The 53,876-nt window shown below is 55.2% G+C and carries 71 protein-coding genes and 11 pseudogenes (2 of these 82 running past the window's edge); 36 read left to right on the top strand and 46 right to left on the bottom strand.

Features of this window, described 5'->3' with window-relative positions; all coding sequences use genetic code 11:
- A pseudogene (gene ppsA, locus JCM10550_RS01355) lies at positions 1-1,829 on the bottom strand (phosphoenolpyruvate synthase) (it extends 447 nt beyond the left edge of the window).
- 58 nt (positions 1,830-1,887) lie between these two features.
- Here ppsA and JCM10550_RS01350 point away from each other — a divergent pair.
- The 16 genes and pseudogenes from JCM10550_RS01350 to JCM10550_RS01290 all read left to right on the top strand — a co-directional run bounded on the left by JCM10550_RS01350 (position 1,888) and on the right by JCM10550_RS01290 (position 10,400).
- On the top strand, positions 1,888-2,040 hold the full coding sequence (locus JCM10550_RS01350) for a hypothetical protein (protein WP_157199818.1): 153 nt from the start codon (positions 1,888-1,890) through the stop codon (positions 2,038-2,040).
- A gap of 62 nt (positions 2,041-2,102) precedes the next feature.
- Positions 2,103-3,703, top strand: a pseudogene (serA, locus tag JCM10550_RS01345) (phosphoglycerate dehydrogenase).
- Positions 3,704-4,484: 781 nt separating this feature from the next.
- Positions 4,485-4,829, top strand: a complete 345-nt coding sequence (locus tag JCM10550_RS16635; RefSeq protein ID WP_083475211.1) for a J domain-containing protein — start codon at positions 4,485-4,487, stop codon at positions 4,827-4,829.
- Positions 4,738-5,385, top strand: a complete 648-nt coding sequence (locus JCM10550_RS01330; RefSeq protein WP_062396441.1) for a hypothetical protein — start codon at positions 4,738-4,740, stop codon at positions 5,383-5,385. Before JCM10550_RS16635 ends, JCM10550_RS01330 begins: the two co-directional genes overlap by 92 nt.
- Before the next feature lie 110 nt (positions 5,386-5,495).
- Positions 5,496-5,780 (top strand): hypothetical protein, encoded by a 285-nt coding sequence (locus tag JCM10550_RS01325; RefSeq protein ID WP_062396438.1) that lies wholly within the window; start codon positions 5,496-5,498, stop codon positions 5,778-5,780.
- A gap of 93 nt (positions 5,781-5,873) precedes the next feature.
- The gene (locus JCM10550_RS17880) at positions 5,874-6,824 is read left to right on the top strand and encodes a hypothetical protein (RefSeq protein ID WP_062396437.1); all 951 of its coding nucleotides are present in this window, start codon (positions 5,874-5,876) and stop codon (positions 6,822-6,824) included.
- Positions 6,722-7,057 carry a glycosyltransferase gene (locus JCM10550_RS16620; RefSeq protein WP_172673725.1) on the top strand — a complete coding sequence of 112 codons (336 nt, stop codon included), beginning with the start codon at positions 6,722-6,724 and terminating at the stop codon, positions 7,055-7,057. Before JCM10550_RS17880 ends, JCM10550_RS16620 begins: the two co-directional genes overlap by 103 nt.
- A complete protein-coding gene (locus JCM10550_RS01310) occupies positions 7,054-7,272 on the top strand; it encodes a hypothetical protein (protein ID WP_062396433.1) in 219 nt (72 codons plus the stop codon). Before JCM10550_RS16620 ends, JCM10550_RS01310 begins: the two co-directional genes overlap by 4 nt.
- Positions 7,273-7,334: 62 nt before the next feature.
- The gene (locus tag JCM10550_RS01305) at positions 7,335-8,330 is read left to right on the top strand and encodes a DUF2117 domain-containing protein (RefSeq protein WP_062396432.1); all 996 of its coding nucleotides are present in this window, start codon (positions 7,335-7,337) and stop codon (positions 8,328-8,330) included.
- A gap of 118 nt (positions 8,331-8,448) precedes the next feature.
- Positions 8,449-8,508 (top strand): annotated as a pseudogene (locus JCM10550_RS21335) (hypothetical protein); the annotation flags it as partial.
- Positions 8,509-8,698: 190 nt separating this feature from the next.
- Positions 8,699-8,827, top strand: a complete 129-nt coding sequence (locus tag JCM10550_RS24095) for a hypothetical protein (protein WP_281175222.1) — start codon at positions 8,699-8,701, stop codon at positions 8,825-8,827.
- Positions 8,824-9,354 carry a hypothetical protein gene (locus JCM10550_RS21330; RefSeq protein ID WP_245618578.1) on the top strand — a complete coding sequence of 177 codons (531 nt, stop codon included), beginning with the start codon at positions 8,824-8,826 and terminating at the stop codon, positions 9,352-9,354. The genes JCM10550_RS24095 and JCM10550_RS21330 overlap by 4 nt, the downstream gene beginning before the upstream one ends.
- Positions 9,273-9,452 carry a hypothetical protein gene (locus JCM10550_RS21325; RefSeq protein WP_245618621.1) on the top strand — a complete coding sequence of 60 codons (180 nt, stop codon included), beginning with the start codon at positions 9,273-9,275 and terminating at the stop codon, positions 9,450-9,452. Before JCM10550_RS21330 ends, JCM10550_RS21325 begins: the two co-directional genes overlap by 82 nt.
- Positions 9,427-9,612, top strand: coding sequence for a hypothetical protein (locus tag JCM10550_RS21320; RefSeq protein ID WP_245618620.1), 186 nt, complete (start codon positions 9,427-9,429; stop codon positions 9,610-9,612). The genes JCM10550_RS21325 and JCM10550_RS21320 overlap by 26 nt, the downstream gene beginning before the upstream one ends.
- Before the next feature lie 44 nt (positions 9,613-9,656).
- A complete protein-coding gene (locus tag JCM10550_RS01295; protein WP_157199816.1) occupies positions 9,657-10,055 on the top strand; it encodes a hypothetical protein in 399 nt (132 codons plus the stop codon).
- A 69-nt stretch (positions 10,056-10,124) separates the two neighbouring features.
- Positions 10,125-10,400 (top strand): hypothetical protein, encoded by a 276-nt coding sequence (locus tag JCM10550_RS01290; protein ID WP_157199815.1) that lies wholly within the window; start codon positions 10,125-10,127, stop codon positions 10,398-10,400.
- Here the strand turns inward: JCM10550_RS01290 and JCM10550_RS01285 are convergent.
- The 4 genes and pseudogenes from JCM10550_RS01285 to JCM10550_RS01270 all read right to left on the bottom strand — a co-directional run bounded on the left by JCM10550_RS01285 (position 10,378) and on the right by JCM10550_RS01270 (position 13,794).
- Positions 10,378-12,053 (bottom strand): annotated as a pseudogene (locus JCM10550_RS01285) (ATP-dependent DNA ligase). The gene JCM10550_RS01290 and the pseudogene JCM10550_RS01285 overlap by 23 nt on opposite strands.
- A gap of 10 nt (positions 12,054-12,063) precedes the next feature.
- The gene (locus JCM10550_RS01280; protein ID WP_157199814.1) at positions 12,064-12,591 is read right to left on the bottom strand and encodes an MBL fold metallo-hydrolase; all 528 of its coding nucleotides are present in this window, start codon (positions 12,589-12,591) and stop codon (positions 12,064-12,066) included.
- Positions 12,524-12,850, bottom strand: coding sequence for an MBL fold metallo-hydrolase (locus JCM10550_RS01275; RefSeq protein WP_062396426.1), 327 nt, complete (start codon positions 12,848-12,850; stop codon positions 12,524-12,526). The genes JCM10550_RS01280 and JCM10550_RS01275 overlap by 68 nt, the downstream gene beginning before the upstream one ends.
- Positions 12,851-12,973: 123 nt before the next feature.
- Positions 12,974-13,794: pseudogene (locus JCM10550_RS01270) on the bottom strand (uridylate kinase).
- Positions 13,795-13,986: 192 nt separating this feature from the next.
- Here JCM10550_RS01270 and JCM10550_RS01265 point away from each other — a divergent pair.
- From JCM10550_RS01265 to hisD, 9 genes and pseudogenes are all read left to right on the top strand, one after another.
- On the top strand, positions 13,987-14,199 hold the full coding sequence (locus tag JCM10550_RS01265; protein ID WP_062396424.1) for a hypothetical protein: 213 nt from the start codon (positions 13,987-13,989) through the stop codon (positions 14,197-14,199).
- A 56-nt stretch (positions 14,200-14,255) separates the two neighbouring features.
- On the top strand, positions 14,256-14,471 hold the full coding sequence (locus JCM10550_RS01260) for a hypothetical protein (RefSeq protein ID WP_062396422.1): 216 nt from the start codon (positions 14,256-14,258) through the stop codon (positions 14,469-14,471).
- Positions 14,472-14,515: 44 nt separating this feature from the next.
- Entirely contained in the window at positions 14,516-14,887 is a 372-nt protein-coding gene (locus JCM10550_RS01255) for a hypothetical protein (protein WP_062396421.1), read from the top strand.
- A 108-nt stretch (positions 14,888-14,995) separates the two neighbouring features.
- Complete coding sequence (locus tag JCM10550_RS21315; RefSeq protein ID WP_245618577.1) at positions 14,996-15,445, top strand: putative sulfate/molybdate transporter; 450 nt, start codon at positions 14,996-14,998, stop codon at positions 15,443-15,445.
- Complete coding sequence (locus JCM10550_RS21310) at positions 15,387-15,572, top strand: hypothetical protein (protein ID WP_245618576.1); 186 nt, start codon at positions 15,387-15,389, stop codon at positions 15,570-15,572. The genes JCM10550_RS21315 and JCM10550_RS21310 overlap by 59 nt, the downstream gene beginning before the upstream one ends.
- Before the next feature lie 8 nt (positions 15,573-15,580).
- Positions 15,581-16,102 (top strand): putative sulfate/molybdate transporter, encoded by a 522-nt coding sequence (locus JCM10550_RS21305; RefSeq protein WP_245618575.1) that lies wholly within the window; start codon positions 15,581-15,583, stop codon positions 16,100-16,102.
- On the top strand, positions 16,075-16,209 hold the full coding sequence (locus JCM10550_RS24090; protein ID WP_281175204.1) for a hypothetical protein: 135 nt from the start codon (positions 16,075-16,077) through the stop codon (positions 16,207-16,209). Before JCM10550_RS21305 ends, JCM10550_RS24090 begins: the two co-directional genes overlap by 28 nt.
- 27 nt (positions 16,210-16,236) lie before the next feature.
- Positions 16,237-16,464 (top strand): hypothetical protein, encoded by a 228-nt coding sequence (locus JCM10550_RS17875; protein ID WP_157199813.1) that lies wholly within the window; start codon positions 16,237-16,239, stop codon positions 16,462-16,464.
- A 485-nt stretch (positions 16,465-16,949) separates the two neighbouring features.
- A pseudogene (gene hisD / locus JCM10550_RS01245) lies at positions 16,950-18,202 on the top strand (histidinol dehydrogenase).
- Between the two features lie 399 nt (positions 18,203-18,601).
- Here hisD and JCM10550_RS01235 read toward each other — a convergent pair.
- From JCM10550_RS01235 to JCM10550_RS17865, 20 genes and pseudogenes are all read right to left on the bottom strand, one after another.
- Entirely contained in the window at positions 18,602-19,795 is a 1,194-nt protein-coding gene (locus JCM10550_RS01235; protein WP_062396417.1) for a hypothetical protein, read from the bottom strand.
- Positions 19,795-20,451, bottom strand: coding sequence for a hypothetical protein (locus JCM10550_RS01230; RefSeq protein ID WP_157199812.1), 657 nt, complete (start codon positions 20,449-20,451; stop codon positions 19,795-19,797). Before JCM10550_RS01230 ends, JCM10550_RS01235 begins: the two co-directional genes overlap by 1 nt.
- Positions 20,432-20,719 (bottom strand): hypothetical protein, encoded by a 288-nt coding sequence (locus JCM10550_RS01225; RefSeq protein WP_062396414.1) that lies wholly within the window; start codon positions 20,717-20,719, stop codon positions 20,432-20,434. Before JCM10550_RS01225 ends, JCM10550_RS01230 begins: the two co-directional genes overlap by 20 nt.
- A gap of 614 nt (positions 20,720-21,333) precedes the next feature.
- Positions 21,334-21,846, bottom strand: coding sequence for a hypothetical protein (locus tag JCM10550_RS01220; protein ID WP_062396412.1), 513 nt, complete (start codon positions 21,844-21,846; stop codon positions 21,334-21,336).
- 27 nt (positions 21,847-21,873) lie between these two features.
- The gene (locus JCM10550_RS24085; protein ID WP_281175203.1) at positions 21,874-22,008 is read right to left on the bottom strand and encodes a hypothetical protein; all 135 of its coding nucleotides are present in this window, start codon (positions 22,006-22,008) and stop codon (positions 21,874-21,876) included.
- Between the two features lie 51 nt (positions 22,009-22,059).
- Complete coding sequence (locus JCM10550_RS01215) at positions 22,060-22,692, bottom strand: hypothetical protein (protein ID WP_062396410.1); 633 nt, start codon at positions 22,690-22,692, stop codon at positions 22,060-22,062.
- Between the two features lie 125 nt (positions 22,693-22,817).
- Positions 22,818-23,159 (bottom strand): annotated as a pseudogene (locus tag JCM10550_RS24080) (tryptophan synthase subunit alpha).
- Positions 23,160-23,182: 23 nt separating this feature from the next.
- Positions 23,183-23,473 (bottom strand): tryptophan synthase subunit alpha, encoded by a 291-nt coding sequence (gene trpA, locus JCM10550_RS24075; protein ID WP_281175201.1) that lies wholly within the window; start codon positions 23,471-23,473, stop codon positions 23,183-23,185.
- 187 nt (positions 23,474-23,660) lie between these two features.
- Positions 23,661-24,808 (bottom strand): annotated as a pseudogene (trpB, locus tag JCM10550_RS01205) (tryptophan synthase subunit beta); the annotation flags it as partial.
- On the bottom strand, positions 24,805-24,990 hold the full coding sequence (locus JCM10550_RS21300; protein WP_245618574.1) for a hypothetical protein: 186 nt from the start codon (positions 24,988-24,990) through the stop codon (positions 24,805-24,807). The gene JCM10550_RS21300 and the pseudogene trpB, both read right to left, overlap by 4 nt.
- The gene (locus JCM10550_RS01200) at positions 24,945-25,385 is read right to left on the bottom strand and encodes a hypothetical protein (RefSeq protein ID WP_245618573.1); all 441 of its coding nucleotides are present in this window, start codon (positions 25,383-25,385) and stop codon (positions 24,945-24,947) included. Before JCM10550_RS01200 ends, JCM10550_RS21300 begins: the two co-directional genes overlap by 46 nt.
- Positions 25,376-26,140, bottom strand: a complete 765-nt coding sequence (locus tag JCM10550_RS01195; protein ID WP_062396409.1) for an indole-3-glycerol-phosphate synthase — start codon at positions 26,138-26,140, stop codon at positions 25,376-25,378. The genes JCM10550_RS01200 and JCM10550_RS01195 overlap by 10 nt, the downstream gene beginning before the upstream one ends.
- Positions 26,130-27,185, bottom strand: a pseudogene (gene trpD / locus JCM10550_RS01190) (anthranilate phosphoribosyltransferase). Before trpD ends, JCM10550_RS01195 begins: the two are co-directional and overlap by 11 nt.
- Positions 27,130-27,765 carry an aminodeoxychorismate/anthranilate synthase component II gene (locus JCM10550_RS01185; RefSeq protein WP_083475205.1) on the bottom strand — a complete coding sequence of 212 codons (636 nt, stop codon included), beginning with the start codon at positions 27,763-27,765 and terminating at the stop codon, positions 27,130-27,132. Before JCM10550_RS01185 ends, trpD begins: the two are co-directional and overlap by 56 nt.
- The gene (locus JCM10550_RS01180; protein WP_062396407.1) at positions 27,762-29,261 is read right to left on the bottom strand and encodes an anthranilate synthase component I family protein; all 1,500 of its coding nucleotides are present in this window, start codon (positions 29,259-29,261) and stop codon (positions 27,762-27,764) included. The genes JCM10550_RS01185 and JCM10550_RS01180 overlap by 4 nt, the downstream gene beginning before the upstream one ends.
- A 148-nt stretch (positions 29,262-29,409) precedes the next feature.
- A complete protein-coding gene (locus JCM10550_RS01175) occupies positions 29,410-29,598 on the bottom strand; it encodes a hypothetical protein (protein WP_062396406.1) in 189 nt (62 codons plus the stop codon).
- Positions 29,591-30,076, bottom strand: coding sequence for a hypothetical protein (locus JCM10550_RS21295; RefSeq protein WP_245618572.1), 486 nt, complete (start codon positions 30,074-30,076; stop codon positions 29,591-29,593). Before JCM10550_RS21295 ends, JCM10550_RS01175 begins: the two co-directional genes overlap by 8 nt.
- A gap of 108 nt (positions 30,077-30,184) precedes the next feature.
- Positions 30,185-30,802 (bottom strand): serine hydrolase, encoded by a 618-nt coding sequence (locus JCM10550_RS01165; protein ID WP_062396402.1) that lies wholly within the window; start codon positions 30,800-30,802, stop codon positions 30,185-30,187.
- 830 nt (positions 30,803-31,632) lie between these two features.
- Positions 31,633-32,935, bottom strand: a pseudogene (gene serS / locus JCM10550_RS01160) (serine--tRNA ligase).
- 214 nt (positions 32,936-33,149) lie between these two features.
- On the bottom strand, positions 33,150-33,344 hold the full coding sequence (locus JCM10550_RS17865; protein WP_157199809.1) for a hypothetical protein: 195 nt from the start codon (positions 33,342-33,344) through the stop codon (positions 33,150-33,152).
- Here JCM10550_RS17865 and JCM10550_RS17860 point away from each other — a divergent pair.
- Positions 33,338-33,574 carry a hypothetical protein gene (locus tag JCM10550_RS17860; protein WP_157199808.1) on the top strand — a complete coding sequence of 79 codons (237 nt, stop codon included), beginning with the start codon at positions 33,338-33,340 and terminating at the stop codon, positions 33,572-33,574. The genes JCM10550_RS17865 and JCM10550_RS17860 overlap by 7 nt on opposite strands.
- A 45-nt stretch (positions 33,575-33,619) precedes the next feature.
- Here JCM10550_RS17860 and JCM10550_RS17855 read toward each other — a convergent pair whose 3' ends face one another.
- From JCM10550_RS17855 to JCM10550_RS01145, 4 genes are all read right to left on the bottom strand, one after another.
- Positions 33,620-33,766, bottom strand: a complete 147-nt coding sequence (locus JCM10550_RS17855; protein ID WP_157199807.1) for a hypothetical protein — start codon at positions 33,764-33,766, stop codon at positions 33,620-33,622.
- On the bottom strand, positions 33,741-34,145 hold the full coding sequence (locus tag JCM10550_RS01150; RefSeq protein WP_062396399.1) for a hypothetical protein: 405 nt from the start codon (positions 34,143-34,145) through the stop codon (positions 33,741-33,743). The genes JCM10550_RS17855 and JCM10550_RS01150 overlap by 26 nt, the downstream gene beginning before the upstream one ends.
- Before the next feature lie 205 nt (positions 34,146-34,350).
- Positions 34,351-34,788 (bottom strand): hypothetical protein, encoded by a 438-nt coding sequence (locus JCM10550_RS20220; protein ID WP_218185076.1) that lies wholly within the window; start codon positions 34,786-34,788, stop codon positions 34,351-34,353.
- 5 nt (positions 34,789-34,793) lie between these two features.
- Complete coding sequence (locus JCM10550_RS01145) at positions 34,794-37,145, bottom strand: type I restriction endonuclease subunit R (RefSeq protein WP_218185075.1); 2,352 nt, start codon at positions 37,143-37,145, stop codon at positions 34,794-34,796.
- 17 nt (positions 37,146-37,162) lie between these two features.
- Between JCM10550_RS01145 and JCM10550_RS24070 the strand changes: the two genes are divergently transcribed.
- Entirely contained in the window at positions 37,163-37,285 is a 123-nt protein-coding gene (locus JCM10550_RS24070) for a hypothetical protein (protein ID WP_281175200.1), read from the top strand.
- Positions 37,286-37,912: 627 nt separating this feature from the next.
- Here the strand turns inward: JCM10550_RS24070 and JCM10550_RS01140 are convergent.
- The 3 genes from JCM10550_RS01140 to JCM10550_RS17850 form a co-directional block, all read right to left on the bottom strand.
- A complete protein-coding gene (locus JCM10550_RS01140; protein WP_062396397.1) occupies positions 37,913-39,415 on the bottom strand; it encodes an ATP-binding protein in 1,503 nt (500 codons plus the stop codon).
- Entirely contained in the window at positions 39,412-39,684 is a 273-nt protein-coding gene (locus JCM10550_RS01135) for a restriction endonuclease subunit S (protein ID WP_218185074.1), read from the bottom strand. Before JCM10550_RS01135 ends, JCM10550_RS01140 begins: the two co-directional genes overlap by 4 nt.
- A 127-nt stretch (positions 39,685-39,811) precedes the next feature.
- Positions 39,812-40,183 carry a hypothetical protein gene (locus tag JCM10550_RS17850; RefSeq protein ID WP_245618571.1) on the bottom strand — a complete coding sequence of 124 codons (372 nt, stop codon included), beginning with the start codon at positions 40,181-40,183 and terminating at the stop codon, positions 39,812-39,814.
- On the opposite strand from JCM10550_RS17850, the gene JCM10550_RS21290 reads away from it, so the two are divergent.
- Positions 40,172-40,450, top strand: a complete 279-nt coding sequence (locus JCM10550_RS21290; protein ID WP_245618570.1) for a hypothetical protein — start codon at positions 40,172-40,174, stop codon at positions 40,448-40,450. The two genes, JCM10550_RS17850 and JCM10550_RS21290, sit on opposite strands and share 12 nt — an antisense overlap.
- Positions 40,451-40,875: 425 nt before the next feature.
- Here JCM10550_RS21290 and JCM10550_RS20215 read toward each other — a convergent pair whose 3' ends face one another.
- The 9 genes from JCM10550_RS20215 to JCM10550_RS01095 form a co-directional block, all read right to left on the bottom strand.
- Positions 40,876-41,142, bottom strand: a complete 267-nt coding sequence (locus tag JCM10550_RS20215; protein ID WP_218185073.1) for a hypothetical protein — start codon at positions 41,140-41,142, stop codon at positions 40,876-40,878.
- Positions 41,114-42,364, bottom strand: a complete 1,251-nt coding sequence (locus tag JCM10550_RS20210) for a class I SAM-dependent DNA methyltransferase (RefSeq protein ID WP_218185072.1) — start codon at positions 42,362-42,364, stop codon at positions 41,114-41,116. The genes JCM10550_RS20215 and JCM10550_RS20210 overlap by 29 nt, the downstream gene beginning before the upstream one ends.
- Positions 42,361-42,858: a type I restriction-modification system subunit M N-terminal domain-containing protein gene (locus JCM10550_RS20205; protein WP_218185071.1), complete on the bottom strand. Its 498-nt coding sequence runs from the start codon at positions 42,856-42,858 to the stop codon at positions 42,361-42,363. The genes JCM10550_RS20210 and JCM10550_RS20205 overlap by 4 nt, the downstream gene beginning before the upstream one ends.
- A gap of 949 nt (positions 42,859-43,807) precedes the next feature.
- The gene (locus JCM10550_RS01110; RefSeq protein ID WP_062396389.1) at positions 43,808-44,230 is read right to left on the bottom strand and encodes a hypothetical protein; all 423 of its coding nucleotides are present in this window, start codon (positions 44,228-44,230) and stop codon (positions 43,808-43,810) included.
- A gap of 271 nt (positions 44,231-44,501) precedes the next feature.
- Positions 44,502-44,678, bottom strand: coding sequence for a hypothetical protein (locus JCM10550_RS17840; RefSeq protein WP_157199802.1), 177 nt, complete (start codon positions 44,676-44,678; stop codon positions 44,502-44,504).
- Positions 44,678-44,983: a nucleoside triphosphate pyrophosphohydrolase gene (locus JCM10550_RS01105; RefSeq protein WP_062396388.1), complete on the bottom strand. Its 306-nt coding sequence runs from the start codon at positions 44,981-44,983 to the stop codon at positions 44,678-44,680. Before JCM10550_RS01105 ends, JCM10550_RS17840 begins: the two co-directional genes overlap by 1 nt.
- A 72-nt stretch (positions 44,984-45,055) precedes the next feature.
- Positions 45,056-46,183: a COG1361 S-layer family protein gene (locus JCM10550_RS01100; RefSeq protein ID WP_157199801.1), complete on the bottom strand. Its 1,128-nt coding sequence runs from the start codon at positions 46,181-46,183 to the stop codon at positions 45,056-45,058.
- Positions 46,135-46,701 carry an LPXTG cell wall anchor domain-containing protein gene (locus JCM10550_RS20005; RefSeq protein WP_175020528.1) on the bottom strand — a complete coding sequence of 189 codons (567 nt, stop codon included), beginning with the start codon at positions 46,699-46,701 and terminating at the stop codon, positions 46,135-46,137. The genes JCM10550_RS01100 and JCM10550_RS20005 overlap by 49 nt, the downstream gene beginning before the upstream one ends.
- Positions 46,698-47,744 (bottom strand): COG1361 S-layer family protein, encoded by a 1,047-nt coding sequence (locus JCM10550_RS01095; RefSeq protein ID WP_175020527.1) that lies wholly within the window; start codon positions 47,742-47,744, stop codon positions 46,698-46,700. The genes JCM10550_RS20005 and JCM10550_RS01095 overlap by 4 nt, the downstream gene beginning before the upstream one ends.
- Positions 47,745-47,979: 235 nt before the next feature.
- On the opposite strand from JCM10550_RS01095, the gene JCM10550_RS21285 reads away from it, so the two are divergent.
- The 5 genes from JCM10550_RS21285 (at position 47,980) to JCM10550_RS21265 (ending at position 50,292) form a co-directional block, all read left to right on the top strand.
- On the top strand, positions 47,980-48,651 hold the full coding sequence (locus JCM10550_RS21285) for a hypothetical protein (protein WP_245618569.1): 672 nt from the start codon (positions 47,980-47,982) through the stop codon (positions 48,649-48,651).
- Positions 48,633-48,821 (top strand): hypothetical protein, encoded by a 189-nt coding sequence (locus JCM10550_RS21280; RefSeq protein WP_062396385.1) that lies wholly within the window; start codon positions 48,633-48,635, stop codon positions 48,819-48,821. Before JCM10550_RS21285 ends, JCM10550_RS21280 begins: the two co-directional genes overlap by 19 nt.
- Positions 48,784-48,987, top strand: a complete 204-nt coding sequence (locus JCM10550_RS21275; protein ID WP_245618568.1) for an MMPL family transporter — start codon at positions 48,784-48,786, stop codon at positions 48,985-48,987. The genes JCM10550_RS21280 and JCM10550_RS21275 overlap by 38 nt, the downstream gene beginning before the upstream one ends.
- Entirely contained in the window at positions 48,984-49,379 is a 396-nt protein-coding gene (locus tag JCM10550_RS21270; protein WP_062396384.1) for a hypothetical protein, read from the top strand. The genes JCM10550_RS21275 and JCM10550_RS21270 overlap by 4 nt, the downstream gene beginning before the upstream one ends.
- 271 nt (positions 49,380-49,650) lie before the next feature.
- On the top strand, positions 49,651-50,292 hold the full coding sequence (locus tag JCM10550_RS21265) for an MMPL family transporter (protein ID WP_062396383.1): 642 nt from the start codon (positions 49,651-49,653) through the stop codon (positions 50,290-50,292).
- A 32-nt stretch (positions 50,293-50,324) separates the two neighbouring features.
- Here JCM10550_RS21265 and JCM10550_RS01070 read toward each other — a convergent pair whose 3' ends face one another.
- The 5 genes from JCM10550_RS01070 to JCM10550_RS01060 all read right to left on the bottom strand — a co-directional run bounded on the left by JCM10550_RS01070 (position 50,325) and on the right by JCM10550_RS01060 (position 52,679).
- A complete protein-coding gene (locus tag JCM10550_RS01070) occupies positions 50,325-51,248 on the bottom strand; it encodes an HD domain-containing protein (protein ID WP_172673724.1) in 924 nt (307 codons plus the stop codon).
- 13 nt (positions 51,249-51,261) lie between these two features.
- Complete coding sequence (locus tag JCM10550_RS24065; RefSeq protein WP_281175199.1) at positions 51,262-51,384, bottom strand: hypothetical protein; 123 nt, start codon at positions 51,382-51,384, stop codon at positions 51,262-51,264.
- A gap of 69 nt (positions 51,385-51,453) precedes the next feature.
- A complete protein-coding gene (locus JCM10550_RS01065; protein ID WP_245618567.1) occupies positions 51,454-51,918 on the bottom strand; it encodes a hypothetical protein in 465 nt (154 codons plus the stop codon).
- Positions 51,809-52,150, bottom strand: coding sequence for a hypothetical protein (locus JCM10550_RS21260; RefSeq protein ID WP_245618566.1), 342 nt, complete (start codon positions 52,148-52,150; stop codon positions 51,809-51,811). Before JCM10550_RS21260 ends, JCM10550_RS01065 begins: the two co-directional genes overlap by 110 nt.
- Positions 52,151-52,157: 7 nt before the next feature.
- Positions 52,158-52,679: a DJ-1/PfpI family protein gene (locus tag JCM10550_RS01060; protein WP_062396380.1), complete on the bottom strand. Its 522-nt coding sequence runs from the start codon at positions 52,677-52,679 to the stop codon at positions 52,158-52,160.
- Between the two features lie 210 nt (positions 52,680-52,889).
- On the opposite strand from JCM10550_RS01060, the gene JCM10550_RS01055 reads away from it, so the two are divergent.
- The 3 genes and pseudogenes from JCM10550_RS01055 to JCM10550_RS01045 all read left to right on the top strand — a co-directional run.
- The gene (locus tag JCM10550_RS01055; RefSeq protein ID WP_245618565.1) at positions 52,890-53,210 is read left to right on the top strand and encodes a PaaI family thioesterase; all 321 of its coding nucleotides are present in this window, start codon (positions 52,890-52,892) and stop codon (positions 53,208-53,210) included.
- Between the two features lie 136 nt (positions 53,211-53,346).
- A complete protein-coding gene (locus tag JCM10550_RS01050; RefSeq protein WP_062396378.1) occupies positions 53,347-53,796 on the top strand; it encodes an NfeD family protein in 450 nt (149 codons plus the stop codon).
- A gap of 4 nt (positions 53,797-53,800) precedes the next feature.
- A pseudogene (locus tag JCM10550_RS01045) lies at positions 53,801-53,876 on the top strand (SPFH domain-containing protein); it runs 1,044 nt beyond the window's last position.

The raw sequence follows: 53,876 nt of genomic DNA, 5'->3' as shown, positions 1-53,876 counted from the left end.
GTCCGGATGTCCCACGAGCGGGAACATCAGGCCCATATTGCTGTATCCCTGACTCCAGAGGCGTTTGAATACCTCAACCTGCAGGCGGAACTGCTCGGTCTGCTGAAGGTCACGGCGGATGCCGCGCCATCCAAGCATCGGGTTGTGCTCTTCCGGCTCGTCCTCTCCGCCTTCCATGTTCCGGAACTCGTCTGTCGGAGCGTCCAGGGTTCTGACCCATACCGGCTTGCCGGGGAATGCGTCTAAGACCACCTTGATGCCATCATAGAGCTCAGTGATGAAATCCTCTTCCTTATCGTTGCGGATGTACCATCCGGGGGTCTTGCCGAGGCCGAGAATCATGTGCTCAATTCTTAAGAGGCCCACACCGTCCGCCCCGGTGGCGGCCGCACGTGCAGCGGCCTCCGCAAGGGAGACGTTCACCTTAACCGAGGTTGCGGTGATGATGGGTGCGGCGGCGGCAACAGCAACCGCGGGTGCATCCTCCTGAGCGAGAGCGACAGCACCTTCAAAGACGATACCCTTCTCGCCGTCCACCGTCACGATGTCTCCCTCTTTGAGGACGTGGGTGGCATTCTTTGTCCCGACGACAGCAGGTGTGCCCAGTTCACGGGAGACAATCGCCGCGTGACAGGTCATGCCGCCTTCGTCGGTGATGATCGCGCTCACCTTGCGCATACCCGGCACCATATCGGGGGGGTTGGTCATCTTTGCGACCATGATGTCACCGTCGTTTATCCGGCCAAGATCTTTTACCGTTGTGACAATGACGACGCGCCCGGTGGCAATCCCCCCCGGGGATGCACCCTGACCTTCAAGCAGGATATCTCCGGTGCTCTCCATCTCCTGCACAACACCGGTGTTCCCGACAATCGTGGTAATGGGCCGTGACTGGAGGACATAGATGGTGTCGCCGACAATGCTCCATTCCACATCCTGCGGGACACCGTAATGCAACTCAGACACTTTTCCGAACTTTGCGAGGGCCGCAATCTCATCATCCGAGAGCACCGGTGCTTCCTGCCGCTCCGGGGGGGAAACAGAGACTTCCTTTGTCCCGTGTTCCCCCCCGTCGGGCAGAATTTCAACCTTCTTGGTCGCAATATAACGGTCGACAACCCGTCGTGAACGCTGGTCATATACATAGTTGTCAGGGGAGACCATTCCGGAGACGACCGCCTCTCCCAGACCCCATGAACCTTCAACGATAGAGGTCGGTTCACCGGTGACCGGATGGGACGAGAAAAGCACACCGGCCTTCTCGGAACGAATCAATATCTGCACAACTACTGCGATATCGACGATGGAATCGTCAAATCCCTGTTTGGCGCGGTAGTAGATAGCCCGCGCCCCCCCGTAGAGGGAGGCCCAGCACATCTGGACTGCCTCAACGAGGGCGTCTACACCCTTAATGTTCAGGTAGGTATCCTGCTGGCCGGCAAAACTGGCATCAGGAAGGTCTTCTGCCGTTGCACTGGAACGCACAGCAACCACAACATCATCTCCCATCGTCATGTATGAGCAGATGATGTCTTCTCTGATCCCGTCCGGCACCGGCGTCTTCATGACGATGCCTTTCACATCTGCTGCCGTCTTCTCCAGAAGATCCGAATTTTCGACGTCGAGACCGGAGAGGAGTGAGAATATCTCTGTGTCAATCTTCGCATCCTCGATATACCGGCGGAATGCCTGTGCGGTCACTACAAATGCGTTTGGCACCGGCAGACCGACGGAGGTCATTTCTCCAAGAGATGCACCCTTTCCACCGACGGAGGGAGATCATCTTTCCGTATTTCAGCTAGCCACAGAATATTGGGGACTTTTGTCATGCTCATGGGTCACCTGAATATTGAATCAATTTGCTACCACGGTGGCGAACGTACCACGATGATTAATATGTGTCCCCCCCCGGAAACCTATTCAAGTTACCGCAAGGGAACGATGAGTGGCCCCCCCGACATTGCCCCCCCACACTACATCAACAGAGTGCGTGTTTTCCCCCCCCTGCCAACGCAGATCATATGCCCCCCCTGTCTCTGAACATCGAAGATTCAGGCAAACCATGAATATCAACAAAGAATAACAAGTAACAGGGAACAATAGTGACGGATTTTACAGTACTGGTCAGTGACACACTGGCAGACGAAGGCGTTGATATACTTCGTGAATATTGCAACGTCGATGTGAAGACGGGCCTCACCGAAGAAGAACTGATTGCGATCATCGGGACGTATGACGGACTGCTTGTGCGTAGCGGGACACAGGTTACCGCCGAAGTGCTTGCAGCAGCAGAGAAGCTGAAGTACATCGGACGGGCCGGTGCAGGTGTCGACAATATCAATCTTGATGCAGCAACCGAGAAGGGCATCATCGTTGCAAATGCACCCTCCGGCAACACCCTTGCCGCATGCGAACACACACTTGCCATGATGATGTCGCTCTCGCGCAATATCCCGCAGGCGACCGCATCGGTCAAGGCGGGCGAGTGGAAGCGTTCCCAGTTCATGGGTGTCGAACTCAACAACAAGGTGCTCGGCATTGTCGGATTCGGACGTATCGGGCAGGAACTCGCAAAACGGGCAAATGCTCTTGAGATGCGCTGTGTCGCATACGATCCGTATATCAACCGGGAACGGGCCAAGGAACTCGGTGTCGAGGTCTGCACTCTGGACGAACTCTTCCCCCCCCAGGCAGACTTCATCACGGTCCACACACCGCTGGTCAAAGAGACACGCCACCTCATCAATACCGAGACGATCGCGCAGATGAAGACCGGTGTGCGCATCGTCAACTGTGCCCGCGGCGGCATCATTGATGAAGAGGCACTCGCTGATGCCATCGAAGCAGGAAAGGTTGCAGGCGCAGCGCTTGATGTCTACGAGAACGAACCACCAAAGGACCAGCGCATTGTCGCACTCCCACAGGTCATCACCACCCCGCACCTCGGCGCATCCACGGTTGAGGCACAGCAGAATGTGGCGGTCTCGGTCGCAAAGCAGTGCATTGATGTGCTTGAGGGCGGATGTGCACGCTTTGTCGTGAACGCCCCCCCGATGGTACCTCTCGATCAGCAGGAGAGAATCGAGCCGTACGCATTGCTGGCACAGAAGATGGGCAAACTCTTAATTCAGCTCATCGACGGCAGACTCGAGTCTGTCGAGATCGAGTACGGCGGTAAGGCGGCAGACTTCGGCCGGAACACCAAATACATCACCCGCCTTGCACTCAAGGGTATGCTTGATCCGATCCTGCAGGAACCGGTCAACATCGTGAACGCCGAATTTGCCGCAAAAGAACGCGGCATCCGCATCAGTGAGAGCATCACCCCCCCGAGTCAAAGGGATTCACCAACATCATCACCATCAAGCTGAAGACCGACACGATGCAGGAGTCTGTCTCCGGTAACGTTGCCACCCCCCCGGAGAAGATCCGCGTCGTCGCCATCGGCGAGTACATGACCGACATGACGCCGGGCGGCGACGTGGTCATTTCACGCCACCGTGATGTGCCCGGTGTCATCGGACAGTTTGCCACCATCATCGGCCGGTATGATGTCAATATCGCAGGCATGCAGGTCGGTCGTAACGAACCCGGTCAGGAGGCCATCATGGTCCTGAACGTGGATGCGGCAGTCCCCCAGGAAGCGATGGACGAGATCGTCAAAATCGACGGCGTCTCCACCGCACGCTATGCACATATCTGATAACTGACACAAAAACCGGCATCAGGCTCCCGAAAAACCACTGATGCCGGAAACAAAACAAATCATTTTTATAATCCCACATCCAAGGTATGTAGGCACAGGCACAAGCTCGTGGTCTAGCTGGTTATGACGTCGCCTTGACATGGCGGAGGTCCTGAGTTCGAATCTCAGCGGGCCCATACATTCTTCTTTTGGTTCCTCTTCGGTAACATTTCGGTCGTTTTTTCAGAGTCAGGTATTCTGACAACACGGTTTTTACAAGTCAGATCGCGTTCATGCGGTTGTTTCAGATAGGTTATCCACAGCTGTTTCGTCCCGGATGTGGCAGGGGCAGTCGCTCTTTGAAGCCACCATACGATTTTCGTCCGGATTAGTTTGTCCGGATTCCCGGAGTTGTCTCCCTTGATGGTATGCTGCAGAGGAGGGTCGCATACCACCCGACACGATTTTTTTGATACGGCTAACACCGGTGGCCGGTCTCCTCTAACATCAACAACCCATGACTACCGTCGCAGGCTCCCTGCCGGTTTGATCGTGAAGAAGCAAAAGAAGTGCCAGCCAAGGTACGGATGGTGTCGACCCGTGCCGGAATATCATTAATAATAAATTCTAATAAAAATCCACAATTGGCAATGTATTAAATATAGGCACCGTAATTGATATTTAAATTTATTACCATCAGCGACAACAAAATGGTACCCCGGTGGCGCAATGAAAAGAGCATGTCGATATTATGAGATACTGGGACTGAGCCGTGACGCAAGTCATTCCGATATTTCAAATGCGTACCACAGTCTTCTACAGACGTACCATCGACGTATCGTCACATCCGAGAGCACCGGAGAAATTCCGGGAGATCCACGAGGCGTATGCAGTCCTTTCAGATGCAGAAAAAAAGAAAGCATACGACATCGCTCTCGACACTCCCGGACAGAACAGTGAGCCGGAAGATGATGAAATAGACTTTGAACATGAATTCCATGTCCAAAACGAGAATTTCACCACTGACGGGGGGGCGCATTTCGTTGTTAACCGTGTCCACCACCTCATCATCAACGGGGGGGAAGAGTTTCTGGAATGCGACGGCATCCTGTTACCCCCACAAACGGGAGAACTTTCCTTTTGATCTCCACGATATCGAAGACGAGTATTACACCGCCGATGAGACCATACCCATCGGCGGAGCCGAATACCACTTCAAAAACGCCCACCATATCGCCATCAGGGGCAGGGAATATATCGAATATGACGGGGGGGATTATATTCCGTTTAACCGGCAGGAATTCCCGGAACATACTGATAACAACCGGGAAATGACCCATTCGGGATGGAATGGCGGAACGCTGCTGATCAGACTGATGATCATTTTTGTTGTGGTATTTGCGGTTACCAACGGCATCTTAATGATGAAATCATCCGCAAATGCCAATTATTTTTCCTCTCAGGAAAAAGAGTGGGCCCTGCAGATCAGGGATGCGATGGATACACAACACCCGACAACACGGGATTATGCCCTTTCCCTGATTGACAAATCCCATGCGGGTGAGAGAAACATCGCCCAGCTATGCGACATATGGGAAAAAACGCATAAACAATGGACATATGTCTCCGACCCGGAAGGACAAGAATACTTTTCTCCTGCAAGCAATACCATCGAACTTGGCCTAAAAGGGGGATTGTGACGATTTTGCAATCGTAATCGCATCACTGATTGAATCGACAGGAGGGAACACCCGGGTGATTATGGCAGAGGGCGCTGACGGAGGGGGGCCATGCCTATGCGGAGGTCTATATGACCAATAATAAAACGGACTTCGATACGATTGCACAGTATATATCCAACCGATATAACTGCCCGTCCGTGGCATACCATATCGTATTCGATGAGAATAAAGAACCCCCCCGCTACTGGTTAAACCTTGACGGACAGTCCCATCATCCCGGCGGTGAATTCTATGACAGCAACGGGAAGATGACCGCATTCGATTCCAGCGGAAATTATTACCGCTTAAAAACCGGCACGGGAGAAAAAGAGAGGGACACGGACATGCCGATCAGAGACCGTCCGGACCCTTAACTCCATCCCGGCGGCCACTGTCCGGCAGAGCCATACCATGCTTCTTTTCTGCCTCTCTGCCCATTGTGTATACAGGAGCACAGAGCATTGCGTATGGCAGCGACATCTCATTCCCATCAGTCCCCTACCCCGGAACATACGGATGAACAGACCGGCCACCCCATCATCCTCTTCTTTGTCTGCGGAGAAGGGCTGGGGGGGCACACCTCACGCTGCCTGAAGGCAGCACAATATTGTGAAACACAGGGTGCTGTCTGCCATCTCGCCGCATACGGCCAGTCCCATGCCTTCCTCACCAAGGCGGGGTGGCCGCGTCTGCGCAACACTCCTCGCGAAGTGACCCTCGCAGGAAACGGGGGTCTCTTCTGCATCAGAAAGACCCTCTGGGATTCAAAAAGCGTACCCCCCCGTGACCTCACCCGGTCCTATCGGCAGGCACGCACCCTGATCGCCGACATACAACCGGATATCGTCATCGCGGACACGATGTATGCACCGGTTGAAGCGGCCCGGCGTGATGACGTGCCGGTGCTCTTTATCACCAACCAGAACCGGTTCTCCACCCTTGCAGGCGGCGGAGAGAACGGATGGGCCGCCCTGAGCCGTCTGGTCTCCTGGTACCTCACCCTGCCGGACAGGGTCATCATCCCCCCCGACTTTGCCCCCCCGCCTGCCACCGTGAGCAACTACAATATCGCCATACCTCCCGGACGGGAGGAACACTACCGGTTCATCGGCCCTCTCATCGACATCTCCCGTGACACATATCCGTGTACAGAGAAGACCATCTTTGCCTCATTCGGCGGCGAACCGTTCAAGATCCCCCCCTCTACCGGCATCTGGCGGAGATCGCCGGACGCCGCCGTGACCTCTCCTTTGAGGTCTTTGCCCAGATGCCGGGGCTGCCGGAGACGACAGAGAACTTCCATACCCACGGCTATGTGCCGGATCTTCTGTCCCACCTCTGCTGTGCCGAGGTCGCCATCCTCCACGGCGGTCTCACCACCCTGCACGAGGCGCTCTTTTTCGGGAAACCGGTGGTGATGGTAATCGACCCGCACCACCCTGAACAGGGCAATAATGCCCGCGCCATCACCGGGATGGGTGCAGGCGTGATGATCCGGGGGGGGATGAGGCGGACACCGAACGGCTGGAGGAGGCCATCGAAGAGGCACGAAAACTTTCGGTGCCCGACTTCTCCCCCACGGTATGCAACAGAGAACGGAAGAGTGCTGCTCTGGAACGAGATTCAGGAGACCTTACGTCATCCACGGTGACGGGTGCACGCCCCCCCCGGCCTCCATCGGAACCAGTGCCGTCATCCGAACGGTTGGGCAGCACCAGAACCATTTTTTCCTGCGTCAACCAACGCTGGTGCATGGACCGCGAAACGATCCTCAGGGTTGAGGCGGGGTACGCCTTCTGCATCTGCCCCCCCAACTGCCATTCCCGGTTTGATATCGGCATGAAGACACGCGAACCATTTCTCTAAACTTTCCATGATGAAAACAATACCCCCCCTGACAAAAAGACCCGCAATGAGGAGAGACCGGAATGCCTGAAGGATGTACCATCATCGCCCACGGCCCGGAGGTCTTTGATACGGGCGACATCGAAACGGTCAGTGCCGCACTGCACCCGGAAGAGATCATCGTCGCCGGTGTAATGGCCCGGACGGCAGCAGAGGAATCCGGGTTTCCCTGCTGGTTCAATACCCGGCCACCGTCGCTGGTTATCCGGCACCTGCCACCGGAAACAGATGCATGGCTGCTGAACCGGGGAAAAACCCCCCCTGCCTCAGGCGAGGAGTTCGGACGGATCGTGGCGTCCCGGTCTGACCGACCGGTCTATCATATCGAATGCAGCAGCAGGACGGTATTCGGGTGGAACGGTGCAGACCCCCCCGGCCTGACAGAGGAGGCAGCACGCCGCCTCGGATTTGCGGCAGTGTTCAAAACGGCGGATGTCCGGACACCGGAAGGCTGCATGCGGGAAATTCGCGGGTGCATTCCGGGGGGGGAGCCGGTCTTTGTCAACGGCATCGTCATCGGTCACGCCACCGCAGAGATCGCCGTCATTGCTCCGGATGAAGAGGGACTCCGGGCCGTATCCGGCATCACGCTCAAGGCCCACGGCATCGAGAAACTCCTCCGGAACGGCCCGGTGGACATCTCCCGGGCATGGTGCAAGTCAGGTGCGGTCCGGTCACAGGGGGCGCAGGTGGCAGAGAGGCGTGCCCCCCCGTCCGGGCGCATTGCCGTCATCGACCACGCTGCCTGCGACATCTATTCTCAGGTGGATACCGACACCTGCGGAGTGGTCTCAATCGGTGACGACACCACCGCAGTCTGCGGTCACATATGCGCCCATCTCGGCATCCCCCCCATCTTCGGGGTGACCGACGGTGACGCGGACACCGTTGTTGATCACTCCTGTTGTAGGGGGGGTTCCGTCATTGTCGAGGTGACCGAGGGCAGGGATGACGAGAAGGGGGGGCTGGAGATTGCATCGACCATCCCCCCGCTCCCTGCCACTGGGACTGCTGGGTGACCGATACCCTTTGCACCCGCCGGGACATCCGCATCGTAAGGGATGCACGATGAGACCCGGTCAGCTCTGTTCCCAGTGCAAGGGCAAAGGGATGTGCGGTCTGCCCCGGTGTCCGGTGATGGAGCGGTTCCATGCCTCCGCCCGGGTGAAGACCACCGACTCCTATATGGGCGGGGGGGCACCGTCAGTCTTTGTCGGAACACACGCCTACCCGAAGATGGCCGGGGGCCCGCTCCTTATCGGGGGGAGAGCGACAACCCCCCCGAGGTCTGGGTGGAGAAGGCCTACACCATCGATGACATCGTCAGCGTCCGGTCCCGGACGATACGCGGGAATACCGCCGCTACATCACGGGGGGGGCGGATGCGATGCAGGAGATTGCCCTCTCCGCGGTGCCCCCCCTGGATGTGGAGGTCGCGTTCACCCGTCCGGTTGCATTCGACCTCCGGTTTGACGGGACGATTACCCCCCCCGTCGGTCTCTCGGGGGGGATATGAGAAAAATAGACGTGCTGGACAATGCCAAAACCCCCCGCCCGGTCGAAAAAGCGGTGGGCGACACCGACCTGAAGGCGGCCGATGCGGTGTGGGATCTCTACCGGGATGGCGTCGGCGTGCATCAGGTCTCCCAGCTTTTGAGTGCCGGTCTTCTGGGCAGACAGCGCAAGGTGGTCCCAACCCGGTGGAGCATCACCGCCGTTGACGACATGCTGGGAAAGGCAGGCAGGGCAGGCATCTCCCGGAACGCCGCACTGGACGAGTATCTCGTCTTTACCGCCACCCTGCACGGGAACACCATCGTCTGCATTCTCACCCCCCCCGGAGATTTCCGCTATGAGATGATCGAGCACTGGCAGGCGGGCAGTATGTGGGGGGCGGCACAACGGGTGCGTCATGACAGACGGGGAAAGCAGGAAAGGGGAAATCCGGGTATTCCCCCCCTATTGCCGGTGCCTACTATTCCGCACGACTCGCCGTCCTCGATTATCTGCGCACCACCGGCAGATCCGGGAGGGCCATTGTGATCCGGAGTGTCGCCGGTTCATACTGGGCCCCCCCTTGGCACCTGGGTGATCCGGGAGGCAGCACGCCGGGCGATGGCACAGCCTCCCGCGGCCTTTGAAGACCTCGCAGGGGGGGCACAGCGGTATGCCACCGCCGTCCTCGGCACGGATACCTGGGCGGGTCACAGTACCTGCTCCGGGAGATTTCGACTCAGAAGAACCTCTCGGACTTCTTATGACCAAATCAAGGGAATTAAATATCTGAAACCTGAAGCATAATTTATATGAATATGTGTTGGGGGGGAACACTGTTTGGCTCCGGGGTGGCATCAGCGCTTGTTATGCCGGTCCAGGCAGCGGGAGTACAGCGAATCTACGATGGTCTGAGCGCAAACCAGTATCTGCAGATCATGATTGCGGCACTCATCCTGGTGGCCGTCTTCATCGGTATCTTCTACGTTATCGGTAAGAGAAACGCCCGGCGGACAAAAGTGAACCCGGTCGCGAGGAATGTTGCGCTGATTCTTGCCATTCTCTACCTGACTGTCGGGACACTGCTCCTGATAACAGACTTTATTGTGCTCATTGAACCTATGTGGCGACAGATGTATTCGCCTATGTTGTTCAGATATTCCGGTACTACTTCCCGGAAATTGTCTTTGGCATCATCATCGTCGGTGCGGCAGGCCTCCTGCTCTATCTGGTCGGATTCTACATCATGATCTTTGTGCAGGAACCGACAGAAATCGTAAAAGATGATGAATCCTATCATATCCGGGCCCCCTCCGGAGATGGAGACGGAGGTGAGCAGGGAGAGAATGGACAACAGCGGAATTGCGTTCCGTGTCACGGACTGGGAAACAAAGGAACCCCTATCAGACGGAAAAATCTGTCTGGAGACAAAAAATGGAACCCTGATGATGATCAAATACACCGATTTCACGGGGGGGGAGGTGGACTTTGGCAAACTCTGTGCACCGGGGATGACTACTATGCCTATGTCGAAGGGGGACCGGGAGCGGCAGGTCTACCGCTTCGTCACCCTCACCGAGCGGACTGCGCAGTAAACCGTTCTTCAATCATCCGGAGGGATTCAATCTCATCCGGGCTTTTATCATCCCTGAGACGGATGAAACGGGGGAACCGGAGGGCAAACCCACCGGCGTAACTGGGACTCTTCTGCACTTCCGCATATCCGACTTCCACCACAATCTGTGGTTCAACGTGGACCTGCTTTCCTTCCTCTGAAATAACCAGACCGGAGAGGGCCGCATACATCTCCTGCAGGGCCTCATCCGAAAATCCGGTCGCCACCTTGGAGAGAGGGATAAACGAGCCGTCTTCACCCAGACAGGAAAGGAGGAATGACCCGAAGATATGGGCCCGTTTTCCTTCACCCCACTCCGCACCGGTGACCACCAGGTCAATGGTGTCCACCGCCGGTTTTATCTTCACCCAGAATTTGCCCCGGACACCCGGCGTATACGGGGGGGAGCGGGGGGGATCTTTGATCATGATACCTTCATGCCCGTCGTCGAGGGCCGTACGGTAGAGGACATCAATCTCATCCTCATCCCCCCCGCTCATGAGCTGGGGGGGCGACATAGGTGTCGGAAACGGCTGCCGCAAGGCGCTCTCTGCGCTCGGCAAAGGGCAGGTCAATGAGTGTCTCACCGTCAAGCCAGAGGATGTCGAAGATATTGGGGACGAGAGTGATCTCCTCAATGTGTGAAGCGATGTCATGTTTGCGCCGGAACCGGCGGAGCACATACTGGAAGGGCAGGGGGACGGCCGTCACGAACGGCGATGACCTCCCCCCCGTCAAGGATGACGTCATGCGATGTGGCCGCATCAAGCATGGCGACGACATCGGGGGGGATGGCATGGGTCACCTCCTCCAGTCTCCGGGAGTACATCCGGCATATGCCGTCCCGCTTATGGAACTGAAACCGGGTGCCGTCATATTTGTATTCGGCTGCAAGAACCCCCCCCACCCCCCCATCAAGCATATCGGTCACCGTTCCCTGTTTGGCAAGCATCATCTTCAGCGGCCGGAACGGTTCGATATGAACCTCATGTAAGGCAGCCTCTCCTTTGCGTGCGATAAGGGCCACCTCACCAAGGTCGTTTGCCGCCTGACCGGCATGCTCCACGGCAGCAGAACTGACCCCGAAGGCAGCTGCTATGGCATCCCGCATCGTTCCTTCGCCGATGCCGATTCTCAGTTCCCCCCCCAGAAGCAGGCGGGCAAGATACCGCCCTTCAAGAGGGGGGGAGGCGTTCGCAAAGAGCCTGCGCAGTACCCGGTCCTTCTCTTTCTGGGACTTGTTGCCGCCGGTTGCGGCAAGGAGCGTGAAGTCACGTCCGATGTCAGCGAGGGTCAGGGACTCGGAAAAAAATGACGTCTGCTCTTTTTTTGCAAGCAGAGACTCGACCGATTTGCCGGGATCCCCGCTGCGGTTGATGGCACTGACAACCGCCCGGCGATTTCTGCCTGCCACATAGGCCACCGCGTCGTAGACACTCCCCCCCGGCCCGACACCGATCTTCTCCTGACTCCAGTCAGGGAAGGGCCGCCCCCCCATCAGGTAGCGGATGAAAAGCGGAATGTCCGCCTCATCCAGAGTGGAGAGTGCGTCCCGGACAAAAGCGGTCATCGCAAGTCTGCCCGGAGTCTGTTCCAGCGTCTCACAGATCCGGGAGAATTCCTGAAATTCCATCGACATCTCTTCACACCTCAATGGTCCGGGTCACGGCATGCTGAAGGCCGACTTCCAGTGTTACGTCATGAGAAGAGGAGGAGAGGGTCTCACGGGCGGTCAGAAGGGCCTTCTCCGGTGTATTGTTCTTCTCCGAGAGGTGGGCCAGCACCGCCACCGAGAGATCCGGGCAGAGTTCACTCAACACATTGGACGCCGCCTGGTTGGAGAGGTGACCCCCCCGGTTTTTGTCGGCAATCCGCTGTTTCAGAAATTCCGGATAGGGCCCGTTTTCAAGCATCACCGGGCAGTGGTTGCTTTCGAGGACGAGGGCATCACAGCGGGAGAGGCAGGGCATCATTGCAGACGTCACCATCCCGGTATCGGTGCAGACACCCACGGTCACCTCACCGTCTGATATGCAGAACCCGGTCGGGTCTGCTGCGTCATGGAAGGTGGAGAACGGGGGGGTCACCGAGAACGTGCCGGTATCAAACGCCTCTCCCGGCAGAACCCGGGAAAGAGAGGCGGTGCCCGGTGATTTCAGGGTTTCTTTCACCCCCGGCAAGCGTGCCCCCGGTGCCAAAGACGGTCATTGGACACTGGCGGGTGAGGACATCGATGCCCCGGATGTGATCGGAGTGCTCGTGGGTGATACAGAGCCCTTCCACACGGGAGATATCTCCTTTGCAGGCCTCAACAGATGACCGGATACGGCGGCTGCTGATGCCGGCATCCACCAGAAGGGCACCCCCCCCGGACCCTTCAATATAGACGCTGTTTCCTTTACTGCCGCTCGCAAGGACGGTTACCTTCATTGTCCATATGTTATCCCCCCCCAGATGGTAAAAGTCACCTCTTTGCACCCGCTGTCCGGTGGCTGAAACGATCCTGTGGCAGACCGGATACCGGTAGTCACAGCAAAAAAAGAGATTGCGGATTTAATCCGCGGTGATCAGCGTGCCGGGGGGGTTTTCACCGTTGAGGGCACGTACCAGATTGCCGCGTTCATGCCCGTTGATGATACGTATCTCCCGGATATTTTTTGCATGCATCAACAGTTCGACGACCTTGCGCTCCAGCACCATATCGTCCAGATTCATCGCGAGCAAGTCTTTGGCCGTGATCTCCTTGATAAGCTCTGCCTCAGGGTTGACAAACGGATTTTCGGTGAAGAGGCCGTCGACATTCTTCAGCAGGATACATGACTTTGCCCCCCCGATCACCTCTGCGGCGAGGAATGCTCCCGTATCGGTCCGGTGCTGCGGGATGAAGGTGCCGGGGGGGAGGGTTCTTCAAAGTAACTGTAGGGTGGCGTGCCCGCCATAATCGGCAGAAGGCCCATCTTCATCAGCATCGGAATATCCATGATATCGTCCACTTCAACGCAGATACCCCCATCTTCGGCGAGCAATGCCGCAACCATCTTTGCATTCTGGATGCTCACTTCACCGGAGAGTTCTGCAAGAATCCCGGTTGGCATGCCGAGGTCAATGCCGATGTCCATCACATGACGGACACGGACACCGCCGCCCACCACGACAAGCATATCGTGCTCTGCTTTGAGCTCCCGGATCTCATCAAGCAGGGGGGGCAAAAGCACTGTTGAACCAAAGTCAACCGTACCGTGTCCGCCGATCTTGACCACATTCAGATTCGGTGCAATCCGTATGGTCCGGTCCTGATGCTCCCCATACTCCAGGGATTTACGTACCAGTGTCTCTCCCTGTAATTTGTTTTTTATCTCCCGTCGTTTTATCATGAATTCACTCACCAAAGATTAACCGTATATCAATAAAGGTTTCCCGTTTTCTTTCGTCAGACAGACAAAATAACGCCAAAAAGACATACACATCTCTCCGATAAATTACATACATTTATATTATCTGACAGGACACATATGGATATACCAGTTGATATAACAGATGTTTACCAACTGTAGGATGTGAAAACAATGAAGATTTACGTGCGGCCACGCAACAGAAACAATGACGATGTCGACCAGCAGCAGTTCAGGATTGTTGCCATCACCGGGGAAGGAACACAAAAAGTCAAATTCCAGGCCAAGCGCCTCCGCAAATCCGAACTCGAGATGATCGCAGAGGACACCGGTGCAACACTGGTCTACATGGAAACCTTCCGCCACACCGATGGCGACAAAGAATAAATACTATCCCACCTATTTTTGGCTGTCTCCACGCAGAAGGAGAGGAGGAGAACAGCATGAAGATATATGTACGTCCACGACAGAAGGTCGGAGAAGGTGCGCATCAGCCCATGTTCAAGGTTGTTGCGGTCACCGGAAAGGGAGAGGAGAAGCTGAAAATGGAAGCCGGCCATTTCCGGAAAAAGGAGCTGGAGATAATTTCTGCTGATATCGGTGCAGAGATTGTGATGCTCGAACCGAATCCAAAAGAATCCGGGAAAGGTAAGGACTAACCACTAACTTTTTTTTCTTTTCCTGCCAAATACCGCATACTTCTATGGCGTCACTTAACATACCGGCACTCTTTCAGGCAGCGGCTGACATTCTTATCCGGGAAGATCAGCGCATTTCTGTTGAATATTCCGCAGAAGAAACAAGAATCCGGTTTCCCACCGCCCGTCGGTTCGCCCGGTATCTTGATGTGCCCCCCCATTACTATGTCCTCCCAGTCTTCGACACGATGGAGGATAAAAATCTGGTCCGAAGAGAGGAACGGGTGGGTATCTCAACGACGAATGAGGGCACGTTACTCTTTCTGGAAATCATTAAGGAATCAATGCCCGACGAGGCAAACGCACTGCTGGGGGGGGAAGGGACAGTTGCTGCACTCGCGGCAAAGATCTCATCGGTGACCCCCCCTGCGCCATAACTGTTCTGGCATCCTGACAATAGTGCAGAGGGACCGTGATACCACAATACCTATCGTCATAAAAACGGGATACTTTTCTGACTATCCCGTGAATGGGACGGAGACAACATGAATATTCTGAACCATCACCCTGATACTGCAGACCAGCTCCCGAAACCTGCCTTTACGTTGAGGGAGGCGGCGGGGGGGTCGGTGGGCGACTTCGGGACCATTCTTCCGATCGTCTTCGGGGGGGTGGCCCTCGTGTCAGATATGAATATCAGTCACATCCTCTTCTTTTTCGCTTTCTGGTTCATCATTTCCGGGTTCTACTATCGCCTGCCGGTGCCCATCGAACCGATGAAGGCGGTTGGGGGGGCGGTGGTGATTTCCGGATCTCTCACGCATGACATCATCGCCGCGTCAGGCATCATCATCGGTATCTTCTTTCTTTTGGCAGGTATGATGCGATGGATGGAGGCACTGAAACGATACATCCCGCAGAATGTCATCCGGGGGTGTGCAGGCGGGTCTGGCGCTTCTGCTGCTCCGTTCGGCCTTCGGGTTTGCAACAGGTGATATCATTCCGTTTGCGGCGGCCACGCTGGTCATCGGCCTCTTCTGGGTCGGTGCGAAGTACACCCGGGTGCCGGACATCTCTGCTCTTATTGTGGTCTTCGGCGGTGTGGGGGGGCGGGAATTCTGATCACCGGTATGCCGGAGTTCGCCATCCCCCCCGCTCTTCCTGCGTTCTTTCTGCCCTCACCGGAGGTCTTCTTCCCGGCATTCACCGACCTTGTCCTCCCGCAGGTGCCGCTCACGATCACCAATGCCATTCTTGCGACCTCCCTGCTGACCCTTGACCTCTTCCGCCATGAAATAAAACCAGACCGCCTCTCCGCAACCATCGGGGGGGTGATGAATCTGGTCTCGGTTCCGTTCGGCGGCTTCCCCCCCATGTGCCACGGCGCAGGCGGCATGGCCGGACAGTACCGCTTCGGTGCACGCACCGGCGGGGGGGCAAATATCATCGCAGGCATCATCCTGCTTGCCTTTGCCATCTTCTTTGCATCAGCTGGCGTGCTCTCCATCATCCCCCCCACCGGCATATTCGGTGCCCTCCTCCTGTTCGTGGCGATTGAACTGGGCATTCACGCAACCAAAACTGACTCTCTCGCCGTGACCGGCATCATGCAGTCATCTCCTTTGTGGGCAGCATCACCCTCGCGTTTGTGATCGGCATGATCCTTGCCTGGGGGGGACGCATCTGGTATCAAAGACGCAACGGGTCCGAAACAGACGCTGATAAGAGCCGTGCGGCAGAAGATGAAACGGAAAAGTAGAAGGCTGAGCGTTCCGCCGCAGGGGGGGTGCACTATGTCACAAATACATCCGCTACGACGGAAGGCCACCAAGGACAGTGCCGGAATGAGCAGGCCGGTTCAGGCTGGGAAGAACTACGCCTGATTGCAAAAGAACCACCTGGGCCGCTCACCGGGTTTGTGGAAAGTGTGGTGTCACTGGAGCGGTATATATCCCCCTGTGGGTGTCCCGTCCCACAAAGGGGGGGATCGGATACAGGAGAATGGACCTTGTGATACGGCCGCAGGTTGTGAACCCCCCCTGTCCCTGAGATTGGTTTTTGCTCCCATACGGAAGAGTTGATGATTCCACATTGGATGAAGGGGATGGGGGATTCACAGGTTCATGCAGGGCGGAAGAGGGAGGAAAACACCAGAGACGACCCGGCCAGAGGAGTGAGAGGGAATACGTTGAATGAGCGTATGGGCGAGTATCCCGTAAATGGCCAGGGTATCTGCAGGAGGCACGAAAGCGCATAAGGTATGGAGTTATGCCGGTCGTACCTGCTATACCCGAAGTCCCCCCCTTCCGCAGGGTCTTCGGCATCCGGTTCAGATATCCTCACCAGAGCATCGGGCGTATCTGAATATAACTCTTTACATTTGTTCAAATATCAACCATAATTGATATACCATATTCGACCGGCCTGCCGGGGATTCCTGCGGCAGGATATCTGCCGGACGTACCCTATTATGGCATGTTGAAACGAACGCATTTCCATATGTTAAAACCGCTGCAGGTCGGGGCCTGGGTGCAGTCCCGACGGTCCGACATTGATGGGGTACGTGAGCCGGTTGAGGCAATCATCCAAGAGGTGCAAGAGGGAAAGGACGCCGCTCTGCGTGACCTGACTGCCCGGTTCGACGGGATTGATATCGAAAATTTCCGTGTCACCGAAGAGGAGATAGAGGCGGCCTACGATGAGGTCGACACCGAGATCACCGAACGTCTCATCGAGGCAGAGGCCCGGATCACCCAGTTCCACGAGCTCCAGAAACGCACCGGTATGTGGCTGCAGGAGATGGAGCCCGGCATCACCCTCGGGGTGAAGACGACCGCGCTCTCCCGCATCGGCGCCTATGTCCCCCCCGGCGGGCGTGCCGCATACCCGTCCACCGCCCTGATGACGGCGATTCCCGCACGGGTGGCAGGGGTCAAAGAGATCTGCTGCTGCACGCCGCCACCCATCCATCCCCCCCTGACTTTGGTGGCCCTTGATATCGCCGGTGTCTCTGAGATATACCGACTGGGAGGAGCACAGGCAATTGCCGCAATGGCCCTCGGTACCGAGTCGGTGGCACCGGTTCAGAAGATTGTCGGGCCGGGGAATATCTATGTGACCGCGGCAAAGATGCTCCTGCGTGATCATGCGGAGATTGACTTTCCGGCAGGGCCTTCAGAGATCGGCATCATCGCAGACAGCACCGCGACACCGGAGTATATTGCAGCAGACATTCTCGCCCAGGCCGAGCATGACCCGAAGGCGGCATGCATTCTTGTCACGACCGATACAAAAATCGCAGAGGCGGCATCAGCAGAAGTGGCCCGGATGTTTGCACAGAGTCCGCGTCAGGAGATTATCCAAAAAGCACTGGATAACTCCGGTTATATCATCGCAGAGACGCTGGACGAGGCCATCGACCTGATGAACGAGATTGCCCCGGAACACCTCTCCATCCAGGTGGCAGACACCTTTGCCGTGCTCTCGAAAATCGAGAACGCAGGTTCCATCTTCGCCGGGCCCTTCACCGCGGTTGCCTGCGGGGACTATGCCTCCGGCACCAACCACGTGCTCCCTACGGCAGGATACGCCCGCATGTATTCAGGCTGAATGTGGATCACTTCTGCAAGACCTCGACCATCCAGATGATCGACCGGGACGGGCTGGAAGCGATTGGCGATATTGTCGAGACCCTTGCCGATGCCGAAGGGCTGCATGCCCATGCGGAGTCGGTGCGGGTGCGGCGACGGTGAGATAATATCCTTTTTTAGGATCCGGAAACCATCAAAAAAATAGTAATTGAAGAGGTCTATCACTCTTTAGTCTTTTTTCCGTCTCAATAAGAGCGCAGTGACTCCAACACACACCAGCGCACACAAACGCTGAACAGAGGGGGAATTCAGGAGTGGGAATAGATTTATCATAAATTATCAGAAAGACAGTTGCTTCCTGACTGGACAATTCACCATCATATGCCACATATGTGAAAAAATCTGATCCAATGTATCCTGCATCCGGCACATACACAAAGGATCCGTTCATGTGGAGTGTCACGTTTCCATGTGCCGTGCCCGACATCAGCATTGCTTCGAGAGAATTCGTACTCGGATCAATGTCATTTTCAAGCACACCGGGAGCAAGGATATCGAGTGTTAGATTCCTCCAGGTGGAATACTCGTCATCTTTTGCAACCGGGTGACGGTTCCCCCCGCCATGCGTATTCGAGACCGTGTCCCCCGATAACTGATATGAGGAGTGCCTGCAGAGTCAAGAGCAAGAGAGAGATCAGATCCTCCGTATCCTTCGGGAGTGATCGATTCATTATTCCAACCTGTGAAATCCTTCCAGGCATATTTCATATTTGCATGAAGGGAATCATAATACAAAATGTGCGGATTTCCATCACCATCAAGGTCAAGAGAAGAGGAAAAACCCTTACCACGCTCTTTATCAACAGTTTCTACATGCCAGCCAGATACATCCTCCCAAGCATATCCCAACTTTCTATCACTGGTGTAGTAACTGATGCAGGGCATATCACTGTTTGTCAGGGCAAGAGAAATTCTTGACATATCAAACCGTGCTGAGCCAACATTTTCAGTGTGCCACCCGGAGCTGTCTTTCCAAGCGTAAGAGATAGTATCACCCCCCCTAATGAAGCCAATGACAGGGTTATCGTTGCTGTCAAGTGCCAGCGAGGTAGACTGTCCACTGCAGATAACGTCAATGTGCCAGCCAGATGCATCTTTCCAGGCATACCTTAGCTGCCCAAGGCCGGAATGCTGATAACTGATGCAGGGATTTCCATCCGCGTCGATGGCAATAGAGGTATAAAAACCAACCATTCCATCACTATCCACGATACTGGTGTGCCACCCGGAGCTGTCTTTCCAGGCATATCTCAGATCACGTCTGTCATGATCATAATAACTTATATGAGGATTTCCACTTGCATCCAGTGCAATTGAAGACATTCTTCCGGAATTTCCTGTGCTGTCTGCAATTTCTGTTTGCCATCTGGTGCAGGTATTCCATGCATATTTAAGGTCACCATTCGTGTAGTCATGATAGGCGATGTGTGGGCAATCATTTGCATCAAGAGCGATTGATGCGGCTAATGTCGAGACAGAACCGTCAACAATTGTAGTATGCCATGCATCCGAAGGTTCAACCGGAGTTTTTGGGCTCCATATGGCATATTTCAGTTCTGAGGTTTCTTCATCAAGATAGCAGATGTGGGGGGGAATGTTATTTTCATCCACAAAAAGATCATTAAACATTCCAACCCAACCAATATTGTCAACGATTTCAGTTTGCCATCCGGATGCGTTTTTCCAGGCATACATTAAATCTTCGACTCCACTTCTGCAATAACTGATATGGGGGGCATATCATTCCCACCAAGTGCAAGAGAGTGAACTTCCCAGAGACAACCCTCATCGGTCCCACATCCCCCCCCTACAACCCGTTCTGAATGCCATCCGGATGCGTCTTTCCAGGCATATTTCAAATACTTCTCACCGTTGAGGACATAACTGACATGTGGATACCCTGCGCTGTCAAGAGAGAGGGATGTATATATCGCATCTACGGTGTCAAAAGTCTCAATATGCCAGCCTGCTGCATCTTTACAGGCATATCGTACTTCATCAACACCACCTTCACTGTAGCTGATATGGGGGGGATATCCATCATCATCAAGAGCAAGGGAAGTATAGCAGGCATAACCGACATCATCAAACATTTCAATGTGCCAGCCTGATACATCCTTCCAAGCATACCGGAGTTCATTCTCTTCTGGATTATAATAACTAAGGTGGGGATTATCATCACTGTCGATTGCAAGGGAAGAGTATCCGACACGGTCGCCATTTTCATCGATCGTCTCAGTATGCCACCCAATATTGTCCTTCCAGGCATATTTCAGAATACGATCATTTTTATCGGTGAAATTCCTCAATGAATAACAGACAGAAGGGAAATTATCCCCCTCTGACAGCAATTGACATTCCTATCGCATACCCTCCACCGTCAATGGTCTCGTCAACCCACCCAGAACTGCTCTTCCATACATGCTTCAGTTCGAATGATTCTATGTCATAGGTGCTGACATGAGGAGTCCCACCTGAATCCAGTGCCAGCGAAATGCCCCAGCCAGTATCATTTCCTCCGGCATTTATCTTCTCAATCTGCCACGCATGTGCAGAAGCAATGCCAATCCATACAATCGCAATGAAAACGAGGGATCGTTTCCAGACATCATTTTTCATACCCCATCATACCTCCTCAAATGTGGAAGCGGGGGGGGTCTTCCGGATCTGTTTTTCAGCGGAATACTGGTGCATACCCACCACTGGGAAGTAGCATAAATGTTTCGTCAATGCCGATGAACTGCCAGAAAACACGACAATACATAAAAAAAGACAGAAGATCACCCATTCAGCATAAAGATCATCTCACATGAGTGTCTTCCGGGTTCCAAGATCCAAATTACTTCAAAAGAAGATGAGGCGATCGGGTTTGACGACATGAAAAACCACTTTACTCATAATTCTCGTTATTTTGGACAACACCCCCCCACCATCGAATGGAGAATCCCGGCCAAATTACATATCAGGCAGATCTCCACCCCCCCGGAAAAAACATCCCCCCCACAGAAGCCCGGAGCGGGCCTTTCTCCGTCAGGACACGCCACACATCCTCTCAAAAATATCCGCCAATAGCGACCCCCCCAATATAGTCTGCAATCCACCCGATTTTAAGCGAATAACCGGCATTATGGACATGTTTTTCCGGCAACAAATACGTGCAGAAAATACATCCATATCACCCTCCAATCCCTGAAAACAGGGTATCAAAAAGGGTCAAAAAGATGGGAAACGGTTCACGGCAGATACCCGTCCACCAACGCCAGGAACTCCTCGACCGTCTCTCGCGAATACGGTCCCTCCTCATAGGCCGTGACAATCGTCATCGTATCGCGGAAGGTGGAAAGAGCCATGAGAAAGCCATACGGCCAGCAGACACACGGGAGAAGGCAGACATCCCGGAGACCGAGGGGGGGGCGGCCATCCGTTCCCGTTAGCGGGAGGAAGTCCTCTTCCCGGAATATTCCGATATTCGAGAAGACCGGATTTTTCTGGGCCGTCGTCTCGTAGCCCTGCATCATCCCGTCAAAGAACTCCCTGATTGCAGGCATCCCCCCCGCACAGATCTCCTCGTAGAAGAGAATGCAGCCGAGCCCCATCCCCAGACCCTCCGCCTTCCGCTGTTTCGTCACCGCGGTCACCTGACTGATGATATCCTCCAGTCGTGCGTCTTCACCAGCGGAGAGAGTGACTTCAAAGGCGACCGAGCGGTTCATGGGCAGAAAGTCTGTTCCACCGTCTGCCCCCATCGAGAAAGTGCCGGAGGTCTGCCGAGGTCAGAAGAGAGCGGGGGGGGAACCGATATCCGCGGGGGGGTCGTTGCGGATCTTTTTGAAGGCAAGAAAGAACGCAGCGATCATGATATCGTTCACCGTGGCGTCATGTGTTTTGCCAAACGCCTTTGCCCGCACCAGGCGTGCGGGAGAAAATGTCCGGGAGGCGATCCGGGGGCGTCCCCCCCCTCACCGTTCTCTCACAGGGAAACCGCCAGCGGTCAGTGAACGGCTCCTCGTTTTCCTGTGCCGCATGCATCTCATCCGCACTGAACCGGGCGAGGACCGGCGCCATGCTGCGGTCATACCACCCGGTGGGAGCGGGCCGGAAGTCCGGGTTGCGCTGGATTTTTCCATACGTGGCAAAGAGGTTTTGTGCCAGATCCCGGAGACCACCCGCGTCACAGAAGCCATGATGCAGGTGACCGTGACCCGGTCGCCCCCCTCTTCTCTCAGGAGAGAGACCCGCAGTTGTGGCCCGCGACGGACATCCAGCGGGGGGGCGGGAGGGATTTCGGGAGGGAATGGGGGGGCATTTTCCTCTCCGCCCTCCCCATTGGAGGAGAGAATGACAAAGGCCCGCTCCCCCCCCTCCACTTCCAGGATCTCCTCCCAGCGAGGCATGCCATCGTCTTCGGCAAACCGTGACCTCAGATAGGGATCTGATTCAAGCAGTCGGAGCGTGGCCGTCTTCAGCACCGCTTCGTCAAGGTGCCCGTCGAAGGCAAAGACGAGGTGCATCGTCGGGTCATAGATACGCTCGAAATAGACGTTGAAGAGATCAAAGGCAGGGGGGGCGGGATGGCCGGAGGGAGGGATCATATCACATACTATTCTTTCAGAGGAGGATATGTGCTTTCACCGCTCCCGCTTCCCGATGCTAAACCTCCAGTGCCTTTCACCGATGAGCAAATAAATCCGAAAAGAAAAAGGGAGGAATTGATGAATTACAGCGGCAATCCACCGGAACCCCCCACCGCCGCCTTCATCCGGACGATGTAGTCCGAGAGTTCCCGCTCCATCCCCTTTGCATCCCCGACATGTCTCTCGATGATCTCCACAATCGCACTGCCGACAATGACCCCATTTGCCCCCTGCCGCCATTGCCTGCCGGGCATGGGCTTCGGTCGCAATCCCGAAGCCAAGGGCGAGTGGCATATCCGTCTCTTCCCGGACGCTCTGGATCAGGGGGGGACAGCCGCTTCAGAAAGCGTCTCGCGTCTCCCGGTCACCCCGGAAAGGGAGACAAGATACAGGAAGCCGCCGGCCATCTCCGCAATCCGGTTCACCCGCTCCGGCGGGGTGGTCGGAGTCACCGTGAATATCGGGGGGCAATCCCGGTCTTTTTTGCATACGCGAGCACCATCTCCGCCTCTTCCACGGGCATATCAACGATCAAAATCCCGTCTACGCCTGCCTCTTTCGCTTCCCGGTAGAAGCGTTCCGGCCCGCGGGCAAAGACCGTGTTGGCGTATACGAGCAGCACGACCGGCACGTCCGACTCCCTGCGGACGTCCCGCACCAGTGCAAAGGCTGAATCGGTCGTTGCCCCGGCAGAAAGCGCCCGCTCATCGGCCCGCTGGATAACCGGGCCGTCACCCACCGGATCAGAGAACGGGATGCCCAGCTCCAGTATGTCCGCCCCCGGAACGGATGATGGTCTGCGCCGCCACAAGCGAGGTCGCGTAATCGGGATCGCCTGCCACCGTGAAGGCGATGAACGCCGGCCGCTCGAATACCGTTTCAAATCGGTGCATGCACCACCTCCCGTGAAATATCCTTGTCACCCCCCCTCCCCCCGAGAGGTTGATGATGACGACATCATCTCTTTCAAACCGATCCTGCTCCCTCATGAGGTAGGCCACCGCATGTGCCGACTCAAGGCCGGCACGATACCCTCCCTGCGGGAGAGGTAGCGGAATGCGTTCAGAACATCTGCATCCGGCACACTTTCATAGTGCACCCGCCCGGCATCTTTGAGCATGCTGTGCTCCGGCCCGACCGAGGGGTAATCCAGACCCGCTGCCACCGAGTGCGTCTCAATCACCTGTCCGTCCGCGTCCTGCAACAGGTAGGAAAGAGCACCGTGCAGAATCCCCCCCGGTCGGCCGCTCTTCAGCGAGGCACCGTGTTCACCGGGTGCGTTGCCCCCCCTGCCCCCCCCGGCCTCGACACCCACAAGCCTCACATCATCCTGCAAAAAGGGATAAAACATGCCGATGGCATTGGAACCGCCGCCCACACAGGCGATCACCTCATCCGGGAGACGCTCCTCCCGATCAAGGATCTGCTGCCGGGCCTCGGTTCCGATCACGGTCTGGAAATCCCGGACCATCTCCGGGTAGGGGGGGTGCGGGCCGACAACAGAACCGAGAATATAGGCAGAATCCTCGCTGCTGGCCGCCCATTCCCGCATCGCCTCATTGACCGCATCCTTCAGGGTCGCCGTGCCACCGGTCACCGGGATGACCTTCGCACCCATCAGCTCCATGCGGAAGACATTCAGGCGCTGTCTCTGGCAGTCGGTCTCCCCCATATACACCTCCACCGGGAGGTTCAGCACGGCGCCTGCTATCGCTGTCGCCACCCCCCCGTGCTGCCCGGCACCGGTCTCGGCAATCAGCCGTTTCTTGCCCATATGGCGTGCGAGAAGGCCCTGTCCGAGGGTGTTGTTGAGTTTGTGCGCCCCCCCGCTGTGCAGAAGATCTTCCCGTTTGAGATAGACGTTGCAGCCCATATCGTCAGAGACATTCCGGCAGAAGGTCAGGGGCGTCTCCCGTCCGGCATACTCCTTCAGGTAGAACGCAAGTTCGTCCCGGAACTCTGGCGTCGGACAGACGGCATTTCTCCCCTCCTCAAGTGCCGTTACCGCGGCCATCAGAGTTTCGGGGGGGACAAACTGTCCGCCGTAGGGGGGGCCGAACCGTCCGGTGCTCATGCCTGCCTCCTGCATGCACTGACGAATGCACGCACCAGACGGGAATCCTTGACGCCGGGCCGGCTTTCAACACCGGATGCCACATCAAGGGCATAAGGCCCGAGAGCCGCTGCCGCCCCGACATTCTCCGGGGGGGTCAGCCCTCCGGCAAGGACGACCGGGAGAGAAGATCTCTCCAGCATCTGCCGGGCAAACTCCCGGCTGAAGGCCAGTCCCTTCCCCCCCTGCTGGCATCGATGACGACCGCATCACAGGCCGGGACGGCGTCTCTCCGGGAGCAACCATCCGCAGGACACGAGCGGGGGGGGTGCGGGGGGGGAGTGAGACATCTGCCCCACCTGCACCGCCGGGGGGGCCGGAGGGCAAGCATCTCATCAATATCCTCCGCATTCTCTGTCGCGGTCACACAGACCCCGGTGGTGAACGGGCCAAGGGCATCGAATATTTCTCCGGCACGCTCGACTGCAACCGAACGCGGCGAATCGCTGAAGACAACGACGCCCACCGCATCGGCTCCGGCCTCCTCCGCCAGACAGGCATCCTCAGGCGAGGTCACGCCACATATTTTTATGCGCATACGAATTCCTCCAGCACCGTCTGGGGGGGATCTTCTGCGGACATCAGGCTGTCCCTGCAAGGAAGGCATCGGCATACGGGGGGGCGAGCCGCCGGATATCCTCCGGTTCCCCCCCCGATGCCGCTCATCGAGACGACAATTCTGCCGGCATCCCGTATGGGCTGTGCCAGTGCAGCCGTTGTCTCCGGCTGTAGCTGCATCGTGCAAAGGTCACGGTTGTTGATGCCAATCATCTCCGCGTCGGAGGCAAGGGCCAGTGCCACCTCAGCAGAGGTATGCACCTCGACCAGGGGTTCAAGTTCCGCGGCATACGCAGCGGATACAAATTCCCCCCCGAGACGCTCACCTAAGAGACCGGCAATCAAAAGCACGGCATCCGCTCCGAGGAATCTCGTCTCTGCAATCTGGCGCAGATCGATGATGAAGTCCTTTCGCAATACCGGAAGGGGGGGGACGGCGTTTTTTACCGCCGCAATATCCTCCGGTCTGCCCCCCCCGAAATATGCAGGTTCCGTGAGAACCGATATCGCCGCACACCCGCCCTTCCGGTATGCCACTGCGATCTGTCCCGGATCTGTCCGTTCCCGTATCCGGCCCGCGGACGGAGAGGAAAACTTAATTTCGGCAATCACCGCGTGCTGCCCGGAACAGACAAAATTGCATCCTTCAGGCTTCGTGGAGGCAGTCTCTCCCCCCCTCTCTTCCGGTTCCCGGATGCGAAGCTGTGTCATTTTGATAATATCATCAAGTATCATAGTGGAGTTCCCCCCCCGTCATTTTCACAAGCGCGTCCAGTTTTTCCTGTGCCCGCCCCCCCGAGTCAATCGCAGCCTCCGCACAACGGATGCCCTGTTCAGGCGAATGAGCCCTGCCGCCGATGCAAATCGCCGCCCCCCCGGCATTCATAAGCACGATATCACGGGCCGGCCCCTCGTCCCCCCCCTCAGGACATGCCGGAATATCGCTGCATTCTGTTCCACACTGCCTCCCCCCCGGAGCACTGCCGGGTCGCTTCCGGGATGCCGAAGTCACGGCACCGGATCTCGTAGTGGTCTATGGTTCCGTTCTTCAGCTCTGAAACCCGGGTTACTCCGGTCGTGGTAATCTCATCGAGACCATCCCCCCCGTAAACGACCATCGCCCGCCCGGTGCCGAGTATCCGCAGGCTTCGGCGACCGTTCCGGTTAGTTCCGGACAATAGACCCCCCCGACAAGCTGGGCCTCTGCCCCCCCGGCCGGGTTTGCGAGCGGCCCGAGAATGTTGAAGAGGCTGCGAGTCCCGATCTCACGCCGGGGGGGTCCTGCCACGGTTTTCATGGTCGGGTGGTGGAGAGGTGCATACAGAAAGCCGATGCCCGTCTCTTCGATGATGCGGCAGGTCTGTTCCGGCGGGAGGGACAGAGAGACGCCCAGCTCTTCCAGCAGATCCGCAGAACCGCACCGGCTGCTCACACTCCGGTTTCCATGCTTGACAACAGGAACACCGGCACCGGCGGCAACAAACGCAGCCGTTGTGCTGATATTAAAGGTGCCCCGCATATCCCCCCCGCCGGTGCCGCAGGTATCAACGAGGGTGCCCGCCACCTGCGGCTGATGGATGCGGCATGTTCTCTGAGCACCCCCCCGCACACGCGGCAATCTCTGCGGTCGTCTCCCCCCCTTCATGCTCATTGCGGTCAGAAAAGCGCCAACCTGTGCATCGGTCGCCCTGCCGGTCATCATCATATGCATGGCAGAGGCTGCTTCACCGACCGTGAGATCTGTCCGGGCCGCTGCCTTTGCGATGCTCTCCTGCATCATCGGCATCCGCCCCCCCGAGGAAATTCTCCATCAGATGTCTGCCCTGTTTGGTGAGGATGCTTTCCGGGTGGAACTGGATGCCCTCCACCGGATAGTCCCGGTGCCGGACGCCCATAACATAGCCGTCATCACAGCTGACCGCAGTCACCGCGAGTTCATCGGGCAGCGACTCCTTATCCGCGATGAGCGAATGATACCGGGTCGCCGTAAACGGGTTTTCAATCCCGGAAAAGACCCCGCATCCGTCATGAGAGATTTGGGAGGTCATCCCATGCATCAGGTGATCTGCCCGGATAACCTCTCCTCCAAAGTTCAGGCAGATCGCCTGATGCCCGAGACAGACACCCAGTGTCGGGATGTCCCGGGAAATGGTGTTGAGGGCGTGCAGGCAGAGACCGGATTCCTCAGGCCGGCCGGGGGGGCCGGGGGGGGAGAGGATGACTCGCTCGACATCCCGGAGACGGAGGGTTTCCGGCGATGCGTCATTGTGCACCACCACCGGTTCTGCACCCAGACGGCCGATCATCTGGCAGAGGTTGTAGGTGAAGCTGTCGTAGCAGTCAATCACGAGCACCTTCATGATCGTTCCTCCGCCATCCGAATTGCTGCAAGCATGGCACCGGCCTTCATCATGGTCTCGGCGTACTCCTTCTCCGGCACGGAATCGGCGACGATGCCTGCCCCGGTCTGCACAGCAGCCTGTCCATCTTCAACGATGACCGTCCGGATGGCGATCGCAAGGTTCAGGTCCCCGTTGAGCCGATGTAGCCTGCCGCTCCGGCATAGATACCCCCGCTTCTCATCTTCGAGTTCATCGATGACCTGCATTGCCCGTATCTTCGGCGCACCGGAGACCGTCCCTGCAGGAAAACAGGAGACAAAGGCATCAAACCGGTCGCAGTCATCCCGGAGCTCGCCGCTCACCCGTGAGACAATATGCTGCACGTGGGAGAACTTCTCAACGTCCATGAAGGTCTCCGGGGGGGCGACCGAGCCATATTTACAGACCCTGCCCAGATCATTGCGTGCAAGGTCAACAAGCATGAGATGTTCGGCGCACTCCTTTTTGTCGGCGAGCAGATCCCGGGCAAGTTCGATGTCCTCTTCGCCGTTCCGACCCCGCGGACGGGTGCCGGCGATGGGGGGGACCGTCGTGACCGTTTTTCCCTCGACTCGCACCAGCATCTCCGGGCTGGACCCGATGACCTGCCGCTTCCCGAAGTCAAGGAAGTACATATAATTGCTCGGATTCACTTCCCTGAGGGCGGAATACAGAGAAATGGGTGGTGCGGTGTAGGCGCACTTCATCCTCCAGGAGATGACCGTCTGGAGGATTTCCCCCGCGTGGACGTATTCCCTCGCCTGTCTTACCCGCTCTTCAAAGACTGCCTGCGTAAGGTTTGCAGACGACGGTGCAGCGGCAGGCCTCACGGACGGATGATCCGGGAATGCGGATTTTTCCTGCACGGAGATTCGGGAGACCCGTTCCCGGATGCGTTGTTCTGCCTTCCGGTATTCCTCGGAAGGAATCGAATCTTCGGTGATCAGCGGATAGCTGAAGAGGTAGCTCCTGTTCTCATCGTGATCAATGACAACACTCTCACGGGTGAGCATAAACTCGGCCAAAGGCGTTTCGTTCACTCCTCTCCGGTGCTCTGACAGCTGATCAAAAAGTGCGTAGACAAGGTCGTAGGAAAAATATCCGGCAAAGCACCCGGTAAATTCCGGAGTGTTCTCTGCACATACCGTGAAGGCATCAACCACCGACCGGATGGTATCCACCGGAGTTTTGCCCACGGGTGCCCGGCGTGCACAGGCGACATACCGTTCGTCACCGATCAGACCGAGGGTCTCCCCGATTGATATGGTCAGCACAGGCTCCATCCCCCCCATCACCGAGTAACGTGCATCCCGTCGCTTCGTATCGAGGGACTCAAGGATAAACCCATATTCGCTACTGGGAAGCGGAGCTTCCGGCAGGGCGGTACAGAGGGGGATAATCAGGGGCTTGGTGCAGTTTTCTGCAATTGTTTCGAATTCTTTTACAGACAGGTTCAGTTGTATTGCGGAATCCATTCCACCGGCATCACCTATGCACATATTTGTACGTCATTGTATAAATATGTCGAGCATCCCCCCCCTTGCGTCTTGTCGGTGAGAAGGGATTCCGCCTATTCCTGAATATAAAAATGTATGAGAATCGCGATGTGACGGGTATACCGTTTCAGATCATCCCGTTGACCGTCCCGTTGGCATCCCGCGTAAATATGACCGAGTCTGCTGATTCCGGGGGGGTCACAAAAAACGTATCGTTACTCTCAAAGAAGAGCTCAACGGTCTCATAGGGCACATCCGAGGTGTAGAACAGGCGGTTACCTTCAGTAAATACCGTATACATCCATGTCTCATCCAAATCCGACGGATAAACTCCTACGTATTCCCCCGAGTTCTTCTGCTGTCAGAGAAACGGCCTTGCGATCAATCTTCTGCGGCAGGGAATACGGCTCGTTAAAGACAATGGCCGGAAGGTCTTCGTAGAGGTTTGCCGTCGGCATCCTGTCTTGGTTTAAAAGGAAGATGACACACACATCTTCATCCGGGAAATAGGCAGTTTCCGAAACAAACCCTAAAACGTGCCCGGAGTGACCGATGGAGGTGCGGTTGTTCATGACACCACATGCAATCCCATAATCGTATTCTGTCATCGCATCGAGCGACGGCGAAGTAAGGATGGCACCGGGCGTGTGGAATGCCCGCTCCCATACGAAGAGGTCTTCGGTCGTGGAGTGGAGCGAACCGGCCCCCATAGAGGTTGTGGATATTCTGGAGATCGTAATGAATCCGCTTCCCGTCCATTGTGGTGTAGCCGGACGCACGGTTGGGAAAAACATCGCGGGCATTGTCCGGTCCTGTGCTGGTCATTTCGAGAGGTAAAAAGAAATTCTCCTTCAGGTATTCGTCATATGACTGCCCCCCCGATGCCTGCTCGATGATGGAGCTTAACGTGGTGTAGCCATTATTGGAATAGGCATACCCCCCCTCCCCCCCGGGCTCGAAGGTGAGGGAAGGTCGGCAAACCGTTTCACGAGTTCGGGAAGGGTGAGATCCGCAGAGTCAGTAATACAATATCCTCCCAGATTCGGAATTCCCGATGTATGGTTCATCAGATGATAGATACGGATATCCTTCCATCGCGGGGGGGCATTGGGAATATATTCCGTAACCGGGTCGGTAATATTCAGCCGGCCCTGCTCCTGCAGCTTCATGATGGCGGCAGCGGTGAACTGCTTGGTGTTCGAGGCAATAGGGAATACGGTCTGCGGTGTGTTAGGGACAGAGAACTCCTCGTTTGCCATGCCGTATCCTTTTGAAAGGAGGATGGTATCGCCCCCCCGGGCCACCACTACGGCCCCCCCGCTGAACTGACCGGCGTCGCCAAGCGCCGTCATGTATTCGTCAAGGTTTTTTGCTGTCGCTTCATCAGCCTGAGACAGCGGTATTGTCATAGAGGCAGCGGCACCCTGATTGTCGCTTCCCGTCGCAGGGGGGGGCGATGCAACGCAACCGGCAGCAAAGATAATTATGAGCAGAAAAATTCCTGCAATGGTCAGTTTCATGATTTTACCCTCTCGATTGTTTCCCGGAACCCCCCCTGAACCACAATCCGGGAATTATTTATCAGGATTCAACGTAAAAAAATGCGATTTTTAATGCAAAATAGCTATTGATTGTATGCACCGTTCTGTTTGAGGATGCAGGTAATTTCGGCTGAATCATCAGGACAGGGAGCGGCACTTCGATGGTTTGGTCAGAACAGACATATAAGGAGTTATATATATTGAATACCTGGCGACCATTTGTTCACCCGCATATGTTCCGGGACAAGTCGGTCAGATACTATAACGAATACGAAAAATCCGGTGGCATATAATATGGGAATAGGAAAAAAACTGGCAATGGCAGCCGGTATCATACTCATTGCGATCATAGCGGTATTGTTCGTCGGTCTGCATTTTGTATCTCAGGATCTGGGAGGAACTATCTATCTTAGCGAAACTCCGGGGGGGACAATATCACATCCGAAATCGTAGAGCTATCAGAGGATGATTTTCAGAGGTATCCCCCCCAGCTGAGGGAGCTGTTTAACAATATCGATCCCAATGGCGGGGAATTTATCAGCACGGTTCGTGTTCAGGGAAAGGCAACTGACGAGATCATGTCAAAATACTCCGTTGAAGACTGCATGGACGGCGGCCACAAATACAAAGTCATCTCCTGGAACGGGAGTTATTACAGTCTGCTGATTGCACGATCCTGATCTCAGGATTTATCTCCGCACCTGTTCGGATTTACCGGCGAGTCATTTTAAAAATGTCCGGAAAATGAAAGAGCCGGAAAAATGTATTCAATTTTTTAACACCCTCACAAGAGCCGGAAAAAATGAGTATCAGAGAGTCTCTGCGCCGTTCATGTAGGGCCGCAGGACTTCGGGGGGGATGACAACCGTGCCGTCCTCTTCCTGATAATTTTCCATAATGGCCCGAATCGTCCGGGGTGGTTGCAACCGCCGTGCTGTTGAGGGTATGGAGGGGGGGATACTTGTTCTCGAAATCGTGGGCGTCTCTCGCACGGATATTCAGCCGCACCGACTGGTAGGCGGTGCAGTTGGAGCAGGAAACAACCTCGCGGTAGGCCTCCTCACGCGGCATCCAGACCTCCATATCATATTTCTTTGCAGCAACGGTTCCGATATCCCCCCCGGTACAGATGTTTACCACCCGGTAGGGCAGACCGAGCATCTGGAAGATATCCTCGGAGTTTTTCAGGAGCTCCTCATGCAGTGCCCACGAATCCTCCGGTTTGCAATAGACAAACTGCTCGACTTTGTTGAACTGGTGAACCCGGAAGAGGCCACGGGTGTCAATCCCGTGCGAGCCTATCTCGCGCCGGAAGCAGGGGGGGCTGACCCCTGCCAGTTTGAGCGGGAGGTCTTTTTCATCAAAGATCTCGTTCATGTACATCGCGGCCATGGGGGGGTGCTCGCTTGTCGCGATTAAAAACTCGTCCTCGCCGTCAATCGCGTACATCACGTTCTCAAAGTCCCCCCCCAGATCGGTGACGCCCTCGTATGCGGCACGGTTCATCATATAGGGCGGGATGACCGGCGTGTAACCACGTTCACCAAGGACGTCAAGGGCCAGGTGCTGGAGGGCCAGATCCAGAAGCGCCAGGTTTCCTTTCAGCATATAAAATCCTGCACCGGATATTTTTGCCGCCCGCTCGAACTCGGCAAGGCCCTTTTCAACCGCAAGCTCACCGTGGTTTCTCAGCGGGAAGGAGGGAACGACAGGCTCGCCCCATTTTTTGAACTCCACATTTTCGGAGTCGTCCGCACCGACCGGAACACTCTCGTGGAGGATGTTGGGGGGGATCCGCATCTGGTAGAATTTTATTTTCCCGTTTACCTCTTCGAGTGCGGCTTCCGCTTCCCTGATTTGAGCAGGCAGGGATTTTGCCTCTTCAAGAAATCCTGAGATATCCTGTTTTGCTTTTTTTGCTTCCTTAATCTCCCGGCTGATGATATTGCGCCGGTTTCGCATGGTATTGATATCAATCTGCATATCACGCGACTGGATGTCCTTTTCCAGCAGGTCGTCTATCCAGGCAAGCTTTTCGTCATCTCCCCCCCTCTTCGTGAGATCCGCCCTGACGACATCCGGGTTGTTTCGAATAAACTTCAGTTCAAGCATAACTTCTTCTCATGTATGCCCACCATAGGGGATTATTGTTACGAGGCCCTCTTCGTGACGGCAGTCTGAACCTCTCGGTATGCACAGAGAACATAGGAACCATCCTGATATCTCCACTATTCATCACACGGTGTGGTCTGTCTCCCGGTTGTTCCCGGAAGAATGGGGGGGACTGCACAGATCATCTTCAGCATGCCGGTGCCGGTATTCATGATCAGATCTCGCAGGGAAGGGTGGAGATGACATCGCCTGCACGGACGGAGGTCTTTGTCTTGTCATCACCGACGACGACCCCCCCCTCCCCCCCTTCAAGCAAATATATCTGATGCTCTTCCTGGTGGCGGTGCCAGTCGGTGGACCCCCCCCGGATGAAATTCCAGAAGCCAGAGGGCACACCGCGGGTTGTCATCGGCAGCGGTTACGAGAAACCGGACGGTCACGCCGGAAAAACCCGGCCGTTTGATCTCTTCGGCAGGGACATCTGCTGCGTGTCTGAAGATCATACACGGAACTGGCGGTCATAAAATAAAAGCTATTCCCCGGCAGACCGGGAGGTCTGTTGCAGACAGCCATCACCCGCAGATCGGATGTCGATACCCCTGCGGTCAGGAGTATCGCTACATTGCAAAAAAGGAGTGAGAAAACGGGTGCGGGAAACTCATCGTATGATTCCGGGAGACGAGATCAGATCACCACCTCTTCGTCTGCGATGAGCACACCCAGATTGTCATCGATGATCTGAACCCGCCATGTCCCTGATGCAAAGGGTTTGGGGTATGACCAGTCGCCTCCCCCCCAGGTGCTGTCATCCCCCGATCCGGGAATATGCATTGGTGATATAATACGGAAGACCGGATGATACGGTGAAATAATAGAACTCTGCACCCGGATTGATTCTCTGTCCCTGCATGGTTATGGACTGCATCGCCTCATGGGATCCGCCGTCCGGATCGATGAGCATGAATTTGATGCCTTCCGTTCCGGCATACACCCCCCCTTCCTCATACTGCAAATCGAGTTCATTTCCGGCAGTGAACCGAATTTTGATGGAATCTGCGTCCCAGGTGTTAAGCGCCGAGAGTGCCGGTATGACCGTTGCATCCATCATGGCATACTGGGGGGGTGTATAGTCGCCGATGGCGCTGCCTTCCTCAATGCTCATCACATATACAAAAGTCACACCGGCGAACAGCACTACGAGAAATACCATGAGAATATTTCCGATACTCTGTGACGCCCCCCCGAATCATCCACTATATCTCAGTTGATATAACCAAATATATAAATAATATTTGATCAGGTTGGACATATAATAAATAGGATGACGCCCCCTGAAAGAGGGCGGGATAAATAAAGGTGTGCGGATCAGAGTATGATCCGATTCAGAACGCAGGTAAGCACCCAGGATGAACAGTTCAGCCCGTCGCGTGATCCTCATAGGTGAGACCGAACACGGTGTCTTTCATCCACCTCCGGAATGATTCGTTGTCCATGAACTGTTTGAACAGTTCTGTATCGTCTTTGAGTATGGCATTCATTACCCGGCCAAGGGCTTTGTCATGCTCGATACGGGCGTTCTGTTTGTCAGAGTTTTTCTTTGCGTTCTGGTAAGCGGTATCAGCAGAGACACGCACGGGAATATCTTCGGTAATCAGTTTGTGCACCTGATCACTGTTGGCCCAGGGAATATTTCCAAACTGGTCGTTAAAAGTCCTGATAATGTTTGAAAGCTGGTCAAGTTCAGGCTCCGGTTTGTGTCCGCCGCCGCTTGTTGGCACCGGGTTGATTTCGGCATCCTCGTCCGGGAGTTGTATGCGTACCACCGCCTGTTTTTCCGCCCGATAGCTGTCCATGTCAATTACTTCAAGGATGCCCTTTGAGAGGTCGTCTTCTTGTGGGGGGCCGGAAGCTTTGGCACTAGGAAGGTGAGGAATATTGAGAGCTTCTCCCACCCCCCTGCGTTGTTGTATGGCAGAACCGATGCGAGGAATCCATATGTCCGGGTGAACGCCTTGGCCTTGCTCTTGAAGTCAACCTGACCGTCCTCGTCAAGCTGTTCCCGGTAGATGACAACACAGGCATCAAGGATTGGGTCAAGCTTGTCACGGTCTGCCCCGCTGAGGTAGAGTGTCACGAGATTCTCGATCTCCGAATCTGCGTAAACCTGGTAACTGTCAAGGTCTGCCTTCAGATCGTGGAGTTTGTCGGGATCGGTCTCTTCACTCAGGACGGTTGTGCGGTAGTAATCTGCAAATGCCAACTGAATCTGATCGGTGTCGTTCATGAAGTCAAGGACGAAGACGTCATGCTTCTTCGGGTGCGCCCGATTGAGGCGTGACAGCGTCTGAACCGCCTTGATCCCGGATAACTGCTTGTCTACATACATCGTGTGTAGCAGCGGTTCATCATACCCGGTCTGAAATTTGTCAGCGCAGATCAGGAAACGGTATGGGTCGGTCTGGATTTTATCCGCAATGCTGTTTGATGGAAAACCGTTGAGTGACGCCTCGGTGACTTTCATCCCGCCATACTCATGCTCACCTGAAAATGCGACGATGGCCTGATACGGGCTCTTGCGCTCAATGAGATAGTCCCGGATTGTACAGAAATACTGTATGGCCCGTTCGATGCCGCTGGTGACGACCATCGCCCGTGCCTGTCCACCGATCTTGTTGAGTGCCAGTACCTGCTCATGGAAGTGATCCACCATAATCTCGGCCTTGAGACGAACCGCATGATCATGACTTTCCACATAGCAGCGCAGTTTTTTCTGTGCTTTTTTGGTGTCGAATTCCGGATCGCCCTCCGCTGTTTTGACCAGTCGGTAATAGCTGTTCACCGGTGTGTAATTCTTGAGGACGTCCAGAATAAATCCTTCCTGTATCGCCTGCTTCATGGTGTAGCTGTGGAAGGGCACATGTTTTACCGTACCATCCGTCTGCGGTAGCGGTTCGCCAAAGATCTCAAGGGTCTTGTTCTTGGGTGTGGCGGTGAAAGCGAAATAACTGGCATTGGTGAGGAGCTTTTTTCCGTCCATCAGCCGGTTGATGATGTCCTCTGTTGTCTCGCCGTCCTCTGTTGCACCCGCTTCAGAGAGAGACAGCGAAAGCGCTGCGGAGGTCTTGCCACCCTGGCTTGAGTGTGCCTCATCGATGATGATTGCAAAGCGTCGTCCCCGCGGTTCATTGCCAATTTCGTTCAGAATGAATGGGAACTTCTGCACTGTTGTGATGATGATCTTCTTGCCGCTCTCGATGAACCGGCGCAGGTCGCCGGAGTCCTTCGCATGACCCACGACCGCTTTCACCTGTGCAAAATGTTTGATGGTGTCGCGGATCTGCTGATCGAGGAGACGCCGGTCGGTCACCACGATGATAGATTCAAAGACCTCGGTTTCGTTTTTCTGAAGACGAATCAACTGATAAGCAAGCCATGCGATGGAGTTTGATTTACCGCTGCCCGCCGAGTGTTGGATGAGATAACGCCTACCGGCACCATGCTCTTGTGCATCAGTTAGAAGCCTGCGAACCACATCGAGCTGGTGGAAACGTGGCCATATCTGATCCGCCTTTTTCTTCCCGGTTTTTTCATCTTTGGTCTCTACAATCTGTGCATAGTTCTCAAGGATATCGGTCAGTCCACGACGGGTGAGGATCTGTTTCCAGAGGAAGTCAGTCTTGAGCCCGCTCGGATTGGGAGGGTTGCCTGCACCGTCGTTCCAGCCCTTGTTAAAGGGTAAAAACCACGAACCTTTGCCTTTCAGGTGGGTGCAGAAGCGCACTTCATGCTCGTCCAATGCGAAATGCACTACACAGCGACCGAACTCAAAGAGTTTTTCCCGCGGGTCGCGGTCACGCTGGTACTGATGAATCGCATCCTCAACCGTCTGCTTGGTAAGAGTGTTTTTCAGTTCAAACGTGACGACAGGGAGTCCATTGATAAAGAGAACCATGTCAAGAGAAAGCTGCGTCTCGTCGCGGCTGTAGCGGAGCTGCCGGGTTACGCTGAAGCGGTTTGCGTCGTAGCGTTCTTTTGCAACAGTGTTGCCCGACGACGGCGTGCCGTAGAAGAGATCGATATGGTGCCGCCCGTGATCAATCCCACGGCGCAGCACATCGATGCTGCCCCGCCTGCTGATTTCGCCCTGCAGTCGTGCGAGAAACTTCCGCCTGGTCGGCCCGTCCTCATCGAGGGCGAGGCTCTCTGCCACCCCCCCGGTTGGGTTGTATGAAGGAAGGCCCCGAACTGGACGAGGTCAATGCAGTATTCGCGATCATAGTCGGTGGGTTTCCCACAGATCCAGCCCGCACCATAGACAGCGGGGGGGCGTTCCCCGACCTGACCCTCTGAACCTCCGCCCGAATCACAGGGTGCACCGGTAAGGGCTGTGCAGATCAACCGTTCGAGCCCATTTTCGGTGGTGTCCGTGGTCACTGTATCCCCTCTGTCAGCCAGCCATCAGCAAATCCATTATGTTTAGACTTGCCTTGCAGGAAATTAAGGATTTGGCTATGATTTTGTATTTCATTCGTCAAAGGACCTTCCGCTACTTATCAAAGGATTTATCTGCCCGAAACAGGAGTTTAAGCCCTTCTATTCGCGGATATCAGCATTCATGACGCTACCTCCGGACAGGAAATCAGCAAGTACCCGTCAAGTAGCCATCAAGCAAATTGTTACGAGTACATATCAGTTAATTTTCAGAAATACACAAAATATCGAGTTCTTGCCGAAAGCAAAGATCAGCAGGAAAGGGATTTGTCAAACACCCGTCAAGCAAATTGATACGAGCACATATCGGTTAATTTTCAAAAATACACAAAATATTAGGTTCTTGCCGAAAGCAAAGATCAGCAGGAAAGGGATTTGTCAAACACCCGTCAAACAAACTTTGGGAGCGTATTTCCGTGCATATTTTGAAAAAACGAGATATTGCAGATGTATCATAACCTCATTGACACTTCGATGAGGGACTGATCAAGCATCTCCTGCGTCTGGTGCTGCCCACCAGGGGGGGACATATTTCATGATCTTTGAGCCTGCCGTCGGATCGTAAGGGACAATTTTTCCCATGCCTAATGCCTCTTTGATATATCGGGAAGCTGTTGCACTGTTCTTCGGTGCAATTCCAAACCGCTCACGTAGAGAGCTATTCGTCAAATATTCCCGGTTCACATATTTCAGGCAGGCATGAAGGTAACAGGCCCGCACGCGATCCGCCTTGTCCATCCTGGTAAGCGGACGAGGGGCGAAGAGTATCGTTCGTGTTGTCTCACCTGCCATTTCAAAGAGGGGAGCAGGGAGTTGGTAGAACTCCGTCTGGAACACCACCTTGTCAATACCGCTCCCCCCCCGCTCTTCACAGATGCCCATGCGCCGCATCAGGGATGCCAAGGTTTCGTTCCGCGACTTCGGGGGGGAGGTATCAAGGAATCGTTCGGTTGCTACCAACGGCTTTCCCGGATTGCTGATCTCCATGCGATCGTCGAATATCTCTACCATCGGGCCGCTACCGGTGAGGAAGAAATCCTGATGGATCAACGCGTTCACCACCAGTTCACGCACAGCCAGCTCGGGATACACAGGGACGGTCTTACGCAGGGCTTGTTTAATCTCTTCATTGGAAGGTAAGAGATTGTTGATGGCGGCGATCAGTTCTTCAAAACCGCTCGCGTAGCCCTTGTCATTCATCTGCTCCTTAATTGTCTCAATACGGCTGTTGCCACGATAGCAAATAATTCGCATCGCCTTTCTCCGAAGTGACCGGAAGTCGCTCAAACGTTTGGCAAACAGTATTGCGCCAAGGTTTGTGATGTTCCAGCCACCTGCATCGGCTGCCACAATAATTTCATCGTCTGCCAGTGCGTGCAGGACTCCTTCACGGCTTTCCGGCAGCGGAAGATCCATCAGGTCGAAGTAGGCGGGATAATCAAGCAGCTTCAGGACGTCTCCATCCGCAATCCGTTCTGCTGCGATACCGTCCTCAAAGGGTGTCTGATCAAAGATGCGCCATAGTGCCCGTTCTTTTTCGGGAAAGTCCCTGAGTTTCTTTTTGTAGGAGCCCACCCGGATGAACTCCTGGTTTTGGAACTGTACCGGATGACGGAAGGCCCGTTCAATCTCCAGCAGAACGACCTGTTTCCCATCAACATTCACCTCAAAAAACGAAAGTTGATTCTGGGGGGATAACAGACGCAGCAGCCAGTTTTCCAGTTCTTCATTACCAACTTTGGCCATCCGGGGGGGAGAGAAGGTGGTGCCGACGATAGCCTGTGTCCCATCCTCAATACCCCCCCAGACAAGATACCCAAACGCCTTGCCATTCAAAGCAGCGGCGTTGGACAGTGCAGAGATGTATTCGCCAATTTTCTGCGGGTCGTAATTATTTACTTTGAACTCGGCCCATTCGGTCTCATGCGGCAGTTTGCGTAGCTCGTTGACCAGTCCAATGAGATATTCAGCAGGGTGAATGATGGTCATACTTCACGGACCTCCCCCCCCTGTTCATCCCCCCCATACTCCTCACCGGACCCGGATCCTTTGTCATCATAACCGTCATCACCTTTATCCAGTGCTTCACACGCATCGATCTGCCCAAGGCCGTCGTCCTCGTCGGGCAGGTTCGCCGCCGCCTCACGGACATCAAGTTTGCCGGTGACAACGTCTGCAATGAGGCGGGTGCGGTATTCGCGGAGGAGGGCGATTTCGCGGTATGCTCTTTCAATTTCAGAAAGGATTGAATGCATCATTTTATTGATGTGCGTCATAATTGTCTGTTGCTCCGTGAGTGGAGGCAATGTGAAAACAATATTCTTCATCCTATTAAGACCAAGGTCTTGGTTAGTTGCTCCCCCCCGGGTAAACAGCTGGGCTTGCTCATAGCAGAGGGGGTGAATTTAGCACGGTTGCCAAGAACTCTGGAATGATTTTCGACTGAATTATTTTCAATACAGCAACATGTACCCAGACTTGAAAACGAAACTCCAAGTCAACAACTCGCGCAACACCTGTTGTTCCTCCCTTTGTATACAAAACATCACCAATTTCAGGGACAACACGCTTGCTGAAATCAGCATAGTCTTGCTCAGAGATGAATTTTGCATCATCGAGTTTCCAGTGATCCACCCTAATATTTCTAGCTGACAGAAATGGAATGCCCTTATCTAAGTAGTTAGGAGAATGGTGAGGACCATCGACTGCTCGGCTGATTACCCGTCGAAGTGTAACGACATCCCAATGCTCCGGCACATCCCCCCCCAGCCACTCCACACCGGAGGGCTTGAGGCGGACGTCCGGGTCGAGGCCGCGGGTGACAGCCTGATGGATGACGGCCTGCTTCTCCTCCTCCAAGAGCTTGATCAGCTTCTGTTTGGCGTGGATGGAGCGCCGGATGCGGTTGTCGGCGTAGTCGAGGAAGCGGACGATGGCGGTTTGTTCGGGGGGGAGAGGGGGGGGACTATTGCTTTCCGTGACTTTATGTTACCCCCCAGTAATGAGGGGGGCTGTGCATTCTGATTCGTAAGAGAGGCGAGATCTACCACATTCAATAGAAGAGGCAAGAAAGCAGGCAGAATCGACTTTGACAACGGATCGATTATCAAAACGTTATCAGTAATCCACGCTTCTCGGGGGGGAGTTACGTTTACAGCTCCAGCAGTACCAACTCTTCCAACGACAACATGCTGCTCTTTTGAATTGAAACGAGAACAACGACCGATGATACCATTTGCTCCAAACACAGGATAGTGTCCAATCACATCTTTGTCAGCAGGCGGCGCTTCACCACTCCTGATTACAACAAGATATCGCAGCGAGACAACCACCCAATGCTCCGGCACATCCCCCAGCCATTCCACACCAGAATCCTTATATGAGGAATAGGGTTTCAGCTCCTGAATCATACCGGCACACCCGTCATCGTAGTCCATCCCCCGACAATCTCATCCAATAACCCCCTCGCCCTCTTTCCTCACCGCAAGAATATCGGCCCGGATCTCCTCCAGACTCCGCATGGGTTTGGGCTTGTAGAAATACCGCGTGAAGCTGATCTCGTAGCCGGTCTTCACACTTTCTTCGGTATACCAGGCATCCGGGGGGGCGTAGGGCAGCACCTCGCGACGGAGGAATGCTTCAATGCCGCCTTCTTCAAGAAGGGGCACCTGCTCCGTGTCACGGAGATCAGAATTGGGTTCGTACTCGACGACCACAGGCTTGCCGTTGATCGTTGTTTCGAACAGGCCGCGGATCGGATCGGGGGGCCGTGCCCTTCTTGTGAATTTTTTTAATTACCGGCGGTGCGGTCTCGCTGCGTTCACAGGTCTCTTTGAGCGCCTTGATCTCCTTTGCTTTGTAGACGCGGTCACAGTCTCCTTCGATACCTTTGAGCCGCAGCGGCCGCTCCACCGTAACCTTCTGGTAACCGAATGCAGCGTTCTCGAATATTTTGCTCTCTTCCGTCTCCTCAAATGCAAGGAACGTGTCACAAATTCGTGTGCAGTCCTCTTCCGACAGATGACAGTTCTTCTTGCCCAGATTCTTCCGGAGCGGCTTGTACCATTTGGTGGCGTCGATGAGCTGCACCTTGCCTCTGCGGTGTTCGGGCTTGCGGTTGGTGAGCACCCAGATGTAGGTCGCAATGCCGGTGTTATAGAACATATTGAGCGGCAGTGCGACGATCGCCTCGAGCCAGTCGTTTTCGATGATCCAGCGGCGGATGTTGCTCTCGCCCTGACCGGCATCGCCGGTAAAGAGTGAACTGCCGTTGTGAACCTCGGCGATACGGCTGCCGAGTCGGGACTCATGCTTCATCTTGGAGAGCATGTTTGCGAGGAAAAGCATCTGGCCGTCCGAGGAACGGGTGATAAGGGAGTATTCAGGATCACCGTTATGCTCAATCACAAAGCGGGGGGGATCTCTGAGACCGGTCTTCCCGCCCATACGCTCAAGGTCGCTCTTCCAGCTCTTGCCATAGGGCGGGTTGCTGAGCATGAAGTCAAACTCATGCGAAGGGAACGCATCGTTTGACAGGGTCGAATACTCAGGGCCACCGACGATGTTGTCGGCCGCCTCACCCTCACCTTTGAGGAGCATGTCAGCCTTCGCGATGGCATAGGTCTCGGCGTTGATCTCCTGCCCGTAGAGATGGGTAGCCACCTGCTTGCCCTGTTCTTCGGCAAGGTCATGCAACGTTTCTTCAGCCACCGTCAGCATCCCGCCGGTTCCGCAGGCGCCGTCGTAGAGCAGATACGTACCGGACGCAATCTCGTCTGCAATCGGGAGAAAGATCAGCCGTGCCATGAGCTTCACCGCATCGCGGGGGGGAGTCCAGTGTTCACCGGCCTCCTCATTGTTCTCCTCATTGAACCGGCGAACCAGCTCCTCGAACACGGTACCGACTGCGTGATTATCAAGTCCGGGGGGGTATTTCACCGACCGTCACCGTTAAGCACAGGGTTTGGACTCAGATTAATCTCCGGGGGGGAAAGTAATTTCTCAATCAGTGTGCCAAGGGCATCGGCCTTGGAAAGGCGGGGGGGAATTTGATTGCGGAACTCAAACTTCTCAAGGATATCCTGCACATTGGGCGAGAAGCCGTCAAGATATGCCTCAAAATCGGCTTTGAGCTGCTGCTGGTTTGCACGGCTCTTCAGGTCATGGAGCGTGAACTTTGAAGTATTATAGAATGCCTGCCTGGCTGCCTGTCGTAATGCCGCGTCCTGGTGCACGACTCCGGCCTTGTCAAGCGAGATTTTCATGTCGAGAACCTCCATTTTCGTCGGCTCCAGCACCACGTCAAGACGGCGGAGAACCGTCATTGGCAGGATGACGTCGCGATACTTCCCGCGTACGTAGAGATCACGTAGCACGTCGTCCGCGATTCCCCAGATGAAATTCGTTATCCAGTTGAGTTGATGTGTTTGCATTTCAGATTCTCTCACAAATTCCCTTCGACAATGTCAGGTCCCGGTTCATGCATTGACGATATGTGGGGGGGTATTAAGGGAAAATTGAACAGCTACACGCTTCAACCTTTGCAAAATCAGATTGATCTGCTCCGGATAAGTGCTGCCCGGAATAAAACAGAGAATGAACCGGCAGCCGCCAGGGCGGCCCTCCCTCATCCCGTCCCCCCCTACATCCATTATCCTCAACCCATGTCCACACCGGCCCGGAGAACATTTCATCTTTTCATCCGGTTTTCACCCACAAAGTGAAAACACAGAGGCCAAAAATAGTGCCCGGACTGGTGCGTATTCTTCTCAATACGTATAGTATAGAGATATATGTACAGATAGGAAGGGATATTTTCACGCGTCCGGGGGAACATTCAGCACATCTGATCATTTTGCGGGTATGTGTCTGCGTCCCTGTGATTCCGGGATGAGTGAAAACGAAGAGACGGATGCAATATGCACGTCAAAACGACCATTTTTTGGCATTAAACGGGCGACATGCCCATATTTCCCAGAAATGATAATCAAAGAAACCATGTGAAAAGGTGAAAGAACACCGGCAGAATATGGGTGACGGGGCCACCCTTTTTTATTCACGTGACAGGTAAATCGGGGGGGCAGATCCACCATATTTTCGGTTCATAGTTACAACCCCCCCGAAAAACACGGGCTTAGTGCCACTCGTTTGCTCAGATATCAATTCATTACAGACTATTAAGGGGTCTCTATTAGCGGATGTTTAGGGAGGACGTATGGGTTGTCTCAACGAAGAACTGCCCACTCCGGGCTGCTGTGCGGACATTTTTTCCGGGACACAAACCGTCCATAGCAGAGCCGCATTTCACGAATAAAGCAGGCATAATACTCAGAAAAATAGTCGAGGGCAGGTGAATGGAACGATCAGATGATCAAAAATCGTTCAGACCGTCACCACTTCATCTGCAATGAGAACGCTATGACTATCATCTATTATCTGAACCTGCCATGTTCCCGGTGAAAGGGGGGGCTTTGGGTACAGCAAACCCGCATCCCATGTGCTGTCATCCCCGATTCGTGAGTAGGCATTTGTGATGTAATATTGTCCGTTGATATCGGATGATAAGGAAAAACAAAACAGTTCTGTGCCCGGAGTTATTCTCTGACCGTGCATGGTGACGGACTGGACAGCCTCATGTGACACGCCATCCGGATCAATGAGCATGAATCTGGTATCACCAATACCGCTATTCGTCCCTTCCTCATATTTCAACCCGAGTTCATTTCCGGAGAGAAAATGAATTTTTATTGAATCCGCATCCCAGGTGTCCGTCGCTGAGAGTGCAGGTAACACTTCTACATCCACAACGGCATACTGGGACGATAGTTTTCTATGGGACTATCCGATCCAAAACCCATCAGATACCCAAACATGACACCGACGAATGCCACCAGAATAAATACCATCAAAATGGTTCCGATACTCTCGGACACCCCCCCGTCATCCATCCTACTCTACTTGATAATTCGACCGGATATATGCTTAGATCATTACCTGCCGTCCGAAAAACGGGGAAACAATCTCTGAGAAAGGATTCGGCGTGCATATTCAGTGAAACAGGAGCGAAGGATAAAAGTCATTCATCCTCCACAGAATGATCCCCCCCCTCTCCACAGGTGCACAGCAGCATCCGCCGTTCAGGATTCAACTCCGCATCCTCATCTGCCTCTGCCCCCCCCTCCGCATCTCTGAATACCTCTGCATCTTCAGCATTTTTTGCATCAGCTTCCATCCCTTCTTCTTCAACAGACATCAGCACCAGATTCCCGGCAAACCCACCCGTTCGAGAGCCTTCTTCTTCCGGAGGTGTTCCAGTTCATCCGGGGAGACGCCCCCCCGGAGTTCGGCCACCCGGTAACATACCTCTATCAGGTCGGCGAGCTCTTCCGGCTCCTTTGATTCGAGATATTCCTTCAGCTCCTCGATGAGCTTGTATTCAAGATACCTGAGAAACGTCGGATCATCACAGGTCTCTACTTCACATCCCGTTCCCTGCGAGCGGATGATCGCAGGGATGCGGTCGCGGACTGCCTTATCATATCTTTGTTTTTGAATCATTCCAGCCAGATAAAAAAAACGAAATTATATCCCAATCCCCCCCTCACCGCACACGATGCAAAAATCCTGCCCTTACCGCATCTTCCGCCTGCCGACATACAGATAGTATCCCGCCAGGAGCACCACACCCACCATCACTACAAGGGAGACCGGATTCAGCAGTGCATCTCTGATTGGGTTGCCCGCCTTCCCGTCCAGCTGCAGCACAATCTGGTCGGAAAGAATCAACGTATCCCGTGCGTCCCGGTACTTGACCTCCGTATTCAGACCATACGGGACTTCAAGGGCCCCCCCGGATGCAAGCGAAATCGTGAAATCGGCAGTCTTCGTCTCGTTGGGTGCCATATCGCCGAGAAGAGCCGTATCCACCGACGCAGTCAGGGGGGGTTTGCTTGGCACAATCCGTGCCCGTGCGTCATACGCCGGTGCATCACCGGTATTCTGGAATGTCACCCGGATGGACTCTGTTTCACCGGGCACGATTGCAATGGGGGGGCCGGAGACAATAGCAAAGGACGCCCCCTCACCAACAGGGATGCCCGTTCTCTCGGAGACCGACTGCTGCGGTTCGCCGTCTTCATCGGTGTAAAGAATCATGACCTCCTCCGGATAGGTGCCCGCACCGACCGCGTCATCCACATACGCAGAAAAGGTCACATTCACCACCTCACCCGGAGCAAAGTCACCGATGTAGACTCCGCCGTCCACCTGCCGGAAGACACCGGATATACCACTCAGTTCAGCAGCAGAGGCAGTGCCTTTCGCATACCCGATATTCTTCAGGGAGACCGTAATACTCCCGACCTGACCGGGATTGAGATTCTCTGCCCTGAGAGAAAGAATCTCCGGCTTCACCTCACCTTTAATCCGCACCGGCACTTCCAGCGGGACGGTCTTCTCTTCGTAGGTATACTGCCACTCACCGGAGGGGGGGAGCATGTGCTGGGCCGCCGCATAGTGATAACCGGCGTTGACGCGGAGCGTATACATCCCCCCCGCCGGGGCATTCTCATCCACATGGGCATACGCCGTAAACGACCGGCTCACTCCTGCCGGAATGTCCCCGATAAGATACGGTTCCGACTGCACCGAGAGGGGGGGCACCTCCCCGGCATCAAGCCCGGCAACCGTACCCAGTGCAGTGGTCGGGTTCATCGTAAAGGGCGTATATTCCAGTTCCCGGAGGACTTCGGTATCCACTCCCTGATTCTCGACGACAAAGTCCAGTTGGATATCCGTGCCCGGAGAGAACTCATTCGTTCCCAGAAGCGTCGCATAGAGCGAGGGTTCACTCCGGAGAAACCCCCCCTCACCCGCACCGCAGACCGGGCCAAAGAGTGCACAGACCAAAAGCCCCCCGCAAGAATACCGCACCAGACGGCCCGCCCGATCCCCCCCGTGTTTGTCCTGCCCGCCCCCCCGGAAGGAGACAGGATACGCTCGCGCCTCACGGCCCCCTGCCTTCCGTTCTGCTGTTTCCTGCGGTAGAGCCAGAAGCCGCCTCCGGCAACAACCAGCAGACCGACGAGTGCAACAAGGTAGGTCGGAGTATTATCCGCCGGCTGGACATCGACGATGACCTTCACCGTGTCGGAGACATAATTGTTGTTCAGGGCATCGTTGTAGCGGATCTCCGAGTCCAGCGAATAGGTCTTGATGGTCGCATCCTTATTCACCTCAACCCGGTAGACCGCCTCTGCCGACTCTCCCGGTTTCAAATCACCGAGATAGACGTTGGAATCACTGCTGGAAAAAGGGTCAACGACACTAATTCTGCCTGTGCCTGATACGCGGTGGCAGCACCCGTATTCCGATAGGTCACATGAATGAGATTCTCTTTCCCGACGGTGGCCACCGCAGGCTCACTCACCGCAGCAAAGGTAATTTTGCCGAGGAAATCCACGCCGATCAGCACCGGACTGGTCATGGCATCCTGTCCCTCGTAGTCCTTGTAGAGACCGAAGACCGTAAGCGGGTAGTGCTGAGTCTCATCCGCATCCTTTGATACCGATACCTTCACCCGCGGGGGGGTAATGGTCTCTCCTGCGGCAAAGTTTCCGATATAGATATTCCCCTCGACCGGGGGGGTGAGCGGGCCCTTTCCGCCCGGTTCAATATAGAGGGCGAAATGAGCCGCGTCATCGCTGCCCGTGTTTTTCACGCTCATCGTGACATAGCCCTCGCCCCCGGCATTCAGGTCAGAGGACTGCACATCCGTGATCGCAAGGATAACCGACGGGGGGGTCACGACCACCGTCACCGGAATCTCTTCCGTGACCGTCTTGAAATGGTAGGTGATCGCGTCCTGTCCCGACTGGTCATACGACTGCATATACTCATACTCCACCCGTGCCGTCAGCGTATAGGTAGCGGAGGCGGCATCCGCCGGGACGTGGATATCAAAGGTGGCCTTCTCCACGATCCCTGACGGAAGAATGCCGAGCACCTGCGTGTCAGACTTCACCGTTACCGGGGGGGCATTCCCCGGCAGAAGACTCACCTTCACCGAGCGTGCCGTATTGGGCAGATAATCGGGAGTCAGATAGCCTAACTGGACCAGTTTCATATCAATCAGCCCCCCCCGGTTTTCAATGAGAAGGGGCAGTTGGGCATCTTCATCAGGACTGAACTGATTGCTCCCGGATACCGAGACTGATATGACCGGGCCTTCGGTGAAGAATTTTTCTCCCGCAAGGCCGGGCGATACTACCAGTGCCAGCATGAGAAGACCGGCAGTCACAAAGAGATATCGTGATTTCATTAATATACACCAGCGTTTACCGGAACAACTCATCTTGTCAGAACAAAACCATCCGTTCCGGTACTAACTATATTATACGGTTTCTTTAAACATATTTACATAGAGGGAGCCGGATTCAGAGGATTCTTTTAAGGACAAATCAGGATCATACTATTATTCGGGTTTCCCTGCTCCGGACAGATACCTGCCTGACATCTGATCCCGGACAATATCTGCCGGGAACACACACAGGACGGTGCACAACATCACAATCAGCATTCCTTCAGTATACAGCAGCCTTGGAGGGGGGGCCATACACCGGCACTACCTACCGGTGCTTGCCGTCATGGTCGCCCTTTTTGTCGCCGGAATCTTTGTTGCAACCGGCATTCAGTTCGAGTCATCATCCGACCAGTACCTGGACAAATCCACCCCCCCCGCGGGCATACGCTATGACCAGTACAATGAACAGTTTGTCTCCGACACCTACATCCTGCTCATCCAGACCGCAGACCCGGCGGACGACACCCTGCTGCAGAACCTGTTGATACTGGAAGAGGAAATAAAACGCCTCGAATATGTGACCGAGACCAACTCGCTCGCCGATGTCCTGAAAAAAGTGAACGGCGGCGTGATGCCGCAGAACCCGGAAGTAAAAGCAGAGATCCTGTCACTGCTGCCCGCGGAACTGAGGGACACTTTCATCCCTGACAGCCAGACGGGACTCTTATACGTCTCAATCAAACAGGGTATCTCAACCGATGTCTCCCAGACCATTCTCCCCCCCAATCTGGAAACCCTTACCAGCGAAGCCGACCTGCCGCCCGGCACCGTCATTGATGTGACCGGCGCCACTCCCTACAGTGTCGAACTCCAGAATGACATGGTCAAGTCAGGGTGGTGCTCATCGTGGGCGCACTCATCCTGATGGCAATCGTGCTCTTCATCCTCTTCTCCAATATGCGCCACTGGTTCCTCCCGCTCCTCATCCTCATGTTTGGTCTGGTCTACACCTTCGCCATGCTGAGTCTCTTCGGAGTGAAGATCAATAACGGCGCCATTGCCTCGTTCCCCCCATTCTTCTCGGCTGGGCATTGACTATGCCGTCCAGTTTCACGCACGCTTTGATGAGGAACGGCGGGAAGGGGCAACAATGGAGACGGCCACACGCGATACCCTGAAGAATACCGGGCCTGCCGTACTCCTCGCGATGCTGGCGACCTCGATGGGATTTCTCGCCATGTTCATCTCCCGGTGCCGATGATCAAGACCTTTGCCATCGTCTCCATCATCGGGGGGGTCACCTGCTGTTACCTGACCGCCCTCTTCGGGTTCCCCGCCCTTGCCACACTCTTCGGGTATATCCCGAAAAAAGGAAAACCGACCCTGATGATGCGGGTAATGAACCACTACACGCATTTTCTGGAGGGGCTGGTCGCACGCGTCTCTGCCAACGCCATCCCGGTGCTCATCATTGCCGCGGTCATCGCCTTTGCCGGCATATCGCTTGACCCCCCCTCCATTCCCATCGACACCGACACCAAATCCATGGCACCGGCAGACCTTCCGGCACAGATTGCGCTTGACAAGGTGCAGGACGTCCGGGGTTCGGTCACCCCCCCGTTCCCCCCCTCTATATCCGGGGGGACGACCTGAAAAGCATCGATGCCATCCAGTGGATTGACACCTTCAGCACCCGGGCCGTCTCGGATCATGACGAAATAACAAAAGCGGACAGTATCGCCTCGCTCGTGCGCAAACAGAACAATGGCCTGATACCGGACACACAGGCACCCTGAACGCCGTCCTTGCCGCAATTCCCGACGCAAAGAAAGACCCCTATCTGGAGGGCGACAACGAAGCGGTCATCTCCTTTACCACGCTCATCCTCACCATCGATGAACAGAACGAATTAAAAAAGCAGGTCATGGAAGATGCAATCTGGTCGGAACCCCCCCCGCCCCCCCACATCGAGGTATATCCCACCGGCGACTTTGACCTCTACACCAACCTGATGGACATGATCTCATCCAGCAAAGAGGCGATGACCAACCTCGGGTTTGTGCTGATATTCCTCTTCTTAATTCTCGCCTACCGGAGAATCTATGCCATCACCCCCCCGGTGGTCCCGATCATCTGTATCGTCGGCTGGAATGCCATCGCCATGATCCTTATTGGCCTGCACTACAACCCGATCAGTGCCTGTCTGGGGTCAATGACCATCGGCGTGGCGGCGGAGTATACGATTCTCGTCATGGAACGCTTCACCGAAGAGAAGGAACTCGCCGACGACCCGTCGGACGCAATCCGGACATCAGTGCAGAAAATAGGTTCTGCGGTGACCGTCTCCGGCCTCGTGACGGCAGGCGGATTTTCCGCACTCATGCTCTCGGTCTTCCCCATTGTATCCAGTTTTGGTCTCTCCACCGTGATTGCGGTCTTGTTCTCACTGGTGGGCGCAGTCGTGATCATGCCCGCGGTGCTGACCCTGATGGTGGATGTGGAGAAGAAACTCAAAAAAGGAAAAACCGACAGTCATCCCGGTGCCTCTGCAGGCAACCAAAGATAACCGGAACAACATATGAGAGAATCGTATCCGACCTAACACCACTGGGAAAGATCAGACGGTCCCTTCTCTTTTGCAACAGGTGCGGAAGGCGCATGTGCCTCCGGAACGCTTTCCGATACAGCCGATGGTGCAGGGTAGCGGTATACCGGTCCCTTTAACCGTGAACCAAACCGCCCCTCTCCCGGATGGGTATCCTCCACATCTGAAGCCACCTCGTGGAGGAGGGCACTCGTGTTGTCCGCCTGATGGACAGCCCATGCCTCCACCGTCTGGGGTTTCGGGTCGCTGTAGATGCCGTGATGGGTCTGGACGATATGAAGCAGATGGCTCAGATCCTGCCCGTCCACCGTCATCTCTTCTGCCGCCTGTTCAATGATGGAGATGCCCGGACTGATATGGCCGAGAAGAGAATACGTGGGAAGCTGACAGAAGGAGAAACCCTGTTCGGCAAAACAGACCGCCTTTCCCACATCATGGAGCAGGGCTCCTGCCACCGCGACATCCCGGTCAGCGGAGATACCCTCCGCACCGACAAGGAAGGCCTCCGTGTAGCGAACCACCTCAAGTGTGTGTTCGGCAAGCCCTCCGCGGTAGGCATGGTGCTTCGCCCGTGCGGCGGGGGGGACAGAGAAAAAGGCGTCATGCGTTGCAAAGACCCGCTCCACCAGCGCACGCAGCCCCGGACGGCCAATACCGGCTGCCATCCGAAGAAGTTCGTCACGGTTCCGGGCGCAGTCAGCAGGAGAGAAGACAAAGTCGCCGGGGGGGTCAAGCGAGGCATGGTCCGCAGGGCCCTGAATGAGATGATCGATGCCATCGTTGACGTTCATCTGCAATTCGTTGTTGTAGACCTGGGCCTTCCCGACGACCCGGTGAACCATTCCCTCACGGATGGCAGCAGAGGCCTCTTTCACCAGAAAGTTCAGGCTCTTTTTTCCCCATATTTTGCATGCCATCTCACCCGTTGCATCACTGATGGTGCAGGTGATATACTGCCCCCTTACTTCCTTCCCGGATCTCAGCATTGCTGATGACAAAGAGTGCATCAACCTGATCCCTGTCTGCGACTGACTGAATCGTATCCTTCTTCATAACTCGACTATCCCTGTGTATCCTTCAGTATCTCTCTTCGTTATTCGGGGCGATGCCCAAACCGTATCTTCATGAGCCTTTCAGCATGGCAAAACCGGTCGTGCCGCCGACCCGCGAGTCCGGCTGGTCCTCCCAGTGTATGGGCACTTCCGTTACCACAAACCCCCCCTGTCGCCTCATCTGCCAGAGGAGTTCCACGTCAAACTCAAACCCCCCCGGTGATTGCACCGACGGCAAAACCGCCTGCACCGCCGCTGTCCGGAACACCTTCGCCCCCCCGCACTGGGTGTCCTGATACGGCAGGGCAAAAAAGAGCCGGACAAAGAGGTTGAAGAGCCGGCTTTGCACCTGCCGTCCCATGCTCTGCCGGACGGGCACACAGGCACCTTTTATCCAGCGTGAGCCGATGGCCCCCCCGTCTGCATCAATGAGAGCGGCAAAGAGGTGTCTCATCTCCGGGACGGTCGTCGAACCGTCGGCATCCATAAACCCGACATACGGGGGGGTATTTGCATGCGTCAGACCGGCGACCACCCCCCCCGCCCTTGCCCAGACGCTCTTCGTATTCCCGGCATTCCAGTTGGCACGACGGGTGGGCACGGGAAAAGGCAGAGACAACACCCGGAGTATTGTCATCCCCGTCACAGACGACGATGACCGGTCCCCCCCGGTATGCGGCAAGCCCGTCCAGTAATCCCCCCCCGATTCGGCCCGCTTCATTGTAGGCCGGGATTACAATGGTGCAGTCCTCTTCACTGACCGTCATATGCAGGTCAGCAGGAGAGTGCGGAGATAATTTCTTCGGCAAAGGCAGCCGCGGCAAGCGGGCCGTTTGCCGTAATGATAGTGCCGTCCACCACGACCGGGATGTCGGTGAAGACGGCACCCTTATCGGCAAACGACTTTTCCGAGAGACGGGTCTTAAAGACCGTGGCCTGCCGCCCCCCCTCAAGGATGCCTGCATAGGCGAAAACAACCGGTGCAAGGCAGATGGCCGCCACCACGTCACCGTCCTCATACATCGTTTTGACAAGGGCCCGCAGGTCTCTGTCCGCCCAGAGATATTCAGCAGCACCGGGACCACCGACGATCACGATACCATCATAGAGAGACGCATCCGTCTCTTTAATGGACCGGGTCACCTCAACCGTCTCTCCCAGCATGCCCATGCAGGACCCCCCCGGCTGATCAGTGGCCACATCATAGGCAATGCCCGCTTCGGCAAAGACCCGTGCAGGGATCAAAAATTCCTCATCCCTGAACTTTTCGTGTGCGATGACCATGAGCAGTTTCATACTGTTAGGTCGGTATCACAGGTTCATTAAATCTGCGCAGGCAATGAAAACAAAAAAGCCCAATGCATAAGGGGGAAAGACTACAGACATACCAATGAATGAGTTATCTCGAAGAAGTCTCCCTGAAAGGCCGGGATGCCAACCCCCCCTTCTTTAAAATGATGGGGGATTGATATCGTATCCTACGCTGAGGGACAGGCAGTCCTCACCATGGACGTCCGGCCCGATATGCTGAACGGCGGCGGATGGTTACAGGGCGGGGGGGTATATGCCGCCCTTGCAGACGAGGCGATGGCCCTTGCCCTTTTCACCGCCCTGAAAGAAGACGAGATCATTGCGACGATCAGTGAGACCACGTCATTCTACCGGGGGGGAGTGCGGGACGGCACCGTTGAAGCGGAGGCTACCGTTGTCCGGAAGGGCAGAAAAGTCGCCTTCACCAAAGGGGGGGTGGTCCGGCGGCCGGGAAAAGACGGGGGGGAGATACTGGCCGAGTCCTCGGCCTCTTTTACCGTGATAGCGCACCAATAATCCAACACTATTATTCCCCCCCGATATTCCACCACCCCCCCCATCCGTTCTCATATTTTTCAAACCGTCCCCCCCGCCGACAGGCATTCCCTCAATTATCTTTATACCCTCCGAACCTGCATGTAGCAATGGAATCATGGAAATATTAGTTCTTGGATGGATTCTGATCTTAATCGGAGTCATACTGCTTTTAGTCGAAGCCTTCAACCCGGGATTTTTCCTCGCGGTCCCCCCCGGCACCACCCTGATTATCATCGGTGCCATCTCCCTGCTCTTTCCGGAGATCTTCAGTTCGACATGGATCATCCTGATAGGCATTGTGACCGCACTTGTTGCGGCAGGCGCCAGTGTATGGCTGTATGCACGGATTACCCCGGATAAGGTGCCGTCCACGATAAGTGGCGATTCTCTTGCCGGGAAGACCGGCAGGGTAACAACAACCGTGGAGCCGGATACCATCAAAGGAAAGGTCGTCATCGGCAATGTGGACTGGAGTGCCCGGTCTGCAGACGGCAGTATCGCTGTGGGAAAAAAAGTCCGCGTCGTGAAATCCGTCGGGGTGCACGTCGTCGTTGAGGAGATATAAAATTATGGCATTAATTGATTTGGGAAACACCTTCTTCACCATCATTCTCGTACTCGCAATCATTCTCATCTTTGCAAAAG

Source organism: Methanogenium cariaci JCM 10550, from assembly GCF_001315945.1.
In the GTDB taxonomy this organism is placed as follows: domain Archaea; phylum Halobacteriota; class Methanomicrobia; order Methanomicrobiales; family Methanomicrobiaceae; genus Methanogenium; species Methanogenium cariaci.
This window is presented reverse-complemented; position numbering and strand designations above follow the sequence as displayed.

Excerpts from the sequence above, each read along its gene's own strand:
- JCM10550_RS01350 (WP_157199818.1), top strand. The coding sequence starts at position 1,888 with ATGATTAATATGTGTCCCCCCCCGGAAACCTATTCAAGTTACCGCAAG.
- JCM10550_RS16635 (WP_083475211.1), top strand. The coding sequence starts at position 4,485 with ATGCGTACCACAGTCTTCTACAGACGTACCATCGACGTATCGTCACAT.
- JCM10550_RS01325 (WP_062396438.1), top strand. The coding sequence starts at position 5,496 with ATGACCAATAATAAAACGGACTTCGATACGATTGCACAGTATATATCC.
- JCM10550_RS17880 (WP_062396437.1), top strand. The coding sequence starts at position 5,874 with ATGGCAGCGACATCTCATTCCCATCAGTCCCCTACCCCGGAACATACG.
- JCM10550_RS01305 (WP_062396432.1), top strand. The coding sequence starts at position 7,335 with ATGCCTGAAGGATGTACCATCATCGCCCACGGCCCGGAGGTCTTTGAT.
- JCM10550_RS24095 (WP_281175222.1), top strand. The coding sequence starts at position 8,699 with ATGCAGGAGATTGCCCTCTCCGCGGTGCCCCCCCTGGATGTGGAGGTC.
- JCM10550_RS21330 (WP_245618578.1), top strand. The coding sequence starts at position 8,824 with ATGAGAAAAATAGACGTGCTGGACAATGCCAAAACCCCCCGCCCGGTC.
- JCM10550_RS21320 (WP_245618620.1), top strand. The coding sequence starts at position 9,427 with ATGGCACAGCCTCCCGCGGCCTTTGAAGACCTCGCAGGGGGGGCACAG.
- JCM10550_RS01290 (WP_157199815.1), top strand. The coding sequence starts at position 10,125 with ATGGAGACGGAGGTGAGCAGGGAGAGAATGGACAACAGCGGAATTGCG.
- JCM10550_RS01275 (WP_062396426.1), bottom strand. The coding sequence starts at position 12,850 with ATGAAGGTAACCGTCCTTGCGAGCGGCAGTAAAGGAAACAGCGTCTAT.
- JCM10550_RS01265 (WP_062396424.1), top strand. The coding sequence starts at position 13,987 with ATGAAGATTTACGTGCGGCCACGCAACAGAAACAATGACGATGTCGAC.
- JCM10550_RS01260 (WP_062396422.1), top strand. The coding sequence starts at position 14,256 with ATGAAGATATATGTACGTCCACGACAGAAGGTCGGAGAAGGTGCGCAT.
- JCM10550_RS01255 (WP_062396421.1), top strand. The coding sequence starts at position 14,516 with ATGGCGTCACTTAACATACCGGCACTCTTTCAGGCAGCGGCTGACATT.
- JCM10550_RS21315 (WP_245618577.1), top strand. The coding sequence starts at position 14,996 with ATGAATATTCTGAACCATCACCCTGATACTGCAGACCAGCTCCCGAAA.
- JCM10550_RS21305 (WP_245618575.1), top strand. The coding sequence starts at position 15,581 with ATGCCGGAGTTCGCCATCCCCCCCGCTCTTCCTGCGTTCTTTCTGCCC.
- JCM10550_RS01235 (WP_062396417.1), bottom strand. The coding sequence starts at position 19,795 with ATGTATGCCTGGAAAAACGCATCCGGATGGCAAACTGAAATCGTTGAC.
- JCM10550_RS01225 (WP_062396414.1), bottom strand. The coding sequence starts at position 20,719 with ATGAAAAATGATGTCTGGAAACGATCCCTCGTTTTCATTGCGATTGTA.
- JCM10550_RS01220 (WP_062396412.1), bottom strand. The coding sequence starts at position 21,846 with ATGGGGGCAGACGGTGGAACAGACTTTCTGCCCATGAACCGCTCGGTC.
- JCM10550_RS01215 (WP_062396410.1), bottom strand. The coding sequence starts at position 22,692 with ATGATCCCTCCCTCCGGCCATCCCGCCCCCCCTGCCTTTGATCTCTTC.
- JCM10550_RS21300 (WP_245618574.1), bottom strand. The coding sequence starts at position 24,990 with ATGCTGGAGAGATCTTCTCTCCCGGTCGTCCTTGCCGGAGGGCTGACC.
- JCM10550_RS01200 (WP_245618573.1), bottom strand. The coding sequence starts at position 25,385 with ATGCGCATAAAAATATGTGGCGTGACCTCGCCTGAGGATGCCTGTCTG.
- JCM10550_RS01195 (WP_062396409.1), bottom strand. The coding sequence starts at position 26,140 with ATGATACTTGATGATATTATCAAAATGACACAGCTTCGCATCCGGGAA.
- JCM10550_RS01185 (WP_083475205.1), bottom strand. The coding sequence starts at position 27,765 with ATGAAGGTGCTCGTGATTGACTGCTACGACAGCTTCACCTACAACCTC.
- JCM10550_RS01180 (WP_062396407.1), bottom strand. The coding sequence starts at position 29,261 with ATGGATTCCGCAATACAACTGAACCTGTCTGTAAAAGAATTCGAAACA.
- JCM10550_RS21295 (WP_245618572.1), bottom strand. The coding sequence starts at position 30,076 with ATGTTTTTCCCAACCGTGCGTCCGGCTACACCACAATGGACGGGAAGC.
- JCM10550_RS01165 (WP_062396402.1), bottom strand. The coding sequence starts at position 30,802 with ATGAAACTGACCATTGCAGGAATTTTTCTGCTCATAATTATCTTTGCT.
- JCM10550_RS17865 (WP_157199809.1), bottom strand. The coding sequence starts at position 33,344 with ATGACAACCCGCGGTGTGCCCTCTGGCTTCTGGAATTTCATCCGGGGG.
- JCM10550_RS17855 (WP_157199807.1), bottom strand. The coding sequence starts at position 33,766 with ATGCATATTCCCGGATCGGGGGATGACAGCACCTGGGGGGGAGGCGAC.
- JCM10550_RS01150 (WP_062396399.1), bottom strand. The coding sequence starts at position 34,145 with ATGGTATTTCTCGTAGTGCTGTTCGCCGGTGTGACTTTTGTATATGTG.
- JCM10550_RS20220 (WP_218185076.1), bottom strand. The coding sequence starts at position 34,788 with ATGGACAGCTATCGGGCGGAAAAACAGGCGGTGGTACGCATACAACTC.
- JCM10550_RS24070 (WP_281175200.1), top strand. The coding sequence starts at position 37,163 with ATGAAGGAAGGCCCCGAACTGGACGAGGTCAATGCAGTATTCGCGATC.
- JCM10550_RS01140 (WP_062396397.1), bottom strand. The coding sequence starts at position 39,415 with ATGACCATCATTCACCCTGCTGAATATCTCATTGGACTGGTCAACGAG.
- JCM10550_RS01135 (WP_218185074.1), bottom strand. The coding sequence starts at position 39,684 with ATGATGCATTCAATCCTTTCTGAAATTGAAAGAGCATACCGCGAAATC.
- JCM10550_RS21290 (WP_245618570.1), top strand. The coding sequence starts at position 40,172 with ATGCTCCGGCACATCCCCCCCCAGCCACTCCACACCGGAGGGCTTGAG.
- JCM10550_RS20205 (WP_218185071.1), bottom strand. The coding sequence starts at position 42,858 with ATGCAAACACATCAACTCAACTGGATAACGAATTTCATCTGGGGAATC.
- JCM10550_RS17840 (WP_157199802.1), bottom strand. The coding sequence starts at position 44,678 with ATGTCTGTTGAAGAAGAAGGGATGGAAGCTGATGCAAAAAATGCTGAA.
- JCM10550_RS01105 (WP_062396388.1), bottom strand. The coding sequence starts at position 44,983 with ATGATTCAAAAACAAAGATATGATAAGGCAGTCCGCGACCGCATCCCT.
- JCM10550_RS01095 (WP_175020527.1), bottom strand. The coding sequence starts at position 47,744 with ATGAAATCACGATATCTCTTTGTGACTGCCGGTCTTCTCATGCTGGCA.
- JCM10550_RS21270 (WP_062396384.1), top strand. The coding sequence starts at position 48,984 with ATGATCAAGACCTTTGCCATCGTCTCCATCATCGGGGGGGTCACCTGC.
- JCM10550_RS21265 (WP_062396383.1), top strand. The coding sequence starts at position 49,651 with ATGGAAGATGCAATCTGGTCGGAACCCCCCCCGCCCCCCCACATCGAG.
- JCM10550_RS01070 (WP_172673724.1), bottom strand. The coding sequence starts at position 51,248 with ATGGCATGCAAAATATGGGGAAAAAAGAGCCTGAACTTTCTGGTGAAA.
- JCM10550_RS24065 (WP_281175199.1), bottom strand. The coding sequence starts at position 51,384 with ATGAAGAAGGATACGATTCAGTCAGTCGCAGACAGGGATCAGGTTGAT.
- JCM10550_RS21260 (WP_245618566.1), bottom strand. The coding sequence starts at position 52,150 with ATGACGGTCAGTGAAGAGGACTGCACCATTGTAATCCCGGCCTACAAT.
- JCM10550_RS01060 (WP_062396380.1), bottom strand. The coding sequence starts at position 52,679 with ATGAAACTGCTCATGGTCATCGCACACGAAAAGTTCAGGGATGAGGAA.
- JCM10550_RS01055 (WP_245618565.1), top strand. The coding sequence starts at position 52,890 with ATGGACGTCCGGCCCGATATGCTGAACGGCGGCGGATGGTTACAGGGC.
- JCM10550_RS01050 (WP_062396378.1), top strand. The coding sequence starts at position 53,347 with ATGGAAATATTAGTTCTTGGATGGATTCTGATCTTAATCGGAGTCATA.